This window comes from Streptomyces sp. NPDC028928 (assembly GCF_055564915.1).
The window spans coordinates 19,521-75,253 of record NZ_JBVHVI010000009.1 but is presented as its reverse complement, the minus strand read 5'-3'; the positions used below and the strand labels follow the sequence as shown (position 1 = coordinate 75,253).

Below are 55,733 nucleotides of genomic sequence, written 5' to 3'. Positions count from 1 at the left end.
ACTAGCAAACAGCGCGGCCGCGCAAGGGAGTTGAGACAAAAGCCTGGGTGCGTGTCCAGCCGCCGTCGTACCCGGGCCACCAGCGCCGGAACACGGCACCCCGTGCTCCGGCGCCACTGGCGGCTCCCCCAAAAAAGCAACAGGGTGCACCCGGACCTCTGCCTCCTCGTGATCGGCCCGGCCTGCCACATCCAGTCGTTGCCGCCCGGCGCCCGCGTCGGCATCAAGACCCTCGCCGCCCGCTCCTTCGCCCGGGCCTCGCGGAAGTTCCGGCGGGCGTAGCGCTCCTCGCATCCGGCGAGGGCGCGACCCGTATCGCCGCCGCCCTGCGCGAGCTGGATCCGGGACGGCCCCCGCTACGCCACCCGCACGGACTTCGTCTACGGCGAGGACGTGCCGATCGCCGACTGGACGGTGTCGTCAGAGGGCCTGCCGTTCTACGAGTGGTCGCCCCCCACCCGCCGACTCTCCAGCGGCCCCAGATACAGCTCCGGCAGCCCGCCCGTCTCGATCACCAACCGCTGCACCACCACCGTCGGGTCCACCATCCAGAACTTCAGCCGGTGGACGCCCGGCTTCGTCACGGTGTGCGTGGTCGCCGTCGCGTTGATGTTGTCCGAGGTGTGGCGGGCCCAGACGGTGTTCAGTGCGCCGTCGTCCGCGCCCGCCGTGATGTCCACGGTGCGGATCGGGCCGTCGTCGAGGGAGACGCCGTACCGGAGCCCGGTGACCCCGGGGAGGGCTGGGTTGCGGGGGGAGAGGTACGCCCGGACCGTCACCTCGCCGGGGGCGGACAGCAGGGTCACCTCGTACTCCAGGCGCGGGGAGGAGCCTCCGGGCGTGCGGCTCGGGGACGTCACCGGCCACGGCGTCATGCCCGCCCCGGTCCGTCCGATGCCGTCGAGGCGCCGCCACTCCCCCACCGCACGGTCGTAGTGCTCGGCGTCGATCGCCACGTAGCCGCCGGCCTCCACGAAGCCCCGCACCGGCACGCCCGAGGGGCGCTGCGCCACGCAGCGGACCGGGACCGACGCGCCCGCGCCGTGCACCGTCAGGGTCGCCTCCGTGCGCCCGGCCGGAGCCCGGGACCAGTCCACCTCCACCTCCAGGCGCACCTGCTGCTCCACCCGGCCCCGAGGCCGGTCCACCCGCAGCCAGGGTGCCGAGACCGAGACCTCGTAGGGGAACGGCGTACGGCCCCGGTTGAAGATCTCCACGTACTGCCGGGGGCGGGTCTGGTACGGGCTGAACGGCGGCAGGGACGCCGCCGCGGAGGAGCCCCCCGGCCACCACTCCCCCGCGTCCTCCGCCCCGTCCACGGACACGCCCAGCTCCGCACCGGAGGGCACCTCGATGCGCCTCACCGCGGGGAACAGCACGTCCGGCAGGGCGACGTTGTCCTTCTCCGGCTGCTGCCAGCCCGCGTTGGGGCCGTAGCGGTCGACGTCCCCGTAGTCGATGTGCGGCTGGGTCTGGAAGCCCTGCCATTTGCCGTCGGCCACACGGGAGTTGAAGCGGTCGGCCAGGGCGAGGTCCGCCGCGAGGCCCGCTTCCGCCCGGGCCGCGCGGTCGTTCGTCGCCGACCGGCCCTGTGCGGCGTACAGCAGGTTCGTGAACTCGGCCTCCCGCAGCGCGTACAGGTTCGCGGTGGCCGTGACCGCGTAGCCGGCCAGTTCGAACCACGCGTCCCGCAGCTCCCCCGGCAGTCTGCGCTCGACGCGTTCCGCGCGGCGGCCCAGTGCGCGCCACTCCTCGGTGACCCGTTCCAGTTCCCGGTGCGCGAAGTAGTACGGGCTCTGCTGGTCGTCGTACACGACCCGGTCGCCGGAGAGGGTGATGCGGCGGTTCAGCAACTCCGGTTTGCGGCGGGCCTGGAGACGGCCGTACTCGGCCAGCAGGGAGGCGATCTCCTTCGCCTGGGCATCGCCGAAGTTCTGGCGGGCGTAGCGCTCCTCCCACGCGGCGAGGCGGTCGAGCGGCAGGCGCGAGGGGTTCCAGGCGTACGTCAGGAAGAACTCCGTGGGGAGTTCGTTGCCCTTCAGGTCGCCGACGTTGGCCACCCACAGGCCGTGGTTGCCGTAGGCGTGGGCCTGGTGGAGCTGGTCCCAGACGTTGCGCAGATTGGCCGTGTCCACCCACTTGTAGTTGCGGCCGGCGCCGACGTAGTCGAAGTGGTAGTAGAGGCCGTAGCCGCCGGGGCGCGGGCCGTCCGGGTGTTTGCGGATGTTGCCCCAGTTGTCGTCCGTGAGGACCACGGTGACGTCGTCCGGTGCGCGCAGGCCGCGGTCCCAGTAGCGCTGGACCTCCTTGTAGAGGGTCCAGACCTGGGGGGTCTCGGCCGCCGGCCTGCCGGTGACCTCCTCGATGATGCGGCGCTGGTCGGCGATGATCTGCTGCATCAGTTCGATGCCGTCGCCGTCGGGGAGGCTGGTGTCGCCGTTGCCGCGCATGCCGAGGGTCACGACACCCTCGAAGCCCTGGTCGACCATGCGCTGGATGCCGGCGCGCCAGTACGCGCGGATCGCCTCCGCGTTGCGCCGGTACGACCATTCGCCCGTGCCCCCGTAGGGGTCGGTCCCGGAGCCGGCGTGCCGGTTCCACTCCTCGATGCCGCGCATCATCGGCGCCTCGTGAGACGTGCCCATGACAATGCCGTACTCGGCGGCCCGGCGGTGGTTCTCCGGGTCGTCCTCCGCGAACGCCCGGCCCCAGACCGCCGGCCAGAGGTAGTTGCCCTTCAGGCGCAGCAGCACCTCGAAGACCTTCGCGTAGAAGTCGGCGGTGAAGCCTCCGGGATGGCCCGGCGCCTTCCCCGGGCCGAAGTACGCCGGTGCCCAGGTGCCGAGCGCCGGGTTCTCGTCGTTGATGAAGACGCCGCGGTACTTCACCACGGGTGTCCCCTGGGTGAAGCGGCCCGGCTTCACCCACACGTGATCGCGGCGCGCCGGCGGTACGTCGTCCCACCAGTGCCAGGGCGAGACACCGATCCCGTACGAGACGTCGTACGCCCCGAAGATGGTGCCCCGCGGATCGCTGCCCGCGATGACGAACGCCCGCTCCACGCCGGGCATCGGATGGTCCACGACCGTCTGCAGCGAGGTCTCCCACCTGCCCCGCACACCCGTGACGTCGAGCTTCCCGGACCGGATCAGACCGTCGACCAGCGGGCTGCGGCCGATCGTGCCGAGCAGCACCGGGAAGCGGCCGATCGTGCTGCCCGGACGGACGCCGGTCACGCGCGCCAGGTCGTCCCGGAGGTCGCCCGCCACTCGTACGACCCCGGGGTGATCCTCAGGGCTGACCACTACGGGAGCGCCGACGAGGGAGAACACCCCGCCCGTGAACGAGATGTATGCCCCCGGGTCCGTCACCACGGGGCCGCCCGGGCCGTCAGGGCTGCCCTTGCCGCCCTGGCCGTCCCCTCCCCCGGCCCACGCGGTCCCCGAGGTCAGCACCGGTACGGCGGTGAGTCCCGCCCCCAGTACGGTTCTGCGCGCCACGGACATGCGTCGCCCTCCGCTCCCTGCCCTGTCTCTATTTGCTCACCGGCATGACAAATAGTGGGCCTAGTGAGCGGTGGGGGGAACGGGTCGTGGGCGCCGAATAGTTTCGAAGCGATCAGCCCAGGGCGTCCAGCGGCACGAGGTTGTCAGCGCTCAGGAGGCCGAGGTCCGGGTCGCGGACCGACACGGTCAGGGTGTAGGGCGGCTGGCCGGTGAGGGTGTTCGAGGAGTCGGTCGGCGCCAGGAGCCTCCTCGCCACGGTCCTCGCGTCCTGGCCGGGACACAGGGCCTGCGGCGGCAGGGACAGCTCGGCCCGGGCGACCTCGGCGGAGGACGTCCAGGTGACGGGCAGCGCGTGTGCGCCGCCGACCAGTCCGTCCGGGCCCTCGATCTCGACCGCGACGCCCTCGCCACCGAGGGGCCGCGGCGCCTTCTGGGATCCCTTGGGGGGCGCGAGGAGCAGGCTGACGGTGAGGCGGCCGGGGTCGCGGCGGGACAGTCTCGCGTAGCCGTAGGCGCCGAGGACGAGCCGCGAGGCGGCGGACCGGGGCGCGGGCGAGGAGGCCGCCGCCGGCAGCGGGAAGTGGTGGTAGCCCCTCGCTCCGCAGTGGCTGCCGTCCGACACACCGCCACCCGGCAGTGCGACGGCCCTGGCCGGGCCGGACTCGGGCGGACCACCCCAGGGGACGAGGCCCTGCTGCCAGGCCCCGAGGACCACCACGGCCGCCGCGGCCAGCCAGGGGACGACTGTCTGCAGGCGCCCTTCGCGTATCGGCATCCAGAACGGTCCTTGCTCACGGGAATGGGAGGGAGGGCGGGGACATGCGAAGAGGCCCGTACGACCTTCGGTCGTACGGGCCTCCTCTTAGGTCAGGCAGTGACCCTCAAGCAAGCGGAACTTACTTGACGATCTTGGTGACCTGGCCGGCGCCCACGGTGCGGCCACCCTCACGGATGGCGAACTTCAGGCCCTCTTCCATGGCGACGGGCTGGATGAGCTCCACCTTCATCTCGGTGTTGTCACCCGGCATGACCATCTCGGTGCCCTCGGGGAGGGTCACCACGCCGGTCACGTCCGTCGTGCGGAAGTAGAACTGCGGACGGTAGTTGTTGAAGAACGGCGTGTGGCGGCCACCCTCGTCCTTGGAGAGGATGTAGGCCTGCGCCTCGAACTCGGTGTGCGGGGTGACCGAGCCCGGCTTGATGATGACCTGGCCGCGCTCGACGTCCTCGCGCTTGATGCCACGGAGGAGCAGACCGACGTTCTCACCGGCCTGGCCCTCGTCGAGCAGCTTGCGGAACATCTCGATGCCGGTGACCGTGGTGGAGGTCTTCTCGGTCTTGATGCCGATGATGTCGACGTTCTCGTTGACCTTGAGGACACCACGCTCGATACGGCCGGTGACGACCGTACCGCGACCGGTGATCGTGAAGACGTCCTCGATCGGCATGAGGAACGGCTTGTCGACGTCGCGCTCCGGCTGCGGGATCGACTCGTCGACGGCCTTCATCAGGTTGAGGACGGAGTCCACCCACTCCTGCTCGCCCTCGAGGGCCTTGAGCGCGGAGACCTTGACGACCGGAACGTCGTCGCCGGGGAACTCGTACTCGGAGAGGAGCTCACGGACCTCGAGCTCGACGAGCTCCAGGATCTCCTCGTCGTCCACCATGTCGGCCTTGTTCAGCGCGACGACGATGTACGGAACGCCGACCTGGCGGGCCAGGAGCACGTGCTCCTTGGTCTGCGGCATCGGGCCGTCGGTGGCGGCGACCACGAGGATGGCGCCGTCCATCTGCGCCGCACCCGTGATCATGTTCTTGATGTAGTCCGCGTGACCCGGGCAGTCGACGTGGGCGTAGTGACGCGCCTCGGTCTGGTACTCGACGTGCGCGATGGAGATGGTGATACCGCGCTGACGCTCCTCGGGCGCCTTGTCGATGTTGTCGAACGGGGTGGCCTCGTTCAGGTCCGGGTACGCGTCGTGCAGCACCTTGGTAATGGCGGCCGTGAGGGTCGTCTTACCGTGGTCGATGTGACCGATGGTGCCGATGTTGACGTGCGGCTTAGTCCGCTCGAACTTCGCCTTCGCCACTGGGGTCCTCCTGGGAGTGGTTCTGGTACGCCTTACTTCATCGGCGCCAGGTGATCTTTGCTGTAAAGGCCCGGAACCCGGGGCAAACGCTCACGATTGCGGACGTTTGCCCCTTGAGGCTCCGGAGTCAAGCCTACGGCGTGTGAACGCGGTGCGTTACTCGCCCTTGGCCTTCGCGATGATCTCCTCGGCGACGTTCCGCGGAACCTCGGCGTAGGAGTCGAACTGCATCGAGTAGCTTGCGCGACCCGACGTCTTGCTGCGGAGGTCGCCGACGTAGCCGAACATCTCCGACAGGGGCACGAGGCCCTTCACGACGCGGGCACCAGCCCGCTCCTCCATGGCCTGGATCTGGCCACGGCGGGAGTTGATGTCGCCGATGACCTCACCCATGTAGTCCTCGGGCGTGGTGACCTCGACGGCCATCATCGGCTCGAGGAGCACAGGGCTGGCCTTGCGCGCGGCCTCCTTGAAGGCCTGCGAACCGGCGATCTTGAAGGCGAGCTCGGAGGAGTCGACCTCGTGGTAGGCGCCGTCGTGGAGGATGACACGGACACCGGTCATCTCGTAGCCGGCCAGGATGCCGAACTGCATGGCCTCCTGAGCACCGGCGTCCACCGAAGGGATGTACTCCTTCGGGATACGACCACCGGTCACCTTGTTCACGAACTCGTACGAGGTGTCGCCACCCTCGAGCGGCTCGATGCCGATCTGCACCTTCGCGAACTGACCGGTACCACCGGTCTGCTTCTTGTGGGTGTAGTCGACGCGCTCGACGGCCTTGCGGATCGTCTCGCGGTACGCCACCTGCGGCTTGCCGACGTTGGCCTCGACCTTGAACTCACGGCGCATACGGTCGACCAGCACCTCGAGGTGCAGCTCGCCCATACCACCGATGATGGTCTGGCCGGTCTCCTCGTCCGAGTGGACCTGGAAGGACGGGTCCTCCTCGGCGAGGCGCTGGATCGCGACGCCCAGCTTCTCCTGGTCGCCCTTCGACTTGGGCTCGATGGCGACCTGGATGACCGGCGCCGGGAAGTCCATGGACTCCAGGATGACCGGGTTCTTGTCGTCGGACAGCGTCTCACCGGTGGTGGTCTGCTTCAGGCCCATGACGGCGACGATGTCACCGGCGCCCACCGACTCGATCTCCTCACGCTTGTTGGCGTGCATGCGGTAGATCTTGCCGATGCGCTCCTTCTTGCCCTTGACGGAGTTCAGCACCGAGGTGCCGGACTCCAGGCGGCCCGAGTAGACCCGGACGAAGGTGAGCTTGCCGAGGTGCGGGTCGCTCATGATCTTGAACGCCAGCGCGGACAGCGGCTCGTCGTCGGACGGCTTGCGGCGGATGACCTCCTCCGGGTCGTTGACCGCGTGGCCCTCGATGGCCTCGATGTCAACGGGGGAGGGCAGGTAGCGCACGACCGCGTCGAGCAGGGGCTGGACGCCCTTGTTCTTGAACGCGGTACCGCAGAACACCGGGGTCACGGTGGTGCCGGTGCCCTTGCCGGAGGCGATGGTGATACGACGGATCGCGGCGTACAGCTGCTCCTCGGAAGGCTCCTGGCCCTCCAGGTACAGCTCCATGATCTCTTCGTCGTTCTCGGCCACGGCCTCGAGCAGCTTGCCGCGCCATTCCTCGGCAGCCTCGGTGTGCGTGTCCGGGATGTCGACGATGTCGTACATCTCGCCCTTGGTGGCCTCGGCGGACCACACGAGCGCCTTCATGCGGACCAGGTCCACGACGCCCTTGAAGTCGGCCTCGGCACCGATCGGGAGCTGCATGACGATCGGCTGCGCGCCCAGGCGGTCGCTGATCATGTCGACGCAGCGGTGGAACTCGGCACCGGTCCGGTCGAGCTTGTTGACGAAGCAGATACGCGGAACGCCGTAGCGGTCCGCCTGACGCCACACCGTCTCGGACTGGGGCTCAACGCCGGCGACGCCGTCGAACACCGTCACGGCACCGTCGAGCACGCGCAGGGAGCGCTCCACCTCGACGGTGAAGTCGACGTGACCCGGGGTGTCGATGATGTTGATCGTGTGATCGACGTTCTCCAGCGGCCAGTGACAGGTGGTGGCAGCAGAGGTGATCGTGATGCCACGCTCCTGCTCCTGCTCCATCCAGTCCATGGTGGCAGCGCCGTCGTGGACCTCACCGATCTTGTAGGACACACCGGTGTAGAACAGGATCCGCTCGGTGGTGGTCGTCTTGCCCGCGTCGATGTGGGCCATGATGCCGATGTTGCGCACCTTGGCCAGGTCAAGTGAAGTGGTAGCCATAAGGCTTCAGTCTTCTCTCGGTCTCGATGTGGGTAGCGACTACCAGCGGTAGTGCGCGAAGGCCTTGTTGGACTCGGCCATCTTGTGGGTGTCCTCGCGCTTCTTCACGGCCGCACCGAGGCCGTTGGAGGCGTCGAGAAGCTCGTTGAGGAGACGCTCGGTCATGGTCTTCTCGCGACGGGCGCGGGAGTAACCGACCAGCCAGCGCAGCGCCAGGGTGTTGGCACGGCCGGGCTTGACCTCGACCGGCACCTGGTAGGTGGCGCCACCGACACGGCGGGACTTGACCTCGAGGGTCGGCTTGATGTTCTCAAGAGCGCGCTTGAGCGTGATGACCGGGTCGTTGCCGGTCTTCTCGCGCAGGCCCTCCATGGCGCCGTAGACGATGCGCTCGGCGGTGGAGCGCTTGCCGTTCAGCAGCACCTTGTTGATCAGGGAGGTCACCAGAGGAGAACCGTAGACCGGGTCGATGATGACCGGGCGCTTCGGGGCGGGGCCCTTACGAGGCATTCTTACTTCTCCTTCTTGGCGCCGTAACGGCTGCGAGCCTGCTTGCGGTTCTTGACACCCTGGGTGTCGAGCGAACCGCGGATGATCTTGTAGCGAACACCCGGCAGGTCCTTCACACGGCCGCCGCGCACGAGCACGATGGAGTGCTCCTGCAGGTTGTGTCCCTCACCCGGAATGTAAGCGGTGACCTCGATGCCGCTGGTCAGACGCACACGCGCGACCTTGCGGAGGGCCGAGTTCGGCTTCTTCGGGGTGGTCGTGAACACACGCGTGCAGACGCCGCGACGCTGGGGCGAACCCTCGAGTGCGGGCGTCTTGTTCTTCTCGACCTTGTCCTGCCGGCCCTTGCGGACCAGCTGCTGGATCGTAGGCACTACTTCTCCGGTTTCTGTGTGCCGATGGGTACAGCTAACCTGGAACGTCGCCGACCCACGCGGTCGGGTGTGTCGAATCCGCCAGACTCCCGCCGCAAGGCGGGAAGGGCGCGAATTACGGTGGCCGCGCTCGGCCCGAATGCGGTTTGTAGGCACGCACGAGGGCCAGGGCACACCCCAGGCACAAGGTCTGAGCGTACCTACCTCATTCGCTGTGGTCAAAACAAATGGGGTCCGGAGGCCTGGGGCTGCGGAGCATGTCAAGTCGCCGTACCCTACGTGATCTTCGATTCGGAGACCGGGCGCCGCCGACGGGGGCTCTCGCACCCCGTCAGCCGGGCGGCGCGGCCGTCGCATGCGGGCCCGCGGCACACGCACAGACTGAGGCCCAGGGCGACCGTCGGGTCGGCGGCTCCTGCGGCGCGCACACGGCCTGCCGGGACGGGTACTGGCCGGAGCTCATGCCGACCCTGATGACGGCCGTGGGGGCCACGCCGGCCCTCGGCGCGCTGCTCGTCGGAATGCTGATGGTGAGCCTGTTCTATGACATGGCGCAGCCGTCCGACTCCCCGCCGGCTCCGCCGCCCCCACACGCCGCTGTCGCCGGCAGCGCGGCCGGCACCGCTGTCACGGCGAGCCGCCGGGCCCCTGGGAAGCGCGGACGGCCGTCTCTGAGACGAGGCGATCACTCGAACGCCAGGCCCGGCCAACGCCGAAGGGCGGCCACCCCGGAGGGTGGCCGCCCTTCAGTGGACGTACGCCTTACTGGTTGTACGGACCGTAGTCGTAGTCCTCCAGCGGAACGGCCTGGCCGGAGCCCGTGCCGAACGGCGAGTAGTCGATGTCGTCGTAGCCGACGGCCGAGTACATCGCGGCCTTGGCCTCCTCGGTCGGCTCGACCCGGATGTTGCGGTAGCGGGACAGACCCGTACCGGCCGGGATGAGCTTACCGATGATGACGTTCTCCTTGAGGCCGATGAGGCTGTCGGACTTGGCGTTGATCGCCGCGTCCGTCAGGACTCGGGTCGTCTCCTGGAAGGAGGCGGCCGACAGCCAGGATTCCGTCGCCAGCGAGGCCTTGGTGATACCCATCAGCTGCGGACGACCGGAGGCCGGGTGACCGCCCTCCTGGACCACACGACGGTTCTCCTGCTCGAAGCGGGAGCGCTCGACCAGCTCGCCGGGCAGCAGCTCGGCGTCGCCGGACTCGATGATCGTCACGCGGCGCAGCATCTGCCGGATGATGATCTCGATGTGCTTGTCGTGGATCGACACACCCTGCGAGTTGTAGACCTTCTGGACCTCGCCGACCAGGTGGACCTGGACGGCACGCTGACCCAGGATGCGCAGCACGTCGTGCGGGTTGGTGGCACCCACGGTGAGCTGCTGGCCCACCTCGACGTGGTCGCCCTCGCGGACCAGGACCTTGGCACGCTTCGAGATCGGGTACGCCGTCTCGTCGCTGCCGTCGTCCGGAGTGACGACGATCTTCTTCGTCTTCTCCGTCTCCTCGATGCGGACCCGGCCGGAGGCCTCCGAGATGGGGGCCACACCCTTCGGGGTACGGGCCTCGAAGAGCTCGACGACACGGGGCAGACCCTGGGTGATGTCGTCACCGGCCACACCACCGGTGTGGAAGGTACGCATCGTCAGCTGGGTACCGGGCTCACCGATGGACTGGGCGGCGATGATGCCGACCGCCTCACCGATGTCGACCAGCTTGCCGGTGGCCAGCGAACGGCCGTAGCACATCGCGCAGGTACCGACGGCGGACTCGCAGGTCAGGACCGAGCGGGTCTTGACCTCCTCGACGCCACGGCCGACCAGTTCCTCGATGAGGACGTCGCCCAGGTCGGTGCCGGCCGGGGCCAGCACCTGGCCGTCGACCACGATGTCCTCGGCGAGGCAGCGCGCGTACACGGACGTCTCGACGTCGTCCGCCTTGCGCAGCACGCCGTCGGCGCCGCGCTCGGCGATCCGCAGCTTGAGGCCACGGTCGGTGCCGCAGTCCTCCTCGCGGATGATGACGTCCTGCGAGACGTCGACCAGACGACGGGTCAGGTAACCCGAGTCGGCGGTACGCAGAGCGGTGTCCGCCAGACCCTTACGGGCACCGTGCGTGGAGATGAAGTACTCCAGCACGGACAGGCCCTCACGGAACGACGCCTTGATCGGACGCGGGATCGTCTCGTTCTTCGCGTTCGACACCAGACCACGCATACCGGCGATCTGACGCATCTGCATCATGTTGCCTCGTGCACCCGAGTTCACCATCATGAAGATCGGGTTGGTCTTCGGGAAGTTGTCGTTCATCGCCTCGGCGACCTCGTTGGTCGCCTTGGTCCAGATCGCGATGAGCTCCTGCGTGCGCTCGTCCTTGGTGATCAGACCGCGCTCGTACTGCTTCTGGACCTTCTCGTCCTGCGCCTCGTAGCCCTTGACGATCTCCTTCTTCGCCTCGGGAACGACGACGTCGGAGATGGCCACGGTGACACCGGAACGGGTCGCCCAGTAGAAGCCGGCCGCCTTCAGGTTGTCGAGCGTCGCCGCCACGATGACCTTCGGGTAGCGCTCGGCGAGGTCGTTGACGATCTCGGAGAGCTGCTTCTTGCCGACCTCGTAGTCGACGAACGGGTAGTCCTCGGGCAGCAGCTCGTTGAAGAGCGCGCGGCCCAGCGTGGTGTTCAGACGGAAGCTGTCACCCTGCTGCCACTCCGGCTCGCCCTCCTCGCGCGCCGGCGGGGTCCAGCCGCGCGGCGGGATGGTGCCCACCGGGAAGCGGATGTCCACGCGCGACTGCAGCGACAGCTCGCCGGCGTCGAACGCCATGATCGCCTCGGCCACGGACGCGAACGAGCGGCCCTCGCCCTTGACGTCACGCATCTCGCCGTCGGTGGTGAGGAAGAACAGACCGAGGACCATGTCCTGGGTCGGCATCGTCACCGGACGGCCGTCGGCCGGCTTGAGGATGTTGTTCGAGGACAGCATCAGGATGCGGGCCTCGGCCTGCGCCTCCGCGGACAGCGGCAGGTGCACGGCCATCTGGTCACCGTCGAAGTCCGCGTTGAACGCGGTGCAGACGAGCGGGTGGATCTGGATGGCCTTGCCCTCGACCAGCTGCGGCTCGAAGGCCTGGATGCCGAGGCGGTGCAGGGTGGGAGCACGGTTCAGCAGAACCGGGTGCTCGGCGATGACCTCTTCGAGGACGTCGTACACGACCGTACGGCCGCGCTCCACCATGCGCTTGGCGCTCTTGATGTTCTGCGCGTGGTTCAGGTCGACCAGGCGCTTCATCACGAACGGCTTGAACAGCTCCAGGGCCATCGCCTTGGGCAGACCGCACTGGTGCAGCTTCAGCTGCGGGCCGACGACGATGACGGAACGCGCCGAGTAGTCGACACGCTTACCGAGCAGGTTCTGACGGAATCGACCCTGCTTACCCTTCAGCATGTCGCTGAGGGACTTCAGCGGGCGGTTGCCCGGACCGGTCACCGGGCGGCCGCGACGACCGTTGTCGAAGAGGGCGTCAACAGCCTCCTGAAGCATGCGCTTCTCGTTGTTGACGATGATCTCCGGGGCACCGAGGTCCAGGAGCCGCTTCAGACGGTTGTTGCGGTTGATCACACGGCGGTACAGGTCGTTCAGGTCGGAGGTCGCGAAGCGGCCACCGTCCAGCTGCACCATCGGACGCAGGTCCGGCGGGATGACCGGGACGCAGTCCAGGACCATGCCCTTGGGGCTGTTGGAGGTCTGCAGGAACGCGGAGACGACCTTCAGCCGCTTCAGGGCACGGGTCTTCTTCTGGCCCTTGCCGGTGCGGATGATCTCGCGGAGCTTCTCCGCCTCCTCCTCCAGGTCGAAGGACTCCAGGCGCTTCTGCAGCGCCGCGGCACCCATCGAGCCGTCGAAGTACGTGCCGAAGCGGTCACGCAGCTCGCGGTAGAGCAGCTCGTCGCCCTCCAGGTCCTGGACCTTGAGGTTCTTGAACCGGTTCCACACCTCGTCGAGGCGGTCGATCTCGCGCTGCGCACGGTCGCGCAGCTGCTTCATCTCGCGCTCGGCACCCTCGCGCACCTTGCGGCGCACGTCGGCCTTGGCGCCCTCGGCCTCCAGCTCGGCCAGGTCGGTCTCGAGCTTCTTGGCGCGGGCCTCCAGGTCGGCGTCCCGGCGGTTCTCGATCTGCTGCCGCTCGACGGAGACGTGCGCCTCCAGGGAGGGCAGGTCGCGGGTACGGCGCTCCTCGTCCACGTACGTGATCATGTACGCGGCGAAGTAGATGACCTTCTCCAGGTCCTTCGGCGCCAGGTCCAGCAGGTAGCCGAGGCGCGACGGCACACCCTTGAAGTACCAGATGTGCGTGACGGGCGCGGCCAGCTCGATGTGGCCCATCCGCTCACGGCGCACCTTGGCGCGCGTGACCTCGACGCCACAGCGCTCGCAGATGATGCCCTTGAAGCGGACGCGCTTGTACTTGCCGCAGTAGCACTCCCAGTCCCGGGTCGGACCGAAGATCTTCTCGCAGAAGAGTCCGTCCTTTTCGGGCTTGAGGGTGCGGTAGTTGATGGTCTCGGGCTTCTTGACCTCGCCGTGGCTCCACTGACGGATGTCGTCAGCGGTGGCCAGGCCGATCCGGAGCTCGTCGAAGAAGTTGACGTCGAGCACTATGCGTCAATCCCTCTCAGGGTCGTAAGTCTGTGGGTCTGTACGGGGGCCTGGGGGTCGGCGGGGCCCCTTGTGGGTGAGGGGCCCCGCCGGACTCCCGTCAGACCTCTTCGACGCTGCTCGGCTCGCGCCGGGACAGGTCGATACCGAGCTCCTCCGCAGCGCGGAAGACGTCCTCGTCGGTGTCGCGCATCTCGATGGACATGCCGTCCGAAGACAGCACCTCCACGTTGAGGCACAGGGACTGCATTTCCTTGATGAGCACCTTGAAGGACTCGGGAATGCCGGGCTCAGGGATGTTCTCGCCCTTGACGATGGCCTCGTAGACCTTCACGCGGCCGGTGACGTCGTCGGACTTGATGGTCAGCAGCTCCTGGAGGGCGTACGCGGCGCCGTAGGCCTCGAGGGCCCACACCTCCATCTCACCGAACCGCTGGCCACCGAACTGGGCCTTACCACCCAGCGGCTGCTGGGTGATCATCGAGTACGGACCGGTCGAACGGGCGTGCAGCTTGTCGTCGACCAGGTGGTGCAGCTTCAGGATGTACATGTAGCCGACCGAGATCGGGTCCGGGAACGGCTCACCGCTACGGCCGTCGAACAGCCGCGCCTTACCGGTCGGGAGCACCATGCGCTCGCCGTCGCGGTTCGGGATGGTGTGCTGCAGCAGACCCGCGAGCTCGTCCTCACGCGCACCGTCGAAGACCGGGGTGGCGACGTTGGTGCCGGGCTCGACCTTGTCGGCGCCGATGGCCTGCAGGCGCTGGGCCCACTCCTCCGCGAGACCGGAGACGTCCCAGCCGCGGCTGGCGAGCCAGCCGAGGTGGATCTCCAGGACCTGTCCCGGGTTCATTCGGGACGGCACACCCAGCGGGTTGAGGATGATGTCGACCGGGGTTCCGTCCTCGAGGAACGGCATGTCCTCGATGGGCAGGATCTTCGAGATGACACCCTTGTTGCCGTGACGGCCGGCGAGCTTGTCACCGTCGGTGATCTTGCGCTTCTGCGCGACGTAGACGCGGACCAGCTGGTTCACGCCCGGCGGCAGCTCGTCGCCCTCCTCGCGGTCGAAGACGCGCACGCCGATGACCTTGCCGGTCTCACCGTGCGGCACCTTCAGCGAGGTGTCACGGACCTCACGGGCCTTCTCACCGAAGATCGCGCGCAGCAGGCGCTCCTCCGGCGTCAGCTCGGTCTCACCCTTCGGGGTGACCTTGCCGACGAGGATGTCACCGGCGATGACCTCGGCACCGATACGGATGATGCCGCGCTCGTCCAGGTCGGCGAGGACCTCCTCGGAGACGTTCGGGATGTCCCGGGTGATCTCCTCGGGGCCGAGCTTGGTGTCACGGGCGTCGACCTCGTGCTCCTCGATGTGGATCGAGGAGAGGACGTCGTCCTGTACGAGGCGCTGCGACAGGATGATCGCGTCCTCGTAGTTGTGACCCTCCCACGGCATGAACGCCACGAGCAGGTTCTTGCCGAGGGCCATCTCACCGTTCTGGGTGGCCGGGCCGTCGGCGAGGACCTGGCCCTCGATGATCCGGTCGCCCTCGTTGACGATGACCTTCTGGTTGACCGAGGTGCCCTGGTTGGAGCGGGCGAACTTGGCCAGGCGGTACGTGATGTACGTGCCGTCGTCGTTGGCGGTGGTGATGTAGTCCGCGGAGACCTCCTGGACCACACCGGCCTTCTCGGCCTTGACGACGTCGCCGGCGTCGACGGCGGAGCGGTACTCCATGCCGGTACCGACGAGCGGGGCCTCCGACTTAATCAGCGGAACGGCCTGGCGCATCATGTTCGCGCCCATGAGGGCACGGTTGGCGTCGTCGTGCTCGAGGAAGGGGATCATGGCGGTCGCGACCGACACCATCTGGCGCGGCGAGACGTCCATGTAGTCCACGTCCTCGGGGCCGACGTAGTCGACCTCGCCGCCACGACGGCGGACGAGCACGCGGTTCTCCTCGAAACGGAGGTCGTTCGTCAGCGGCGCGTTGGCCTGCGCGATGACGAAGCGGTCCTCCTCGTCGGCGGTCAGGTAGTCGACCTCGTCGGTGACCTGGCCGTCGATGACCTTGCGGTACGGGGTCTCGACGAAACCGAACGCGTTGACCCGGCCGTAGGAGGCGAGCGAGCCGATCAGACCGATGTTCGGGCCTTCCGGCGTCTCGATCGGGCACATACGGCCGTAGTGCGACGGGTGCACGTCACGGACCTCGAAGCCGGCCCGCTCACGGGAGAGACCACCCGGACCAAGAGCCGACAGACGGCGCTTGTGGGTGAGACCCGACAGCGGGTTGTTCTGGTCCATGAACTGGGACAGCTGGCTGGTGCCGAAGAACTCCTTGATGGAGGCGACGACCGGCCGGATGTTGATCAGGGTCTGCGGCGTGATCGCCTCGACGTCCTGGGTCGTCATCCGCTCGCGGACGACACGCTCCATACGGGCCAGACCCGTACGGACCTGGTTCTGGATCAGCTCGCCGACGCTGCGCAGACGACGGTTGCCGAAGTGGTCGATGTCGTCCGTCTCGACGACGACCGTCTCGCCGTTGTCACCGGTGGTCTCGGTCTCGCCGGCGTGCAGCTTCACCAGGTACTTGATCGTCGCGATGATGTCCTCGACGGTCAGGATGCCCGCGTCCAGCGGGGTGTCCGTACCCAGCTTCTTGTTGACCTTGTAACGGCCGACCTTGGCGAGGTCGTAGCGCTTCGGGTTGAAGTAGAGGTTCTCCAGCAGCGTCTGCGCGGCCTCACGCGTGGGGGGCTCGCCCGGACGCAGCTTGCGGTAGATGTCGAGCAGCGCGTCGTCCTGGCCCTGGGTGTGGTCCTTCTCCAGGGTGGCGCGCATCGACTCGTAGTCGCCGAACTCCTCAAGGATCTGCTCGGTCGTCCAGCCGAGCGCCTTCAGCAGGACGGTGACCGACTGCTTGCGCTTGCGGTCGATACGGACACCGACCATGTCGCGCTTGTCGATCTCCATCTCCAGCCAGGCACCCCGGGACGGGATGATCTTGGCGGAGAAGATGTCCTTGTCGGACGTCTTGTCGATGGAAGAGTCGAAGTAGACACCGGGGGAACGGACCAGCTGCGACACCACGACACGCTCGGTGCCGTTGATGACGAAAGTGCCCTTGTTCGTCATGAGCGGGAAGTCGCCCATGAAGACGGTCTGGGACTTGATCTCGCCGGTCTCGTTGTTGGTGAACTCGGCGGTGACGAAGAGCGGGGCGGCGTACGTGAAGTCGCGCTCCTTGCACTCGTCGATCGAGTTCTTCGGCGGCTCGAAGCGGTGGTCCCGGAACGTCAGCGACATCGACCCGGAGAAGTCCTCGATCGGGGAGATCTCCTCGAAGATCTCCTCCAGACCGGACTTGGTGGGGACGTCCTGACCGTTCTCAAGAGCCTCCTCGACCCGAGTCTGCCAGGCGGTGTTGCCGAGCAGCCAGTCAAAGCTCTCGGTCTGCAGCGCGAGCAGGTTCGGAACCTCGAGGGGCTCCTTGATCTTTGCAAAGGAGATGCGCAGCGGGGCGGTGCTGGCGCCGTTGTTCGTATTCGCGGTCGAGGCAGTGCGCGAGGCGGCCAAGAGGGGGTCCTTCCGAGGGCTCGGACTCACTACGCGCGTACCGGTCCCTCTCCCGTACACAGGGACGGAAACCCCAGGTCAGGGGGGCTTCGGTCGACTGTGCTCAAGTGAGGGCAGACCCCTGGTGACGGGCAGGGGACAGCTAACAGGCAGCGCAAAGGGTCAGTGTAGCCACTTGGCACACTGATGTCCAGTGCGGGTTTTCGAAGACCCTCGTTGTCCTCAACGCCCTTGTCAACGCCCTCGGCATGCCTGCCCTCAACGCACGTTGATACTGCCCTCTTCGCCGTCGATCCATGCCTCGGATTCGGATGCTTGTGACGACGCGTCCTGAGAATTGCGCGCTGCGTGCGGTTCGTCAAGGGCTCCTTGCCGGAACCGGGGTACCGGGAGACACGACGAAGATCACCTTACCCCTCACGAACACAGGTGCAAGGCAGCCCTCGCCGGACCCCGGGGAACGCCGAAGGGCGACCACCCGGATGGATGATCGCCCTTCGGTGCGTTCGCGTTACAGCCCTAGCGGGCCGTTTCTGCGGTCGCGAAGGTCTTACTTGACCTCGACGGACGCGCCGGCGCCCTTGAGGGCCTCGGCGGCCTTGTCCGCGGCCTCCTTGTTGACCTTCTCCAGGACCGGCTTCGGGGTGCCGTCGACGAGGTCCTTGGCCTCCTTCAGACCCAGGGAGGTCAGCTCACGCACGACCTTGATGACCTGGATCTTCTTGTCGCCGGCGCCGGTGAGGATGACGTCGAACTCGTCCTTCTCCTCCTCGGCCTCGGCGGCGGCGCCACCAGCGGCACCACCGGCGACGACGACCGGCGCGGCGGCGGCGGCGGTGACGTCGAACTTCTCCTCGAAGGCCTTCACGAACTCGGAGAGCTCGATGAGGGTCATCTCCTCGAACTGGGCGAGCAGGTCTTCCTGGCTGAGCTTCGCCATGATGGCGGTCCTTCCACTCAAATCGGCAGGTGCCGGATGTACTGGGTAAGGCGGGCGTACGTCGGCCCGCTGCGACCCGCGCCGTTGGTGCGGGTCAGAAAGCGAGCCGAATTACTCGGCACCGCCCTGCTCGGCCTGCTTGGCGCGCAGCGCGTCCACGGTGCGGACGAGCTTCGACGGCAGAGCCTGGAAGACGGAGGCAGCCTGGGACTGCTTCGCCTTGAAGGCACCGGCCAGCTTGCTGAGCAGAACCTCGCGGGACTCGAGGTCCGCAAGCTTCTTGATCTCGTCGGCGGAGAGGGCCTTGCCCTCCAGGACACCGCCCTTGATGACGAGATTGGGGTTGTCCTTGGCGAAGTCACGCAGACCCTTCGCCGACTCCACCGGGTCACCGGTGACGAAGGCGACGGCCGTCGGGCCAGCGAAGAGCTGGTCCTCCAGCGTGATCCCGGCCTCCTTGGCCGCAATCTTGGTCAGCGTGTTCTTCACCACGGCGTACTGGGCGTTCTCACCGAGCGACCGGCGCAGCGTCTTGAGCTGCGCCACGGTGAGACCGCGGTACTCGGTCAGCACGGCGGCGTTGGAGCTGCGGAACTTGTCCGTCAGCTCCGCAACCGCGGCAGCCTTGTCGGGCCTCGCCATAGAGCCTCGGCCTCCTTCCGGGTGATTCGGACCGCGCGGACCCGAAGGAGGACTGGGTAAAACGAAACGCCCCGGCGCAGGCGCACGGGGCGGACTCGACCGGCCGCACACGCGCTCGGCGCGCGCACTCCGGGAGTTCTTCCACTGTCACCTGCGCGGGTCGCCCACTTTTCAGCGGATCCTTCGGCCACCGCACCCTCATTCGAGCGCACGGCAACGACCAGCGGTCTTTGGCTTCTCGGAGAGAGTACGGGACGCGGGCCCGGTCGAGCAAATCGGCCGTTTGGGACCGGTCCGCCCGGGGCAGGGCAGGCCTTCCGGCCGAGGCGGGGCGGGCGTTCCGGCCGGCAGACAGGGGGTGTGGCAGCCAGGCCCCCCGAGGGGCGCTGAGCGCGCCTCAGGGGGTCCAGGAGGGCCGTCGGGTCAGGGGACGGCCGTCGGGGTCAGGGGACGGTCCTCGGCGTCAGGAGGTGGCGCCGGTGCCGCCCGTCAGCCCGCCGGACTTCATCATGTCCGCGAAGTCCTTGGTGTCGCCGGCCGGGGGCGCCTCGGCGGTGACCTTCACGCCGTAGTCGCTGTAGAGCGTCGTGTTGGTCATGGCGCCGTTGGCCGTGTCGGCCTTCTCGGTCTTCTTGACCAGCAGGTCCTGGTCGTTGATCCAGACGTCGACGGTCTCGGTGGTGACGCCGGCCTGGGTGAGCTGCTTCTTCAGGGCGGACATCTGCTCGGCGGTGAGGTCGCTGGACTTCTCGGCGAGGTCGGCGACGTCGACCTTGCCCGAGTAGTGCGTGGTGTGGGCGCCGGAGACCGTCTCCTCGCCGACCTTCTTGACGTCACCGGAGGCCAGCAGCAGCTTCACGGACTGGTTCGGCGTGGAGTTCTGGAGCTGGTCCTTCATGTACGACCCGGAGGCGCCGCCGAGCTTTTCGAGGTCGGCGTAGGAGTACTTGATCCAGTGCTTGCCGCCGCCCGCCTGCTGGGCGTACGCGTCGCTCATGTGCGCGTAGTAGGCGTCCGGCAGGTACCGGGCCTCCATGGACGACGTGCCGGCCTTCTTCATCAGCTCGGCCATCTGGCCGCCGGTGTACGTGATGGTGAGGTTGCCCTTGAGGCCGTCGCTCCAGGTGAGGGCGCCGTTCGCGGTCATCGACATGACGTCGCCGATGGAGGTCGTGGACCGCACCTTGGCCGAGTCGGCCTTGTCGGTGGACTTCTCGGCGGAGCGCAGGGCGGCTATGGGGCTGACGTGGGTCACGGTCTTGCCGGCCGCCTTGTCACCGCCCTTGTCCGACTCGGAGGAGCCGCAGGCGGCAACTCCGGTCAGCGCGGCCACCACCGCGATGGAAAGGGCCGTCCGGCGCGCGGTCGTGCTGTTCATCTGCTCCCACCCCAATTGCGTGTCCCGTGCCTGCACCGTAGCCCAGGCCGCTGACAGTCGTACGAAAGGTCGCACAAAGAAAGGACGGGCCCGGAACCTTGAAGGTTCCAGGGCCCGCCCTTTTCCTTACGCGTCGCTGACGCGGCTACCGGGGCCGAGCCTCAGGCTCAGACGGCGGCCGGGTCCTCCTCGACCAGGAGGTTGCGGGTGCGGTTCGGGTCGACCGGGATGCCGGGGCCCATCGTGGTGGTGATGGCGGCCTTCTTGATGTAGCGACCCTTGGCGGCGGACGGCTTCAGACGGAGGATCTCCTCCAGCGCGGCGCCGTAGTTCTCCACCAGCTTGGCGTCGTCGAAGGACGCCTTGCCGATGATGAAGTGCAGGTTCGAGTGCTTGTCGACGCGGAACTCGATCTTGCCGCCCTTGATGTCGGTGACGGCCTTGGCGACGTCGGGGGTGACGGTGCCGGTCTTCGGGTTCGGCATCAGACCACGCGGGCCGAGGACGCGGCCGAGGCGGCCGACCTTGCCCATGAGGTCCGGGGTGGCGACGACGGCGTCGAAGTCCAGACGGCCCTTCGAGACCTCGTCGATCAGCTCGTCGGCACCGACGATGTCGGCGCCCGCGGCACGCGCGGCCTCGGCACGGTCGCCGGTCGCGAAGACCAGGACCCGGGCGGTCTTACCGGTGCCGTGCGGAAGGTTCACGGTGCCACGGACCATCTGGTCGGCCTTGCGCGGGTCGACACCCAGACGGAAGGCGACCTCGACGGTGGCGTCGAACTTGGTCGTGGAGGTCTCCTTGGCGAGACGGACGGCTTCGAGCGGGGCGTACAGCTTCTCCCGGTCGACCTTGGCGTCCGCAGCGCGGAGAGCCTTGCTGCGCTTGCTCACAACTTGCTCCTGTGTGTTCTGAAAGGAGTCGTGGTCCCTGGGCCGAGCAGGCCCTGCCACGTGCGGCTACGTGTCGCCGGCAGCCGCATGACTACTGGTGGGTTGAGGTCAGCCCTCGACCGTGACGCCCATGGAGCGCGCGGTACCGGCGATGATCTTCGCCGCGGCGTCCAGGTCGTTCGCGTTGAGGTCGGGCATCTTGGTCTGGGCGATCTCGCGGACCTGCGCCTCGGTGATCTTGGCGACCTTGGTCTTGTGCGGCTCGCCGGAGCCCTTCTCGACACCCGCGGCCTTGAGGATCATCTTCGCGGCCGGCGGCGTCTTGGTGACGAAGGTGAAGGAGCGGTCCTCGTAGACCGTGATCTCCACCGGGATGACCCAACCGCGCTGCGACTCGGTCGCGGCGTTGTAGGCCTTGCAGAACTCCATGATGTTGACGCCGTGCTGACCCAGCGCCGGGCCGACCGGCGGAGCCGGGTTGGCGGCGCCGGCCTGGATCTGGAGCTTGATGAGCCCCGTGACCTTCTTCTTCTTGGGAGGCATGCTCTCTCCGGGTCCTTACTGAGAGGTTGACTGCCATCCGTGCCTAGGACCTGCACCCATGGGGGCAAGATCACACAGATGGCATACCGCACCACGATAGCCGCTGTCTCCGCGAGACAGGAAATCGCCCTGGTCAGGCGGGGTCTGCGGGACCTTCGGGCCGACGGTCGCGCAGCACGTGCACGGCCGCTGCCACCAGGCTGACCACGGTCGCGCCACCCGGTACGGCGAGCAGCGCCGCGACGGTCCCGCGTCCGGTGTCCTCGGCGAGCACGACCCGCTCCGGCTCGCCCGGCGCGTGCCGTACCTCCACGGTGTCACCTTCGGCGTGCCCACGCGCGCGCGTGCCGAGCGGGAGACCGGCCGTGACTTCCTCCCCCGCCAGGGAGAAGGTGACGCTGCAGCCGCCGAGGACACACGTCCCGCTGTGGAAGGTGGCCTCGGCCGGCTCCGCGCCCCGCAGCTCGGTCCGCAGCCAGGCCGCCGGGAAGAAGACGGCATACGCCGCCACCAGCAGGGCCGGTGCGGCCACGGCGGCGAGGACGGCGGGGCGGACACGGCGAGAGCGCCCCGGCCCGGTGCTGACCGGCGGGGCGCTCTCGGGGGACGGCTTCAGTTCTTCTGGATCTGGTCGAAGGACAGCTCGACCGGCGTCTCGCGGCCGAAGATCTCCACCAGGCCCTTGACCTTCTTCGAGTCGGGGTTGATCTCGTTGATGGTCGCCTGGAGCGTGGCGAACGGGCCGTCGGTGACGGTGACCGAGTCGCCGACCTCGAAGTCCAGGACCTGGACCTCGACCTTGCGCTGCGGGGCGGGCTTGCCCTCGGCCTCGGCGGCCTCGCGGGCGGCCTTCTCCTCGGCCTCCGGGGCGAGCATCTTGACGATCTCGTCCAGGGTCAGCGGGTACGGGTCGTAGGCGTTGCCGACGAAGCCGGTGACGCCCGGCGTGTTGCGGACGACGCCCCAGGACTCGTTGGTCAGGTCCATGCGGACCAGGACGTAACCCGGCAGCTTGTTCTGCTTGATCGTCTTGCGGTCGCCGTTCTTGATCTGGACGACCTCTTCCTGCGGCACCTCGGCCTGGAAGATGTAGTCCTCGACGTTCAGCGAGACGGCGCGCTGCTCCAGGTTGGTCTTCACGCGGTTCTCGTAGCCGGCGTAGGTGTGGATGACGTACCACTCGCCGGGCAGGGTGCGCAGTTCCTCGCGGAGGGCCTCGACCGTGTCCACCGGGGCGGCCGGCTCCTCGGCGGCCTCCTCGACGGCGGTCTCCTCGTCGGCTTCCTCGCCGGCCTCTTCGTCCTCGTCCTCGGCGTGCAGCGCGGCCTCCTCGGCCGGCTCACCCGCCTCGGCCTCGGCAGCCTCGAACTCGTCCTGCTCGTCCGCGCCCTCGACGATGTTGAGCTCGTCGTCCACCGTCTCGTCCGGCTCGATGGCGTCGTTCAGGTTCGGGTCAGACACGATGGCTGCTTCTTCCTGGATACATAGGGGTGGAACATGCGAAAACGGGCGCCGGTGCCACGGCGCCCTTCGCTCTTGGCTCAGCCGAAGACGTACTTGGCCGCGTGGTCGAGCCCATAGTCAATCACGGTCACCAGGGCGATCATGATGGCGACGAAGAAGATCACCACGGTGGTGTACGACGTCAGCTGGTTACGCGACGGCCAGACGACCTTGCGGAGTTCCGCGATAACCTGGCGGTAGAAGGTGGCGAGACGCCTCAGCGGGCCCTTCTTGGCGCGCTTACCGCCCTTGCGGGCCTTCTTCTTGGACTCGGGCACCTCGTCCTGGGCATCAGGCGTGTCGATGGAGCCCACGGCGTCCGTCATTGTCCTCACCTGATCCCGGGTCGTGGCCGTGCCGCGCCCGGTTCCTGAGCCGCACGGCGGTGCAATGCTGTACGTACATGCGCACACATCCTGGCGGTGTGTGTAGCAGGGCCGGAGGGACTTGAACCCCCAACCGCCGGTTTTGGAGACCGGTGCTCTACCAATTGAGCTACGACCCTTTGTGTGTCCCCAACGTACCGCATCCGACCGGGTGCTCGGTGTGCACCGGTTGCGCGGTGGCCGCTGAAGGCCAACGAGGTGAGAGTGTACGTGGTCCGCGGCCCGGCGTCGAACAGAAAGTGCCCGTCGGGGGCCGCGTGACCAAAGATCGTCCTGGCCGGGGGCCGGATTCGGATCCCTGTTCACGCCTCGACCCTTCCTGTTCAGTCTGTGAAACCCGTGTGCCGTGCGCATTTCGTGTCTGGAACGATGGGCCGCATGAGCGCTGCAACCCCACCCACCGAGCGCCGGGTCTCCGCCCGAGTCGGCGCGATCTCCGAGTCCGCCACCCTCGCCGTGGACGCCAAGGCGAAGGCTCTGAAGGCCGCCGGGCGTCCGGTGATCGGCTTCGGCGCCGGCGAGCCCGACTTCCCGACCCCGGACTACATCGTCGAGGCGGCCGTCGAGGCCTGCAAGAACCCGAAGTACCACCGCTACACCCCGGCCGGCGGCCTGCCCGAGCTGAAGGCCGCGATCGCCGCGAAGACGCTGCGGGACTCCGGCTGGGAGCCCGACGTCTCGCAGATCCTGGTCACCAACGGCGGCAAGCAGGCCATCTACGAGGCGTTCGCCGCGATCCTCGACCCGGGCGACGAGGTCATCGTCCCGGCGCCGTACTGGACGACGTACCCGGAGTCGATCCGCCTGGCCGGCGGTGTCCCGGTCGAGGTCGTCGCCGACGAGACGACCGGCTACCGGGTCTCGGTGGAGCAGCTGGAGGCCGCGCGCACGGAGAAGACGAAGGTCGTCCTCTTCGTCTCCCCGTCCAACCCGACCGGCGCGGTGTACTCCGAGACCGAGACCGAGGCGATCGGCCGCTGGGCCCTGGAGCACGGCCTGTGGGTGCTCACCGACGAGATCTACGAGCACCTGGTCTACGGCGACGCCGCCGCCGTGTCCCTGCCGGGGCTCTTCCCCGAGCTGCGCGACAAGTGCGTCGTCGTCAACGGTGTGGCGAAGACGTACGCCATGACCGGCTGGCGCGTGGGCTGGGTCATCGGCCCGAAGGACGTGGTCAAGGCCGCGACGAACCTGCAGTCGCACGCCACCTCGAACGTCTCCAACGTCGCCCAGGTGGCCGCCCTGGCCGCCGTCTCCGGTGATCTGGAGGCCGTGGCGAAGATGCGCGAGGCCTTCGACCGGCGCCGCAAGACGATCGTGCGGATGCTCAACGAGATCGACGGCGTGGTCTGCCCGGAGCCCGAGGGCGCGTTCTACGCCTACCCCTCGGTCAAGGCGCTGCTCGGCAAGGAGATCCGCGGCAAGCGCCCGCAGGACACGGTCGAGCTGGCCGCGCTGATCCTGGAGGAGGCCGAGGTCGCGGTCGTGCCGGGCGAGGCCTTCGGCACGCCGGGCTATCTGCGGCTGTCGTACGCGCTCGGTGACGAGGACCTCGTCGAGGGCGTGAGCCGGATGCAGAAGCTGCTGACGGAGGCGCGGGACTAGTTCCCGGCCGCTGCGCGCGCGTGCGGGCCGTTTCCCTCCGGGGAGGCGGCCCGCTTGTGTGTGCGAGCAAGACCACGTACGGGGAAACGGCTACCGGGACGGCAGGGACGTGCGGCAGGATCTGGGAATGGAGCGTGTACGTGATCTGTCCGAGCTGCCGAAAGCCCATCTGCACCTGCACTTCACCGGCTCGATGCGGCCGGGGACGGTCCTGGAACTGGCCGACAAGTACGGCGTCCGCCTGCCCGACGCGCTGACGGACGCGCTGACCAGCGGGGAACCACCGAGGCTGCGCGCCACGGACGAGCGGGGCTGGTTCCGTTTCCAGCGGCTGTACGACGCGGCGCGTTCCTGTCTGCGTGAGCCGGAGGACATCCAGCGCCTGGTCCGGGAGGCCGCCGAGGAGGACGTGCGGGACGGCTCGGGCTGGCTGGAGATCCAGGTGGACCCGACGTCGTACGCGCCCCGGCTGGGCGGTCTGATCCCGGCCCTGGAGATCATCCTGGACGCGGTGGACACGACGTCCCGGGAGACCGGGCTCGGCATGCGGGTGCTGGTCGCCGCGAACCGGATGAAGCATCCGCTGGACGCGCGCACGCTGGCCCGCCTCGCGGTGCGGTACGCGGACCGGGGCGTGGTCGGCTTCGGGCTCTCCAACGACGAGCGGCGGGGCATGGCGCGGGACTTCGACCGGGCCTTCCACATCGCGCGGGAGGGCGGTCTGCTGTCGGCGCCGCACGGTGGCGAGCTGGCCGGTCCCGCGTCGGTCCGGGACTGCCTGGACGATCTGCACGCCACCCGGATCGGGCACGGGGTGCGTGCGGCCGATGACCCGCGGTTGCTGAAGAGGCTGGCCGAGCGGGGCGTGACCTGCGAGGTGTGCCCGGCCTCGAACGTGGCGCTCGGCGTGTACGAGAAGCCGGAGGACGTCCCGCTGCGCACGTTCTTCGAGGCGGGCGTCCCGATGGCTCTCGGCGCCGACGACCCGCTGCTGTTCGGCTCCCGGCTGGCGGCCCAGTACGAGATCGCCCGCCACCACCACGGCTTCACGGACGCGGAACTCGCGGAGCTGGCCCGGCAGTCGGTGCGCGGTTCGGCCGCCCCGGAGGAGGTCAGGAAGCGGCTGCTGGCCGGCGTGGACGACTGGCTGGCCCGCCCGGCGGCCTGAAGTGGGCGTACGGCGGATAGGCCTTGAAGCAGATCATCAGCTCGACCGGGTGTCCGCCGCCGGGGTGATCGGCCAGGGGGAACATCGATCCCATGTACGCCATGTGCCCCTCGCCGACACCCTTCTGATGCGGCCCGTGGCCCGCCGCCCGGGCGAGCCAGACCGCCATGTCGGCGAACAGGTCCCGGTCGCCGAAGAAAAAGAGCGTACGCGCGTGCGTGGCGTGCCTCAGCTCTTCCTGGAAGCCGGTCCGCTCCTGGCGTGCGCGCCAGGCGGCGGCGTCCCGCGCGGTGCGCGCCTCGTCGGTACGGACGGTGAGCGGGGTGCCCTGCCGTAGCCTGCGCCGCAGCTCGGGCCACTGGCTGGGGCGCAGGCCGAGGCTGTGGTGGACGAGGACGAGGTCGACCAGCTCGCCGACGCCCTCGTCGGGCGGGACGCCGTCGCGCAGCGGCACATGGACGAGGGTGTGCCGGGAGCGGGCCGCGAAGGAGAAGAGGCCGGCGAGCCGGTTCAGCCCGTCGTGGTCGCCGAGCAGCAGGCCGATGGGTTCGGGGGCGCGCAGCGAGGTGTGGCGCAGGGGGTGCCGGGGCTGGACGATCCGGTACTCGTGCGGCCCGGTGCGGGGCCGGAACTCGCGCAGCCTCAGCCGCATGTGCGGTACCTCATGGGCAGCATGATCACGGCTGTCCGGGCTGTCGGGCAACGGAGATTCCGCCGAGCAGGGTCCGCGCGAGCCGGGCGGCGAACGCGTCCACGGGCGGGCGTTCGCCGCTCTCGGTGGCGTCGTAGGCGAACGCGCGCTGGGCGCACGCGCCGATGAGGAGGGAGGCGGCGGCGTAGGTGTCGGCGTCGGCGCGGACCCGGCCAGCGGCCTGTTCGGCGCGGAGATAGGCGTCCAGTCCCTGGATGGGCAGGTGGGGGCCGGAGCCGAGGGTGCGCAGGGCGTCGTCGTGGCGCCGTTTGAGCTGGGTCTCGGCGTACAAGGAGGCGGCGATCGGGAAGCTCTGCTCGTAGAAGAGGGCGGCCTGGCGGGCGATCTCGGTGAGGTTCGCCTCCAGCGTGCCCTGGCCGGGCTGGGCGGCGAGGCTGTCGAGCAGCGGGGTGAGCCGGGGCAGGCGTTCGGTGAGGACCCGGACGAACAGCTCTTCCTTGCTGTCGAAGTGCTTGTAGAGGGCGGCTTCCGAGCAGCCGGCCGCGCGGGCGATCTCCTTGGTGGTGGCGCGGGCGAGCCCGACGGTGAGCATCAGCTCGTGGGCGGCGTCGAGGATGCGGACACGCGCCGGCTTCGTCTCCATGGGGCTCCGTTCGGGCCTTGACGGGCGGGTGAGTGTTTACCCACTCTAGACGGGAAAGGGGTGAGTAAGTACTCACCCACCCGCAACGCACGGGGAAGGTCGGCATGAAGCTCACTGTTTTCGGCGCCACCGGAGGGATCGGCCGGGAGCTGGTCCGCCAGGCCCTGGCCGCCGGTCACGAGGTCACGGCGGTCGTGCGCGACCCGGCCCGGCTCGCTGTCACCGGCGGCCGCCTGGAGGTCGTCCGCAGCGGTCTGACCGACCCGGAGGAGCTGCGCGGCGCCGTCCGGGGCCGCCACGCCGTCCTGTCCGGGCTGGGCGCGCGCAGCCGCAAGGACGCCGGGGTGGCGACCCGGCTGACCCGGACGGTCCTCGGCGCCATGGAGGCCGAGGGCGTACGCCGGCTGCTGGTGGTCAGCGCCGCTCCGGTCGGCCCGGCTCCGGTGGGCGACGGCCCGCTGGACCGAGGGGTGCGGGGTCTGGTGTCGGCGGTCCTGAAGGACGTCTACGCCGACCTGCGCGCGATGGAGGCCGAGCTGGCCCGCAGCGCCACGGACTGGACGTCCGTGCGCCCGCCGCGTCTGCAGGACAAGCCGCTCACCGGCCGCTACCGCACCGTCGTCGGCGGCTTCCCGCCCAAGGGGCGCTTCATCGCGCGCGCGGACGTCGCGCACGCGATGCTGTCGATGATCGACGCCGAGGAGACCCTGAAGCAGGGGGTCGGGGTGGCGTACTGAGCCGCCGCCGCTCCGGCGCCGCTAGAGGCTGACGCCGACGGTCACCGGCTCGTTGACCAGCGTGATCCCGAAGGCCTCGCGCACTCCGGCGACCACCTCGCGGGCCAGGGCGAGCAGGTCCTCGGTGGTGGCGGCGCCCCGGTTGGTGAGGGCGAGGGTGTGCTTGGTGGAGATGCGGGTGGGGCCGGAGCCGTAGCCCTTGGTGAAGCCGGCCTTGTCGATCAGCCAGGCCGCGGAGGTCTTCGTACGGCCCTGACCCGCCGGGTAGGCGGGCGGCTCGACGCCGTCGCCCAGCCGCTCGCGCACGCGCGCGTGGAACGCGGCGAACTGCTCGTCGGTGAGGATCGGGTTGGTGAAGAAGGACCCGGCCGACCAGGTGTCGTGGTCCTCGGGGTCGAGCACCATGCCCTTCCCCGCGCGCAGCTTCAGCACGGTCTCGCGGGCGTCGGCCAGCGGCACCCGGTCGCCGGGCTCCACGCCCAGCGCGCGGGCCGCCTCGGCGTACCGGACGGGCGCGGACAGCCCGCCCGCGTCCTCCAGCTCGAAGCGGACGCGGAGCACGACATAGCGCTCGGGGTCGGCCTTGAAGCGGCTGTGGCGGTACGAGAAGGCGCACTCCTCGTTCGTCAGCGTGACGGTCTCGCCGGCCCGCCGGTCGTACGCGATCACCTCGGTGATCGTCGAGGAGACCTCCTGGCCGTAGGCGCCCACGTTCTGGATCGGCGTGGCACCGGCGGACCCGGGGATGCCGGCCAGGCACTCGACTCCGGCGAGGCCGGCCTCGACGGTGCGGGCGACGGCGTCGGTCCACACCTCGCCGGCCGCCAGCTCCAGCGTCGTGCCGCGCAGCTCGACCCCGCGCGTGGCGATGCGCAGGGCGGTGCCGTCGAAGCCCTTGTCACCGATGACCAGGTTCGATCCACCGCCGATGACCAGCAGCGGCGTACCGCTGTCGTCGGCCTCACGGACGGCGGCGATCACCTCGGCGTCGGTCGCGGCGGTCACCAGCCGCGTCGCGGGACCACCCAGCCGGAAGGTGGTCAGCGGGGCAAGGGGGGCGTCGTGGAGTACCTGCACGCGCCCAAGACTACGAGACCGTTCCTGGAGACCGAGCGGAAGCATGCCCGGTCGGGCCTGGGGGCAGGCGGGATCGACCACGACGACAGGGACGCCCAGTTCCGCGGCCGCGCTCACCAGCTGGGCCCGCGGCCTGGCGACGGGCATTCACCGGCAGCAGTCCCAAACCCCTTCCGGCAGCCCCGCCTCCGCAGGTGTCCGCCAGTACGCGCGCACAGCACGCACGCGCGCGTGGACCGTCGTAGGCGCTCTCGGTCCACGCGCGCGTGCGCGGTCCGCCGGGCCGCTATGTCAGCTGCCGTACCGCCTCCTCCCAGCGGACCGGAAGTTCGTCGGCGGAGGTCCGCCAGGTGGCGAACGTGACGTCGTGCATCTCGGCCGCCAGGGCGCGGGACGTCGGCCGGTGGGCGCCGGAGCGGGCGAAGGCGTGGAGCGCGTCCGCCGACTCCCAGGCGGACAGCGTCCAGAAGGTGCGCCGCAGGGGCTGCGCCCTGAGGGTGGCCCCGTAGGCGCCGGGCGCGCGGCCGACCTGGCGCCACACGGCCGGTGTGCGGGCGAGGAAGCGGAGGGCGCCCCACAGGGTGCGGGTCTCGAAGCGGGAGGCGAAGACGTGCACCTCGGTGCCGGGGGGCGGGGTGTGCGGCGCGGTCCAGGGAAGGGTGGGCATCACGGGCTCCTCGGGCGGGTGTGGCGGGGTCAGCGGGAAGCGGATTCGAGGGCCGGTGCGGGCATCTGTCCGGCCGTGGTGGCGGTCCGCCCGGCGCTTCGGCGGGCGGGGATCACCAGGGCGGCGACCGCGGCGAGGGCGACCACCGCCGAGCCGGTGACCAGGGCCGGCCGCAGGCCGTCCACGAAGCTCTGCGCGGACTCGTAGCCGCCCTGCGCGGAGAAGATGGAGGACATGACCGCGATGCCGAGCGCACCACCCACCTCGCGCAGCGCGTTGTTGGCGCCGGAGGCGATGCCCTGCTCCTGCGGGCGGACGCTGGACATGACCAGGTTGGCGGCCGGTGCGAAGTACAGCGCCATGCCGACGCCGCTGATGATCAGCGCGGGGAGCTGGACGGCGTAGGAGGCGTCCGCGGTGGCCACCCAGGCCATGTAGCCGAGGCCTGCGGCCTGCAGGAACAGGCCCGCGGCGACGACCGGACGGCCGCCGATCCGGTCGGAGAGGATCCCGGCGACGGGCGCGACCAGCATCGGCATGCCGGTCCACGGCAGCATCCGCAGCCCCGCCTCGGTGGGCGAGTAGCCGAGGACGCCCTGCATGTACTGGCTGAGCAGGAAGATCGAGCCGAACATCCCGACGAACATCAGCAGGCTGGCCGCGTTGATGCCGGAGAAGGCGCGGGAGCGGAACAGCCGCATCGGGAGCATCGGGTGCGCCGCGCGGGAGCTGTAGCCGACGAAGCCCAGCAGCAGGGCGCCGCCGCCGCCGAGCGCGGTCAGCACCACGGGGTCGGTCCAGCCGTCGGCGGGCCCGCGGACCAGGCCGTACACGATCCCGAAGAGCCCGCCGCTGGCCAGCAGTGTGCCGGGGACGTCGAGCCGGGCGCCGGTGCCGTGGGACTCGGCGAGGCGCAGCCGGGCCAGCGGCAGGGCGACCAGGCCGAGCGGAACGTTCAGCCAGAAGATCCAGTGCCAGGAGACGTGCTCGGTGAGACTGCCGCCGATGAGCGGTCCGGAGGCGACGGCGAGCCCGTTGACGGCGCCCCAGATGCCGTAGACCGTTCCTCGCCTGGCCGCGGGCACGGCCGCGGTCAGCAGGGTCAGCGTCAGCGGCATCATCACGGCCGCGCCGACGCCCTGCACCGCGCGGGCGGCGATCAGGGAGCCGATGCCGGGTGCCACGGCCGCGGCGGCCGAGGCGCCGGTGAACACGGCGAGTCCGGCGATGAAGAGCCGGCGGCGCCCGAAGCGGTCGCCGAGCGCGGCGCCGAACATCAGCAGGACGGCGAAGGTGAGCGTGTAGGCGCTCACGGTCCACTCCAGGTCGTCCAGCGCGCCGCCGAGGTCCTCGCGGATGGAGGGCAGGGCGGTGGTGACGACGAGGTTGTCCAGGGCCGCCATGAACCCGGCGACGCTGGTGATGACGAGGGCCCACACGGCACGCGCGCGTGTGGAGGTGGTACCGGGTGTTTCCGTCTGCTGTGACATCGCTCCCCCAGAACGTGAACTCTAGTTAGTTATTGATGACTAACTTTCGCGGTCATGAAGGCGCCCCCGAATCCCCCGGTGGGGGTCAGTGCTCCAGGCGCCCCTTCAGTCGGGCCGACGGATACATGCCCTCCCACACCCGGTGCTCGGGCGGGAAGCCCATGGCGACCAGGCAGTTGACGAGCATTCCGTAAGCCATGAAGGTGGTGGTCTCGTTGACGTCCGCGCCGAGCGGCAGATGGACCGTGTCCCACAGCCGCATCCAACCGGCCCGCACGCGCTCGCCGAACTCGCGGTCACCCTCCTCCTCGGCCGCCGCCACGGCGACGTACATCTGCATCTGCATCAACAGCCGCTCGGGCCGTTCCGCGATGACCTTGGTGTACGCGTTCGCCATGGCGTGCAGGGCCTCTTCGCCCCGCAGCCCCTCGGAGGCCTCCGCGAAGGTCCGGATGGTGTCCTCCACGCAGCGTTCGGCCACCGCGAGGAAGATCGCCTTCTTGCCCGGGAAGAGCCGGAAGAGGTACGGCTGCGAGACGCCGACCCGCTTGGCGATCGCCTCCGTGGAGGTGCCGTGGTATCCGCCGCGCGCGAACTCGACGGTCGCGGCATGGATGACGCTCTCGCGCCGCTCCTCTGCGCTCATCCTGGGCATGCCGCTAAGTTAGTACTCAATCACTAACTTGGCAACCGCGCAGGCGACACCACCGCCATCGACTACGCGTAAGGGGCGCCTCGCCAAGGAGCGCGCCCCTTACACGCGGTCATACGCCGGTCAGGCCAGCCGTACGACCGCCCGGGACATGCCGAGCACCTTCTGGCCGGCGCTCGTCGCCGTCAGGTCCACCCGGACGGTGTTGTCGTCCAGCTTGGCCGCGACCTTGCCGCTGACCTCGATCAGGGCGCCCTGGTCGTCGTTCGGGACGACGACGGGCTTGGTGAAGCGGACGCCGTACTCCACGACCGCGCCCGGGTCCCCGAGCCAGTCGGTGACCACACGGATCGCCTCCGCCATGGTGAACATGCCGTGCGCGATGACGTCCGGCAGACCCACCTCCTTGGCGAACTTCTCGTTCCAGTGGATCGGGTTGAAGTCGCCGGAGGCGCCCGCGTAGCGCACCAGGGTGGCGCGGGTCACGGGGAAGGTCCGGGCCGGCAGCTCGGTGCCGACCTCCACGTCGTCGTACGCGATCTTCGCCGTCATCGGGTGCTCACGCCTCCTCGGCCGCGCGGGCCACGAGCTTGGTCCAGGCGGTCACGACGTGCTCGCCGGCCTCGTCGTGCACCTCACCGCGGATGTCCAGGATGTCGTTGCCCGCGAGGGACTTGATCCCCTCGATCGTGGAGGTGACCGTGAGCCGGTCGCCGGCGCGCACCGGGCGGGCGTAGGCGAACTTCTGGTCGCCGTGGACCACGCGGCTGTAGTCCAGGCCCAGCTGCGGGTCCTCGATGACCTCTCCGGCGGCGCGGAAGGTGATGGAGAACACGAAGGTCGGCGGGGCGATCACATCGGAATAGCCGAGCGCCTTGGCGGCCTCGGGGTCCGTGTACACCGGGTTGGTCTCGCCCACCGCCTCGGCGAACTCACGGATCTTCTCCCGGCCCACCTCATAGGGCGCGGTGGGCGGATAAGTCCGTCCCACGAAGGACTGGTCGAGCGCCATGGCCCGGCACCTCCTGACGTCTGCTGTGATGGCCCCAAATTAGCCGGAAACCGGTCGCGGAATGCGGGCGGGCCGGGGCGCGGTGCGCGCCGGGGCACGGAAACGCCGTGAGGCCGCCCCCTCGGAAGGGGACGGCCTCACGGTCGAGCCTGATTTATCGCGTCTCGCGGTGCGCGGTGTGCGCGTTGCAACGCGGGCAGTGCTTCTTCATCTCAAGACGGTCCGGGTTGTTACGCCGGTTCTTCTTGGTGATGTAGTTCCGCTCCTTGCACTCCACGCAGGCCAGCGTGATCTTCGGGCGGACGTCGGTGGCAGCCACGTGAGTGCTCCTAAGACGAACGGGTGGACTGATTCAACGCAAGAAAGAGTAGCCGATCGAAGGACCGACCCCGCAATCGGCTACTGTCAGTAGCGGTGACCGGACTTGAACCGGTGACACAGCGATTATGAGCCGCTTGCTCTACCGACTGAGCTACACCGCTTTGATGAGATCAGCTCCCGTCTTGCGACGGGAACCTCTCACATCAGAGCCCCAAAACGGAATCGAACCGTTGACCTTCTCCTTACCATGGAGACGCTCTGCCGACTGAGCTATTGGGGCGAGCGATGAAGACATTACACGGTCTGCCGCCGTTCACCCAAATCCGTATCCCGGCGCCCGCGACCACCCCGGCCCCACCGCTCCCGAGAGCCTCCCGCACCCCTGCGGCGGGGCCGTCCGGCGCCGCCGCAGGGGGGCGTCGCCGGACGCGGCGTCCGCCACGCGCGCGGGCGACACGTGTACCGCCTGGGGCGGACCACGCCGGTACGACTATTGCGCTCCTGCGGGACCTGCACGGCTCGCCACCCTAGGCTCGAGTCACTCTGCGTGATCTTGGGGCCACCCACGGCCCCGAACCGCTCACGCCGCCCCGCCCGAGCCCCCCGGCCCCACCCTGGAGCGCGATGCCCGACAGCCAGCCGCAGCCGCAACCGCCGTCGAACCCGTCGGGGTCCTCCGGACCGTCCGACCCGGCCGCCCTCCTGCTGTGCGGGGCGCGGCTCACCGACGGCCGGACCGTGGACGTACGGCTGGCCGGCGGGCGCATCGAGGCGGTCGGGACGACCGGCAGTCTCGCCCCGGGGCGAGCCCGGCAGGGCGCCACACGCGTCGACCTGAGCGGCTACCTGCTGCTGCCGGCCCCGGCCGAGCCGCACGCCCACGGTGACACCGCCCTTTCCGCCGAGCGCCCCGGCCCGGTCTCGTACGCCCCCGAGGACGTCCAGCGCCGGGCCACGGAGGCGGCCCTGCTGCAGCTCGGGCACGGGACGACGGCGCTGCGCGCACACGTGCGCGTGGGCGACGTCCAGGGACTCGGCGCGCTGGGGGCGGTCCTGCAGGCACGGCGGTCGCTGCGGGGGCTGGCGGAGCTGACGACGGTGGCGATGCCGCGGCTGCTGACCGGGGCGGCCGGCGCCGACGGGCTCGCGATGCTGCGGGACGCGGTGAAGATGGGCGCCTCCGTGGTGGGCGGCTGCCCGGACCTGGACCCGGACCCCACCGGCTACGTGGAGGCGGTCCTGGAGGTGGCCTCCGAGCACGGCTGCCCCGTGGACCTGCACACGGACGCCGCCGATCCGGCCCGGCTGTCCCGGCTCGCGGCCATGGCGGGCGGCCTGCGCCCCGGCGTGACGATCGGACCGTGCGCGGGTCTCGCGCGCCTGCCCGACGAGGCCGCCTCCCGCGTCGCCGACCAGCTCGCGGCGGCCGGTGTGACGGTGGTGTGCCTGCCCCAGGGCGGCTGCGGCGGCGCCGACCGGCGGGGCACGGCGCCGGTACGGCTGCTGCGCGCGGCCGGGGTGCGGGTGGCGGCCGGCAGCGGCGCCCTGCGCGACGTCTCCAACCCCGTCGGCCGCGGCGACCCGCTGGAGGCCGCCTACCTCCTCGCCTCCGCCCACGGCCTGCGCCCGGAGGACGCCTACGACGCCGTGTGCGCCTCGGCCCGGGCGGTCCTGGGCCTGCCGGAGGTCCGCGTGGAGGCGGGCTTCCCCGCGGAGCTGCTGGCCGTGCGCGGTGACCATCTGGCCGGCGCCCTCTCCCTGGCCTACAGCCGGATCGTGGTGCACCGGGGCCGGGTGGTGGCCCGTACCAGCGCCGTGCGCGAGTACTGCAACTCGGCGGCGGCAGTGGAGCTCGGGCTGCCGCGGCAGGGGCGCGGGGAGCTGTCCTGAGCGCAGGGGCGGGGGGCGAGCGGGTGGGGGTGAGGGGGTGCGCGCGGGGAGTGGCGGGGGCGTGCGGGAAGTGGCGGGGGCGTGCGGGGAGCGGCGGGTGCGTGCGGGGACTAGTGCGCCCGGTCGCGGGCGGCGGCTGGCGGGTGCGTGCCGGGACCGGTGCGCGCGGTCACGGGCGGCGGCCGGCGGGTGCCCGGCGTGCCCTGGGGTCGCCGGTAACTCGTGCGGCGGATGCGGCTCTTCGGGCGTACGGTCGGTTTCATGCGCATTGTCATCGCTGGTGGTCATGGTCAGATCGCGCTGCGGCTGGAGCGGCTGCTCTCCGCGCGCGGGGACGAGGTCGCGGGGATCATCCGCACGCTCGAACAGGGCGACGATCTGCGGGCGGCGGGCGCCGAACCGGTCCTGCTCGACCTGGAGTCCGCCTCGGTGGAGGAGGTCGCGGCGCATCTGCAGGGCGCGGACGCGGCGGTCTTCGCGGCCGGCGCGGGCCCGGGCAGCGGCGCGGCCCGCAAGCACACGGTGGACCGGGGTGCGGCCGTGCTGTTCGCGGACGCGGCCGTACGCGCGCGTGTGCGCCGTTTCCTGGTGGTGTCCTCGATGGGCGCGGATCCCGCCCACCAGGGGGACGACGTCTTCGACGTGTACCTGCGCGCCAAGGGCGAGGCCGACGCGTACATCGCCCGGCAGGAGACGCTGGACTGGACGATCCTGCGTCCTGGCTCGCTGACGGACGAGGCGGGCACCGGTCTGGTCCGGCTGGAGGCGCACACGGGGCGCGGCTCGGTTCCCCGGGACGACGTGGCGACCGTCCTCGCGGAACTGGTGGACACGCCGGCGACGGCCGGTCTCACCCTGGAGCTGATCAGCGGCTCGACGCCGGTGTCGGTGGCGGTGAAGTCGGTCGCCGGGAACTGAGGCCGGCCGCCGGCCGTTGACCCGTCGAACGAGCCGTAGGCCCGCGCCCGGGGACCCGACGGCCCGTCAGGACTCAGAACAGCGGCAGCTGCCCGGGAAAGTCCGGCACGACGTACCCGTCCAACGCCGGCTGGACCGCCCCGAGTTGCGCGGGCCGCCGCGACCCGGCGCACGAGACGAGTTCCCCGCTCTCCCGCGCCCCGGGCGGATCGTGCCGCGCGAAGCGGCCTGCCACGACGGCGATTTCGCGGCGGCACACGGGACAGGTTCTGCGTCGGGAGGACATGCCGTCAGTGTGCCCGGAACGCGCGGCCGCGCGCCTCCGCCCGCGCGGACGCGGTGGCGCAGTCAGGTCCGGGTCTCCGCCTCCCACCGGTCGGGCCCGACCCCGCGCCAGTCGATCAGCGGCGAGTCGGCCACCTCCTCCGGTTCCATCTCCAGCCCCGCCCGGCGCAGGAACTCCACCAGGTCCCGCACGTTGTGCGCGAGGCCGAGGATCTCGCCGTCCACCCGCACCCGGCGACCGCCGGTCGGGGACGGCAGGTGCACGACGATGGGACGTTTCCCGGCCATGGCTCCAGCATCATCCGGACCGCCCGGGACCGCACCCGGGCCGGTCATTCGAGAATTCCCAGCACGGTGTCCGGCCGGCACAGCGGGCATGCGGGGACACCTCCCTCGGTGAGGGCCCGTACCGCCTGGTCCCGGCCGACGCCCCTCGCCCGCCCGCCGGCGCCGGTACAGCCGCCGACGTGGACGTACACCGCGCTCCGGCCGTTCAGGCCGTGCTCGACGGCCCACTCCGGCGCGTTCTGCCGGACGGCGAGGCGGCGCTGCCGCTCGGCCTCCCGGCGTTCCTCGTCGGCGATCCACCGGTCCATCAGCGCGAGCTGCCTGGCGGCCTGGTGTTCGACGACGCGGCGCGCGAAACGCAGCATGTCGAGACGCGTCAGCGGACGGTCCTCGTTCACACGTTCGATTCTAGTGAGGTCCGGGACGGAAGCGCGAGCAGCGGGATCCGGACGGGGCACGACGACGAAGGCCCCGTGATCTGCTCTCGCAGATCACGGGGCCTTCGTTCCCGTGTGGCGGCGCCAGGATTCGAACCTGGGTAGGCATAGCCGACAGATTTACAGTCCCCACACGTTGGCGCCTCTGTAACCCTTCTGACCTGCGGAGACGCGGTGACCTCCCTGGACCGAAACCGATGCCGTCCACACCTCGTCCGCAGCGTTGGGCGCGTCCCGCTCCTAGGCTTCGTTGAGAGGTGCTCCCCACGCTCGCTCGGTGACCTCGCCCCACACCCCGGGAGCAACGGTGCGAGGGTCGACAGCCTCAGCCGGCGCGGAGCTCCGGTACATGCCATTCGGCTGCTCGGACCTGTCGTGCTCCTTGACCCAAAAGACCCGCCGAACGAAGTGACCGGGCACTGCCCCACTCGGAGCATTGCCGCGAAGTACGGCGTAGCCCACCCGTCGCCCGTTGCCACTCCAGGGAACTTCACGCTGACGAGTCTTGACCGACTGAGCGACTGACTGTCGGACGTAGTCGAACTTCTCGATGTCCTCCGTCCAGATGATCTCTTCCTCGTGCTCCAGCGCCTTGAGGTGCTCCTGCATGGTTCCCTCCCACTACTTGCGCCGCGAGGCGACGCTCCTGACAGCGTCCCCGCACGCTTGCTAGCCACGCTCACGACTCTCTGAGTCAACTGTCCTGGATGACCGCCCACGAGGTGGTCTAACTAGCCATCCCAGATGAAGACAGCCACCGGCCGACTCCGAACCGCCCCCTCGCCAGTCTTAAGCCCGGTAACTTGAGGATCGGGTCTAGGCATCTTCCAGGGGGGCATGCATGCAGGTGGAAATCGTTTCGGCTCTCATCGGTGCTGCGGTCGCTTTACCTGCCGCCGGGGCCGCGTATGCAGTGGGTCGACACCAAGCGTCCGCCACGGTCTCTGCCGCACTTACGCAAGTTGAGGCCAGTCAAAAGCAATGGCGCGATAACACACGACGATCAGCCTGGCTTGCGTTCATCCGGGTTGCCGATGAGCTGAACCTATCAACAGAGCGGATGTTTCGCGGCGACTTGGCGTACGGCCCTGCGTTTCAAGAGCAAGTAGCGAACCTGTTCACGAAGTTAGCCGACGTGGAGTTCGAGGGACCCAGCAAGATCTACACAGCGGCCTGCGAAATCCACAAAAATATCACCAGAAGGGTCATATTCGCGGCTATTGCCGGTCCTTTTGCTTCGGCACATCAAAAGTGGAACCTGAAAGTGGCGCACGCTCGGCGCGATGTAGCACTTGCGGGGTCCACGAACGCACCAAGTGAAGCGATACGCATCTTGGAGGCAAACGATACCCTTCAATCGCTGGCCGCGGAGAGAGGGAACATCGCCGCCACGCCACCCCCTGAGGACCTGGTAGATATCACCATGACGGCGTTCCGGCCCTTCACTCTCGTGCAAGGCGGAGAACCTAGTCTCCGTGCCGGGCTGGCGATGATGGCACAGGGGATGGCACAGGTCACCGCTTCTACGTTTGCGGCCGCCCCGGCCATTGTCTCCGAAGCGCATCGAATGCTAGGTGACTGCGGCTTCAACGAGGGGGAAATAGGCGTGCTTCTCTTTGATTACGCATCAGGCATCATGGCAATTTTTGACCGCGACTACAAAGAGCTGAGCCTAGCCTTCAAGGGAGTCCGTAATAGTTTCCTAACGGAGGCCGATAAGCATCTGACCGAACCCTTGCCAGTGCCTCGCTAAGTCCTGTGGTGAGCAACTCCTGCCACTAATGCCCCCAGCGAAGCTACAGCGTCGCGGATGCCTTACTCCACCCTCCAGACAGGCGCGGCGGCCAGTTCCATGGTTGCCCGTGAGGCCCGCCGGGGGCCCGCAGTGGCTCCAGGCGCCAAGTCAGAGACGGTGGGCGTGCGGCAGTGAACGGTGCCGGTCCTCCGGGCACCGGACAAAGCACTGCGCAACGAGCGGCGCTGGGTGGGGGAATGGCGGCAAGACCATCGGCTGGTGGGACCGGGAGTGCAACACTTGTTGCCATTGAGTGGAGGTCGAGGAAGAGGAGCCCACGTGCCGCAGGGCAGTCCCCGAGGAACGTACCTGGAGGTCTCGGAAACCCTCCGCGAGAAGATCACGAACGGCGAGATCACTGAAGCGCTGCCGTCTCAGTCGGCACTCGTGAGTGAGTACGGCGTGAGCCGCAGCACCATCGAGCGGGCGCTTGCCGCTCTCAAGGCCGATGGCGTGATCGAATCAGTGCAGGGTGCTGGGTGGTTCGTCACAGGGACCGGCGACCGCCGGCCGTTGGTCGAGCGGGTGACCGACCTGTTGCGTGGTGAGGGGGTGAAGGTCGGCGACCGCTTCCCCACCGAGAAGGAGCTGTGCGAGCGGTTCGGCGCGTCCCGGACTGCCGTGCGCTCCGCCATCGCGCAGATGGAAGGCCAAGGGCTGATCGGCAAGGGGGCAGGGCGAGGGCGGGAAGTCCTCACCCTGCCGACCGGACGGGAGACGCAGACGGCATGACGACGACGGAACGCACGGAGTTCGACGCGGACGCGGCAGAGGCCATCCTGCGCCGGGCATGCGCGGTCGCCGACCTGGAGCCGGACGGCATCGAGATCCTTCGGCTAGGCGACCATGCCGTGTTCCGTGTCGACGGCGGCCGGATCATCTCGCGGGTGGGGCGGGGAGCCGACCGGCTTTCCTCGGTGCGGCGAGAGGTAGCGGTGGCCCGGTGGCTCGCTGACCAGGGGTACCCGGCCGCTCGTCTCGTCACAGACGCCGAACAGCCGATCGTGGTCGAGGACCACCCGGTCACCTTCTGGGAAGGGCTCGCAGACGGCGACACGTACGCGAGTACGGCAGAAATGGGCGTGCTACTGCGGCGGCTGCACGAACTGGAGCCGCCGCCTTTTTCGCTGCCGCGACTCCAGCCGTTCGAAAAGGTCGCGAGCCGCTTGGAGCGTGCCTCCATTCCGGCGAGCACCCGATCATTCCTGCGCTCGATGGCGAGGGATTTGGAGGTCGAGTATGGACGCCTCGAATTCTCGCTTCCCTCGGGACATCTGCACGGTGACTTCAACGTGGGTAACGTTCTGCACGATGCGTCTGGCCATCCGCGCGTAATTGACCTGGACGGGTTTTCTACAGGCCCCCGCGAGTGGGACCTGATGCAAACAGCCATGTATTACGACAGCTTTGGATGGCACACGGAAGCGGAGTATGCGGATTTCGTGGCGGGCTACGGTTTCGACGTGCGCGAATGGGCCGGATACATGGTGCTGCGGAGCGTGCGAGAACTGCTGATGGTCACGTGGCTCTCGCAGAACGCGGGCGCGAACCCTCGGGCTGCTGACGAGGTCGAGAAGCGTGTGGCAACTCTCCGGTCGGGAGGATCACGCCGAGATTGGGCACCCTTCTAAGGCGTCAAGCCGCATTGCTGCCACAGGCGGTAGGTCCGCGCTTCTTCCATGAAGGTACGGAATTCCACAGCGCCCCGCATCGCAGGGGATACGCGTTCGCGGAATTCTCGAACGTACTGGACGCAGCGCGCCGACTTCAAACCCTCGCCAAGCTGTAGGGCAGTCTTGGCGATTTCGCAGCCGCGCCCAATTTCGCCTTGGTTGATATACGCTTCGGCCTGCACCATCGTCGCGAAGAAGTCGCTTCGATTATTCAGGCCGTCGCCGAAGATCGATCCCGCGCCCCGTTCTGCCGCTTCTGCGGACCGGCCCAAATCTCGGAAGCAGTGGCCGATCTCGGCTGCAAGTTCCACTTCATCGAAATACGCGATGTACGGCGGATCGCTGTCCGGGGTCCGCTGACTGAGCTTTCGCTCTGCCTCTACCAAAGCGAGGTCGCATCCCCGTTCGTCACCGAGGCGGGCCAGGGCACGCGCCTCCATCGCGCGGAACTGTGCGGACATCGTGGGGCCCAACACGCCCGCTGGTCCCGTGTAGGCCGCCCGAGCAAGGGTGGCCGCGTCCTGGTAGCGCCCGAGGAACGTGGCCTGGTGGCTCATCGCGGAAAGGATGCTGCCGCCAAGAAGCCGGTCCCCTGCCGCTTGCGTCATGCGCAGCGCCTGGATGAAATACCGCTGAGCGATGCCGTGAAGGCCGCTGTCGTACGACATCCACCCGGCGAGCAAGAGCGCTTCCGCCACGGCCGAGTAGAGCTGTTTGCCCACGTCGTCGGAGTACTTACCGTCCAGCATTGGCCGTACGTCCGTGTGCAGGTACTGGATCAGCGCGCGTCGGGCGTGGCCGCCGCCGAACTTGCCATCGAGCATGCTGAACGCGTCGGCAGTGGAACGGATCATCTCCACGTCCACCGCGCCGATCGCGCGGTTGCCCGCGCGCGTCAGCTCCCCGTCCGGCGGGGCGACGATCCAGCGCAGAGACGCCGTGTTCCAGGCGGCCGAGTCCGGCTGCGCCCTGACCAGTACCTCAGCCTCAGCAAGGTCGGCACGCCAGAGGTTTGCGACGGTCTTGGCTGTCGCCTCGGGCCTATCTGCGAACTCAAGTCCGAGGTCAGGCTGTACGGAAGACACGGCCGCGTCACCCATGCCGATGTCGTCCAGGGTGAGCCGGCGCCCTACTTTCTGCCCGATGGCATCCGCGATGAACTGCGGCATGTTGCCGCGCGGGGTCGCCCCCTTGAGCCACCGCGAGACGTACGTGTGATCGCAGGTGATGTCTTCACCTGACCGAGCGGCAGCGGCGACCACCGCGCGAGCAAGGGACTTGTGCGAGAAGTCGCCTTCCTGCATGAGCGCGGCCAGTCTGGCGTTCCGGTCTGCCATGGGACCCCCAGAGTGCGGCCGTAGTACCAGCTTGACCCATCGTCACTCTACGCAGGTCAGGCCCGGGGTGCAGAGGGTTCGCACCTAGGAGTGCACGAGTGCACCCCCAAGTACTCGCTCCCGAACCGCTCGCCAGATGACGACAGTTGAATCACCACCGCACGGGACAGGCCAGCGGGACCGAGTCGAAAGCCACGGGTTGACGGCGCGGAATCCTTCTGCCAACGTGAGTGGTAGGTAATACACACCACGCTTCGCCCGTGGTCGTGTGGTGCCCGGAGGAAAGCCCCGACGGGGTGAGTACGAAGGCAGCGTCCGTTGTTTGAAAACTGAACAGTGATCGTGCGGAGCCGACGCGAGAGCGGCGGTCGCGGTAGGTGCCTAGGGCGAGGGTCCGGGGGCAAACCGCCGTGATGAACGACGCTCTCCCCCTACGCGCTTGGCAGGCGCCACCCGGTGACCGGGTGTGGGGAAGTACAGCGGAGCTCCAACGCACGTGGCGGCAAGAGTGAGACCGCCCCCGTGACGGCCGGGTGAAGCCGTCGGCGGTACGCCAACCTGCACCGACTCGTGCAGACCGCCCTGCTGGCGTCAGAGCAGTGACGATGACGCACCCGACTCTCCGGCTCGGGACCTGTCCCGCCCTGGCAACGGCGCGATGGGTGAAGCCGTGTCCCTGCGATTCGCGGGAGGTCGGCATGGACCGACGACATACCAGGGCGCCGCCGCGACGGACCGGCCGGCGGCGCCTGCTCAGATCTTCCGGTCCGTTCCTGGTCCGCAGCGCTGACGCTGCGGCCGGCTGCCTCTCCCGCCCGTCCGGGCCGCGCACAGCGTGGCAGCCCGTACGGGCCGGAGTGCGGGGAGCCGCGAGGACTCCACCCAAGACACCAACGGCGCGCGCCCCCGGAGAGGCAACTCCGGGGGCGCTGTAGGGCCGTTCCACCTGCAAGGGAGAGCACGACCCAATGGACCACATCGTCACTGTTCAGGACGCCGTTACCGCCTTTGCTCCGTGGATGGAGCCGACGGACGCGGAGCTGGACGCGATCGAGCAGGAGTCACCGCTGATCCTGGCGGAGGTCGACCTGCTGGACGTGCAGATCACGATCCTTGACCGGGTCCCGAACGAGATGGATGCGCGTCGTCTGCGGCGGGCCCGTAACCGGGTGCTGTCCGCCCGGCGCGTCCTGGCCAACCGCAGGGCCGTGGTGCCGGGGGGTGCGGCGTGACCACCATGCTGCACACCCTCGCCGCGGTGGGCCCGATGGCCGCCGCGTGGGGCGCCCACAGTCTGTGGATGCGCCGCCGTCTGACCGCTGCCCGGCGCGATCCGCTGTCGGGGCTGTGGACGCGGGAGGCGTTCGAGAACCGCGCCGTCCACACCCTGGCCCGCCGCCCGCACGTCGCCGTCATCCTGTGCGACCTGGACGGCTTCAAGGCCGTCAACGACACCCACGGACACGCCGCCGGGGATGCCGCGATCCGTGCCGCCGCCGGGAGCCTGACCGACGCCCTTGACGGGCGTCCGGGTGCGGTCGCGGCCCGGTTGGGCGGGGACGAGTTCGCCGCCGTCGTGCCCCTCGCCGACCCTCTCTCGCTGCCGTGGTTGCTGCGTGGCCTGCACGACGAGATGACCGCGCCGTTCCGCCACGCCGGCCGTGACCTGACGGTGGGCGCGTCCATCGGCGCGGCCCTCTCCAATGACCTCAACCCGGCCGCCGTGTCCCGCCCGGCTGAGGCGCTGGCGACGCTGCTGCGGCTGGCGGACGAGGCCATGTACGCGGTCAAGCGCACGGGTGGCGGCTGGCACTACCCCGCCGCCACGACCCCGGCCAGGGGCACGACCGCAGGGCGCCGTACCGGACGCCCCGGCACCCACACCACGCACCGGAAGGGAGCGGCATGACCCTGTACGAGATCGTCTACGGCCCCCGTCCCGGCAAGAACGCCGACTTCCCCACGCTGCTGCGCCGGGCGCTGGACGCGAACGCCACGCTGGCTCGTGGATACGCCCTGATCGGCGACGCGGTGAACGAGGCTGCCGCGCACCGGGAGATCAACAAGCTGCTGGGCATCTGGGAGCTGGACGGGGGTGCGGCATGAGCACCGCGACACTCCCCGCCCCGGGCGCCCCTGCCGAGCCGGCGGGGGTGCCGCCGCTGACCCGCCCGGAGATGGGCCTTGCCGGTCTGGGGGCGCTGGCCGCCGCCGGGGTCGGCGCGCTCGGCCTGATCTCCTCGTTCGACGCCGTTTCCGAGGCTGCGGCACGGTGGGGGTTCGGTGAGCCGTGGATGCTGCCGGTCGGCATCGACACGGCCATTCCGGTGTTCACCGTGGCCAACCTGCTGCTGATCCGTATGGACATGGCACTGGCCTGGGTGCGGTTCGTTCCCTGGGTGCTCACCCTGGTCACCTGCGGTCTGAACGTCGCCGCCGGACATGGGCCGTGGGCGAAGGTGGCCCACGGCACCATGCCGCTGCTGTGGGTGGTGTTTTCCGAGATCGGCGCGCACATCTACGCCGTGCGGATCGGTGCCGCCACCGGACGCCGCATGGAGAAGATCCGCGTCTCACGCTGGCTGCTGGCCCCGGTGTCGACGTTCGCGCTGTGGCGACGGATGGCGCTGTGGGAGGTCACCTCCTACTCGGATGCGCTCGCGCTGGAGCGGGAACGGCTGTTGGCCCGCGCGGACCTGCGCGAGCGCTACGGCCGCAGCTGGCGCAGGAAGACGCCCCGACGCGAACGCGTCCTGCTGCGCCTGGGTGAACTGGCCCCCGCCGGGAAGGAAGAGACCACCCCGCCCCCGCCGCCCGCTGAAACAGCCACCGCCCCGGCGGTCGACAGTGCGCCCCGGCCACCGCGCCGTTCCGCGCCCAAGGCCAAGCCCAAGGCAGGCAAGCCGCGGGCCCGGTCGTTCGAGGATGCGCTGAGCGAGGCCCGCACGGTGACGGCCGACTGGCCCGAGGGCGAGCTGACCGCTGAGCGGCTGCGGACCACGCTGCGGATCTCGCAGGACAACGCCCGCAAGGTCCGCGACGCGCTCAAGGCAGAGCGCACCGCGCCCGCCCTGCACGCCGTCGACACCACGGACGACAGCAGCGAGGAGGAGGCGGCATGAAGTCACAGCCCCTCGCGGCCGTCGGCACGTGGCTGCCGGTGATGGAAGCGGCCGGCCACCGCTGCCAGTGCGCGGGCGAGTGCGGTAACCCGCACGCCAAGACGGACGGGCGGTGCCCGCGCGAGCACGACGGCTACACCAGCAAGCACGGCCACCGCGTCCGCCTGATGGCCGCACCCGCCGACCCGTCGACGCCGCCCACCAGGGCCGTCACGCTGCCCACCAGCAGCCTGCGGGCCTGGTGCCCGGACTGCTACGTCGCCGCCGACCGCCGGGCCCGCGCACAGGCGGCCCCGCCCGCCGACGACACGCCGGGCCTGTTCGACCTGTAACCCACCTGCACTGCACTCGAAGGGAGTTCGGGCGTGAGCCTGACGTTCACCGACCTGTTCTGCGGCGCGGGCGGGTCCTCCACGGGCCTGGTCGCGGCCGGTCTGGAACTGCGCCTGGCGGCCAACCACTGGAAGCGCGCGGTGGAGACCCACGCGGCCAACCACCGCGACGCCGACCACCTGTGCGCGGACATCAACAACTACGACATGCGGCGCCTGCCCAGGACGGACATCCTGTGGGCCTCGCCGATCTGCACGGAGATCTCCCCGGCCGGCGGGCGCCGCCGCACCCACGGACAGCTCACCCTGGAGCTGGAGGAGTGCGGCCGGGTGGAGGACGCCGGGTGGGAGCGCACCAGGGCGACCGCCTACGACGTGATCCGGGCGACCGAGGTACATCGCTACAAGGCGGTGCTGTGTGAGAACGTGCTGGAGTTCGCCGTCGACTGGGAGCTGTTCCAGTGGTGGCGCAAGGGCATGGAGATGCTCGGCTACCGCTCACAGATCGTCTCCGTGTCCTCCGCCCACGTCGGCGGCGCCGACAACCTGCCCGCGCCGCAGTGGCGGGACCGGATCTACATCGTCTTCACCCGCACCGACATCCCCGTCCCCGATCTGGCACCCCGGCCGCCCGCCTGGTGCCCCGAGTGCGGCGAGGACGTGTTCGCGGTGCAGACCTGGCGCAACGGCCGCAGGGTGGGCAAGTACAAGCAGCAGTACGACTACCGCTGCCCCAACACCGCCTGCCGCCACGCTGTGGTGGAGCCGTACGTGCGCCCGGCCGCGTCCATCATCGACTGGACGAACCTGGGGGTCCGGATCGGCGACCGACCCGCGCACGGACTGCGGCCGCTCGCCGCGAACACGGTCAAGCGCATCCGCGCCGGGCTGAGCCTGCTGGGCAGTGAGCGGATGGTGCTGACCGTCAACCACGGCGGACACGACGGCCGCGCCATGCCCGCCGATGGCGCCCCGCTCGCCGCCCGCACCGTGAAGATCGGGGACGCGGTGCTCGTTCCGGCGGGCGGGACGTGGAACACGCAGCCGACGCACACGGCCGAGCCGATGCGGACGCGGCTGGCCAACCCCAGGGGGTTCGAGGCACTGCTGCCCCCGCCGCAGGCCGATGACTCGTTCATCGTCACCCTGCGCCGCAACGCCACCGCCCGCCCGGTCTCCACCCCGGTCGACACGGTCACCGGGCAGGGACGGCATCACTGGCTGGTCATCCCCTACCGCAACGCCGCCAGCAAGTCGGCCGGCGAGCCGCTGCACACGCTCGGCACGAAGGACTCCGCCGCGCTGCTCGGTCCGGCACCGGAGTTGGACGACTGCCACTACCGGATGATCCAGCCGCGCGAACAGCTCCTCGCACAGCGCTTCCCGGCCGACTACATCGTCCACGGCAACAAGGGCGAGCAGACCATGCAGGCCGGGAACGCCGTCTCCTGCAACGTCGCCCAGTGGATCGGCGAACGGGTCACCGACGCCCTCGCCCGCACCGCGGCCCACGCCGCCTGAACCGAACGCGTGAGCTAGGGGCAGGAATTGTGCCCCTTCCAGCTCGCCAACGAACCGACCATCACAGCACGGGCCCGGCCGCTCACCTCCTACAGCGTCGGCCGGGCCCGCTCTCCCTCACACCCGAAAGTGGAAGGACTCTCAGTGAAGCATCCCGACGACGATGAACTGTTCAACGGGCTGGAAGCCGAGGTGGCCGCCGACGCCGACCCCGACTCGGGAGCCGACGTGGTCGACCTCGACAAGGCACGTTCCGCGCGCGAGCAGTCGGCCGACCCGAGTTCGCCGACGCATGGCGGGCAGTCGGCCGACTCGCCCGGACACGAGTCGGGCGAGGAGTCGGCCGACCCGACGCGGCGCGTGATGGTCGACCAGTCGGCACCGGCCGTGACCGGTCCGGGCTACCTCGGCCGGCTCGCCGCCGCGAAGCGGCGGGACGTGATCCCGCTGTGGCTGCGCTCGGTCGCCGAACTCAAGACCGCGTCCGCGTGGGTGGCCCGGCACTACACGCACGCCACCGCCTACCACGCCGTTCGCTCGCCTGTTTACGCCGCGCGCCTAGCCATGCAGGCCCCTGCGGGGCTGGCCCGGTTCGTCGGCGGCACCATGCGGTGGGTCGCCGACCGCGAGGGCGAACCGGTCCGGCTCGCCGCCGTGCGCCGCGAGGACGCCGCCGAGTATCTGAAGCTTTCCCGGCAGCGTGACGGCCGGGTCCGACTGCGGACCCTGGTCGCCGTGCTGGCGATGTTCGTCGGTATCGGCGCGGCCCTCGCCATCTACGTCCTCGCCCCCGACTGGCTGCAAGCCCTGTCGGTCAGTGCGCTGGTGCTGGCGCTGGGCTTCAACGGCCGCAAGGCCGATGACCCGGTCATCCACCGTGCGGTGGAGGTCCCGAAGGCAGCCAAGCTCACGTCGGACATCGTTCTGCGGGCGCTCGGCTCGTTGGGTATCCCGGCGATCAACCAGGCTCAGGCCAAGGGGCGGGACGGGTTCGAGTTCACCGCCCCGATCACCCGGGACGGGCCCGGTTGGCGTGCGCAGGGCAACCTGCCGTTCGGTGTGACGGTCACGGACATCATCGAACGGCGCGAACGGCTCGCCTCCGGTCTGCGCCGGCCGCTGAGCTGTGTGTGGCCGGAGGCGGTGGCCGAGGAGCACACCGGGCACCTGGTGCTGTGGGTCGGCGACCAGGACCTGACCAAGGCCAAGAAGCCCGCCTGGCCGCTGGCCAAGTCCGGTGCGGTGGACCTGTTCAAGCCGGTCGCCTACGGCACTGACCAGCGCGGACGCTGGGTTGAGATCACCCTCATGTACATCGCGGGAATCATCGGTGCCATCCCGCGCATGGGCAAGACGTTCCTGTTGCGTCTGCTGCTGCTCATCGCCGCTCTGGATCCGCGCGCTGAGGTCCACTCCTACGACCTCAAGGGCACCGGCGACCTGGACCCGGTCGGCGAGCGTATCGCCCACCGGCACCGCGCCGGCGACGGGGATGACGACATCGAGTACGCGGTCAAGGACATGCGTGCCCTACGTGAGGAATTGCGCCGCCGGGCGAAGATGATCCGTTCCCTGCCCCGGGACCTGTGCCCCGAGTCCAAGGTGACGTCCGCTCTGGCGGACAGGAAGTCGCTGGGGCTGCACCCGATCGTGGTCGGGGTGGATGAGTGCCAGGTCTGGTTCGAGCACGACAAGTACGGCAAGGAACTGGAAGAGATCTGCACCGACCTGGTCAAGCGGGGACCGGCCACCGGGATCGTGCTGCTGCTGGCCACGCAGCGACCGGACAAGGACAGCATCCCCACCGCCATCAGCGCGAACGCTTCCGCCCGGTTCTGCTTGAAGGTCATGGGCCAGACCGAGAACGACATGGTGCTGGGCACCTCCGCCTACAAGCGGGGCGTGCGCGCCACGATGTTCAACTGGGCCGAGAAGGGTGTGCACTACTTCCTCGGTGAAGGCGCCGACGCCCGGATCGTGTGCGCCACCTACGTCGACGCTCCGACCGCGGAAGCGATCGCCGACCGGGCCCGCAAACTGCGCGAGAAGCTGGGCTTGCTCACCGGCCACGCCCTCGGGGAAGAGCCGCAGGCCGACGCGGGAGCCTCCTACGACCTGCTCGCCGACGTCGCGGCCGTGGTGCCGGAGACCGAGGAACGGGTGTGGAACGAGCGGATCGCCGCCCGCCTCGCCGAACTGCGGCCCGACGTGTACGGCGGGTGGAAGGGCGAGAACGTCACCTCCGCCCTGAAGCCGCACGGCATCAAGACCCGCGACGTTGCGGGCACGACGGAGGACGGCACCCGCACGACCCGGCGCGGCATCGTCCGCGCCGACCTCCTCAAGGCGATTGCGGAGCGTAACGAGAAGCCGGGCGCCGCATAGGCCCGCAACGGTGCTACCGGTAGCAGGCACACCTGCTACCGGTAGCACCCCCGCTAGCACCCCAAACCGCCACTCATCTGCGATCTAGCGGATAGCACCCCACCTGCGGAAACCCCTGGATACCCGCCCGGAGGGCCCCTGATGACCCCCATCCTCCTTGCTATCGCCTGCCTGATAGCCATCACTATCGGTTACGGCGGGCTGTGTGCGGCCTCGCCGTTCGGCGACTGCCGCAAGTGCCGCGGCATGGGCCACGCCCTCAAGCACGACCGCAAGGGACGCCTCAAGCGCGGCAAGGACTGCCGCCGCTGCCACGCCACCGGCAAGCGCATCCGCGTCGGCCGCTGGCTCTACAACCGCGCCGCCCGCATCTACCGCGCCGGCACCACCGACTGAACCCCCGGAGGCACGCACCTATGAACCGCAACCCACAACCCACTCAGCCGCCCGTCATCGTCTGCCGCGACGAAGGCAACGACCTCCTTCACTTCGCCGCCCTCAGCGACCGGTTCCACACCGACCCGATCAGCCTCACCGACCTGCACCACGCGCTTGCCGACATGCACGCCCGGTTCAACAAGCTCGCCCGCCCGGAGTGCTTCTGATGGTCCTGAACATCTCCGCCGTGCTGCTGTTCGGCGCCGCGTCCGCCTTCGCCGTCAAGACCAGGTCCGCCGGAGGGGGCGCCGCCCTGGTCCTGTTCCTGTTCGGCTTCTTCACCGCCGGAACCGGCGCCTACGAGCCCATCCACAACCTCGTGCAGGCATCCGCCGACGCCCTGTCCGCGCTCGGCAAGTGACGGGAGACGACGACGTGAACGAGCCCACCCACCGCCCGGTCGCACGCAACACGTTCGCCCCGGAGGTCCACCGCCCCGTCCCGTTCGTGCGCTCGCCCACGGCGCCGCTCGCACCCATGCAGCCGGGCGGCACCCCGGCGGTGGCGAGCATCGTCCTCCCGGACGGCCGTGTCGTCACCGGCTACGCCGTCGCCCCCGCACAGCCCGAGCCGGTCACCGCCAAGCCGGCCGTCTCCCGCGCTGCGGTGAACGTCGCCCTGGGGGGCGTCGGCTTCCTCGCCGTGTGCGGCGGGCTGTTCCTGCTGACCGCGTTCATCACCGCCCTGACCGCCCTCATCACCCAGCTCGTCATCCTCGCCGCCGTCATCTTCGGCGGCTGGGTCGCCGTGCAGGTCTTCAGCGGGAGCGGCCACCGGGGCGGGACCACGGTCAACATCCGCAAGGCCGTCATCAAGCGCAACCACTTCCACGGCTGACCAGGAGGGACCTACCCGTGTTCGAGATCCGCGTGATCTGCCCGACCGGCGACGCCGACCAGATCGCGGCCACCCTCGCCGCCGCCTTCCACGTCGGCGGCTTCCGCCGCTACCCGGCCCGCGACGGACGGCGCATGCGCCTGTACGTCACCGCCGACACCCACCCCACCCGCGAACTGGCCCGCAAGGAGCCGTGATGGACATCGACCCGAACGAGATCGTCACCGTCGAATGGAGCTGGGACAACGAGGACGGCCCGACCACCTACACCCGCGAGATCACCCGCCGCCAGCTCGGCGACCTGCTCTTGCAGGTGGACGACATGGCCGCCGTGACCGAGGAGCACACCGTATGACCTCCCGCGCCTTGCCCCGACTGCGCATCAAGGTCGTCTGCTCGTCCCGCCGCGCGCTGGCCCTGACCGATACCCCTCGCCCCCGCTGCCCGAACTGCCAGGGCGAGGGCGGCACCGCCCACGACTACGGCGACCACAACGGCGAGTACGCCGGTACCGAGTGGGTGTCCTGTCCCTGCTGGGACGAGAGCCGGTGCCTGGTCCTGCTGCCGCTCCCGCGCTGCCCGCGATGGCTGCGCCGCCGCGCCAGCAGCGCCCCCGACCCGCGGGGCCCCGGCGGCTACAGCGACGAATCGCCCTTCTAGCTGCGCCAAGGGCGGCCCCAACTCTCGCCAAAGAACCCGGGGCCGCCCTTGCCAACCAGTCCAGAACAGACCTGTTGGAGGTCCCAGCATGACCCAACCCGCCCCCGTCCGGCGAGTGGCCCTCGCCCTCGCCGCCGCCCGGCTGCCCGTGCTGCCACTGCGAAAAGGGAAAGTGCCCGTTGGTAACTGCCCCGCCTGTGCGGGCAACGCGTGCGGCGGACGGCCGAACATGAAGACCGCGGGCCCCTGCACCTGCCCGGCGCCCTGCCACGCGTGGGCCGCTGCCACCACCGACCCGCGCGTCATCGCGTCACCCGCGTGGGCGCCGGCATGGCGGGAGGCTGCGGCCGTCGCCTACCACCCCGGCGGCGCCGGCCTCACCGTGGTGGACCTCGACAACGAGGACGCCATCGCGTGGGCGCGGCAGAACCTGCCCGCTACCCGGACCGTGCCGACCACGCGCGGGCAGCACTGGATCTACCAGGGCGCCATGCCCTCCGCGAACGCCGTCCGTCCCGGCATCGACATCAAGTCCGTCAGCCAGTACGCCCGCTGGCTCGGTCCCGGCAGCGGACGCATGACCGCGCTGCCGTCCGCCGTCCGCGCCCTGGTGGTGAGGGAAGAGGCCACCCCCGCCCGGCGCGGGGTGGCCTCTTCCCCTGCCCGCGCCCCGTGGGACCGCACGGTGGCCACCGGGTGCCGCCACACCGAGCGCTACGTCCGAACCGGACTGGAACGCGGCCTCGCTCTCATCCGCTCGCACGCCGAGTCCGGCGCCGGATCACAGGCGTTCGGTGTCGCCCGCTTCCTCGCCGCCCAGCACACCACCTGCCCCGGACCCTGTGGCCTCGCCGCCATCGGCGAGGAGATCACCGCCGGCGCCGTCCTGGTCGGCGTCCCCGAACCGTACGCCCGCCGCGCGGTCGCCAACGGCTTCCGCACCGCCCGGGAGCACACCGCATGACCAAAGCACCGCGCCACCCCGGACACGGCCGTCACAGCGCCACACAACACCCGCCACGGCCGTGCGTGGGCGCGCTGAAGGTCGCCGCCCGCAAGGGCGTCCGCACTGTGCCCGGAGGGAGGACCGCAGCATGACCGAGGCACCCGCCACCGACACCGAGGAACTGCCACCGCCGTCCAACCCCCTCGCCGTCGCCCGCCGGCTCCTGCCGGACTGGCAGACCGAAGACGGACACCTGGTGTGCCGCCGCTGGCGCGCATCGTGGATGCGCTGGACCGGAACCCACTGGCGCGAGATCGATGAAGCCCAGGTACGCAAGGCCATGTACGAACGCCTGGAACACGCCGTCTACCTGGTGCCCGTCAAGGACGGCCAGATGGAGGAACGCGACTGGGCACCAACCAAGCAGAAGATCAGCAACCTGCTCGACGCGCTCGGCTCCATCATCCTGCTGCCCTCCGACGTGGACGCCCCCGCGTGGCTGGACAGCGGCGGCGCGAACACCACCGGATGGGGGCCCATCGTGGCCTGCGCCAACGGGCTGCTGCGCATCCGCGACCGCGCCCTACTGCCCCACACCCCCGGATTCTTCAACCACGTCTCCGTTCCGTTCACCTACGACCCGGACGCCACCGCGCCGGAATGGGAACGGTTCCTGGCGAAGATCTGGCCGGACGCCCCCGACGCCATCGCCACCCTTCAGGAGTGGTTCGGCTACATCCTGTCCGGGCGCACCGACCAGCAGAAGATCCTGCTCATGGTCGGCCCGTCCCGCTCCGGCAAGGGCACCATCGCCCGCGTGATGAAAGAGCTGGTCGGCAAGAACAACCTCGCCGGCCCCACCCTCGCCGGACTCGGCACGAACTTCGGACTGGCCACCCTGATCGGCAAACCGCTCGCGGTCATCTCCGACGCGCGTCTGTCCGGCAACGACAGCAGCCAGGTCGTCGAACGTCTGCTGACCATCTCCGGCGAGGACACCATCGACATCGACCGCAAGTACCGCGAGCAATGGACCGGCAAGCTGCCCACCCGGCTGATGATGCTCTCCAACGAGCTGCCGCACTTCGGCGACTCCTCCGGCGTCATCGCCCGCCGGTTCATCGTCCTCAACCTCACCGTCTCCTGGCTCGGCAAGGAAGACACCACCCTCACCGACCGGCTCACCGCCGAGATGCCCGGCATCCTCAACTGGGCCCTGGACGGACTGGCCCGCCTCCAGCGCACCGGCCGCATCACTGAGCCGGCCGCCAGCCGCGAGGCCGTCACCACCATGCAGGACACCGCGTCACCCACGTCCGCGTTCATCCGCGAACGCTGCACCACCGGACCCGCCTGCACGATCCCCGTGGACAACCTGTGGGCCGCCTGGCGCGAGTGGGCCGAAGACAACGGCGTCCGCCCCGGCACCAAACAGATCTTCGGCCGCAACCTGCTCTCCGCGATCCCCCAACTCACCCTCACCCGCCCCCGAGACGGCGACAGCCGGGTGCGGACCTACACCGGCATCACCCTGCGCCCCTCACCCGGCAACGCCGACTGAAGTAGCGCCCACAATCCGCCGGGTCGCGGACCATCGCGGACCGCCCCCGCTGACCTGCACCTTTACCGAACCCCAATCGCGGACCATCGCGGACCAACCCTCCAAGGGCGGTCCGCGATGGTCCGCACACCACCCCACACAAAAGCGCAGGTCAAACACGGTGGTCCGCGATGGTCCGCGACCCACAGGAATGTGACCCCACTTGCCCTGGTCTTCTCGCACAGGAGAGATCTGCATGACGACCCCGACCCGTCGGCGCCGCACGCCGAAAGACGAACTGCTGCCCCTGAGTGACGTTCTGGAAGAACTCGGCATCAGCCGCCCTACCTGGTACCGCTGGCGAGACCGCGGCTATGGCCCGGAGGCACGCCGTACGCCGTCCGGACGTATCTGTGTGCGTCGGAGTGCCCTGGACGCTTTCAAGGACGAATTGGAATCCGCGTGACCGAGTGGAGCTACTCCGTAAAGATCTGGGCTATCCGCAAGCGCAGTGACTCGCGGAACCCGTACCAACTCCGCTGGAAGGTGGGCCCCCGCCCGCACTCGGAGTCGTTCCTCACCCTGGGCCTGGCGGAGAGTCGCCGGGCCCAGCTCATTACGGCTGCACGTGAGGGCGAGCCGTTCGACGTGGACAGCGGCTTTCCGAAGTCCCTGGTCGCCAGGGACCGGGACATCTCGTGGTTCGACCACGCGCGCAACTACATCGAGTTGAAGTGGGCCCACTCCCCTGCCTCGACTCGGCGCACATTGGCCGAAGCCATGGCAACGGTGACGCCTACGTTCGTGAAAGACACGCGCGGTATGGCGGACGACCGAGCCGTACGCCAGGCGCTGTATAGCTGGGCTTTCAACAAGAACCGCTGGGACCAGGAGGTCCCGCCCGATGTGGGCAAGGTTCTGGAATGGTTCAAGCGCAAGTCGTTGCCCACGTCAGCGTTGTCTGATCTGGTTCTTGTGCGGGCCGCGCTCAACGCGATCTCCAGGAAGCTGGACGGCACAACGGCTGCACCAGGAACTATCAGCCGCAAGCGAGCAATCTTCTACAACTCCCTGGATTACGCCGTAGAGGCCGAACTCCTCACGGACAATCCGCTCACCCGCATCAAGTGGAAAGCCCCGGAGCAGGTGGTCGAGGAGGTCGACCCCGAATGCGTGCCCAACCCTGGGCAAGCAGCGAAGCTGCTGGCAGCCGTGCGAGACCAGAGCCCGCGCGGTCGCCGTCTGGTCGCATTCTTCGGCTGCATGTACTACGCGGCCGCGCGGCCGGCCGAAGTCATCGGCCTACGGATTCGGGACTGCGATCTGCCCCGGCGTGGGTGGGGGCTGCTCCGGCTGAGAGAGACTCGCCCGCGCTCCGGCTCAGCGTGGACGGATAGCGGCGAGGCGCACGACAAGCGCGGACTCAAGCATCGGCCCCGGCGAGCGGTCCGTCACGTACCGATCCCGCCGGAACTCGTGGCACTCCTGCGGTGGCACGTCAGCGCGTACGGCACGGCGCCGGACGGCCGACTGTTCCAGACGATGCGCGGTGGTCTGATCCAGGACACCGGATACGGCGAAGTTTGGGCGGAGGCCCGGAGACGTGCTCTCACCTCAGATGAGTTCGACTCGGCACTGGCCAAGCGCCCATATGATCTACGTCACGCTGCGGTGTCCACCTGGCTCAGCTCCGGCGTGGAGCCTCAGCTAGTAGCCGAGCGGGCCGGGCACAGCATGACTGTCCTCTTCCGGGTGTACGCGAAGTTCCTGAAGGACGGCGACGACGCTGCGAACGCCAAGATCTCTGCTCGCCTCAGCCAGTACGGGTGACGGCCCTCTGGAAAGCCCGTCCACGGCCCGTCCACGCAACCCGAGACAGGCCGTTCGAACGCGAGACAGAGCGAGACAGTGTGGTGATCGCCGGGGAGTACGACGAGGGGCCCGGGGGGGGGGGGGGGGGGGGGGTCCAGGGTCCCCTTTTTCGTGCTGGGGTGCCAGGACCCGAACCC

57 protein-coding genes and 3 tRNA genes are annotated in these 55,733 nt (G+C 69.4%); 27 read left to right on the top strand and 33 right to left on the bottom strand.

Features of this window, described 5'->3' with window-relative positions:
* The first annotated feature begins 144 nt into the window (after nt 1-144).
* On the top strand, nt 145-282 hold the full coding sequence (locus ACZ4U1_RS22180; protein ID WP_467905387.1) for a hypothetical protein: 138 nt from the start codon (nt 145-147) through the stop codon (nt 280-282).
* A gap of 155 nt (nt 283-437) precedes the next feature.
* Here the strand turns inward: ACZ4U1_RS22180 and ACZ4U1_RS22175 are convergent, their stop codons facing one another.
* The 17 genes from ACZ4U1_RS22175 to ACZ4U1_RS22095 all read right to left on the bottom strand — a co-directional run bounded on the left by ACZ4U1_RS22175 (nt 438) and on the right by ACZ4U1_RS22095 (nt 23,415).
* A complete protein-coding gene (locus ACZ4U1_RS22175) occupies nt 438-3,506 on the bottom strand; it encodes a glycosyl hydrolase 115 family protein (RefSeq protein WP_467905385.1) in 3,069 nt (1,022 codons plus the stop codon).
* A gap of 112 nt (nt 3,507-3,618) precedes the next feature.
* Complete coding sequence (locus tag ACZ4U1_RS22170) at nt 3,619-4,281, bottom strand: hypothetical protein (protein ID WP_467905383.1); 663 nt, start codon at nt 4,279-4,281, stop codon at nt 3,619-3,621.
* Nucleotides 4,282-4,402: 121 nt separating this feature from the next.
* Entirely contained in the window at nt 4,403-5,596 is a 1,194-nt protein-coding gene (gene tuf, locus ACZ4U1_RS22165; protein WP_030601270.1) for an elongation factor Tu, read from the bottom strand.
* A gap of 156 nt (nt 5,597-5,752) precedes the next feature.
* Nucleotides 5,753-7,879 (bottom strand): elongation factor G, encoded by a 2,127-nt coding sequence (gene fusA / locus ACZ4U1_RS22160; protein WP_467905381.1) that lies wholly within the window; start codon nt 7,877-7,879, stop codon nt 5,753-5,755.
* 39 nt (nt 7,880-7,918) lie between these two features.
* Nucleotides 7,919-8,389 carry a 30S ribosomal protein S7 gene (gene rpsG, locus ACZ4U1_RS22155; RefSeq protein ID WP_003998848.1) on the bottom strand — a complete coding sequence of 157 codons (471 nt, stop codon included), beginning with the start codon at nt 8,387-8,389 and terminating at the stop codon, nt 7,919-7,921.
* 2 nt (nt 8,390-8,391) lie between these two features.
* Nucleotides 8,392-8,763: a 30S ribosomal protein S12 gene (rpsL, locus tag ACZ4U1_RS22150; RefSeq protein ID WP_003948652.1), complete on the bottom strand. Its 372-nt coding sequence runs from the start codon at nt 8,761-8,763 to the stop codon at nt 8,392-8,394.
* Between the two features lie 762 nt (nt 8,764-9,525).
* On the bottom strand, nt 9,526-13,425 hold the full coding sequence (locus ACZ4U1_RS22145) for a DNA-directed RNA polymerase subunit beta' (RefSeq protein ID WP_467905380.1): 3,900 nt from the start codon (nt 13,423-13,425) through the stop codon (nt 9,526-9,528).
* Between the two features lie 100 nt (nt 13,426-13,525).
* Complete coding sequence (rpoB, locus tag ACZ4U1_RS22140) at nt 13,526-17,011, bottom strand: DNA-directed RNA polymerase subunit beta (RefSeq protein ID WP_467905378.1); 3,486 nt, start codon at nt 17,009-17,011, stop codon at nt 13,526-13,528.
* A gap of 550 nt (nt 17,012-17,561) precedes the next feature.
* The gene (gene rplL, locus ACZ4U1_RS22135; RefSeq protein WP_230919653.1) at nt 17,562-17,951 is read right to left on the bottom strand and encodes a 50S ribosomal protein L7/L12; all 390 of its coding nucleotides are present in this window, start codon (nt 17,949-17,951) and stop codon (nt 17,562-17,564) included.
* Nucleotides 17,952-18,062: 111 nt separating this feature from the next.
* Complete coding sequence (gene rplJ, locus ACZ4U1_RS22130; protein WP_014674354.1) at nt 18,063-18,593, bottom strand: 50S ribosomal protein L10; 531 nt, start codon at nt 18,591-18,593, stop codon at nt 18,063-18,065.
* Between the two features lie 463 nt (nt 18,594-19,056).
* A complete protein-coding gene (locus tag ACZ4U1_RS22125; RefSeq protein ID WP_467905376.1) occupies nt 19,057-19,971 on the bottom strand; it encodes an SCO4651 family lipoprotein in 915 nt (304 codons plus the stop codon).
* Between the two features lie 167 nt (nt 19,972-20,138).
* The gene (gene rplA / locus ACZ4U1_RS22120) at nt 20,139-20,864 is read right to left on the bottom strand and encodes a 50S ribosomal protein L1 (RefSeq protein WP_467905375.1); all 726 of its coding nucleotides are present in this window, start codon (nt 20,862-20,864) and stop codon (nt 20,139-20,141) included.
* A gap of 108 nt (nt 20,865-20,972) precedes the next feature.
* The gene (gene rplK, locus ACZ4U1_RS22115; protein ID WP_030747472.1) at nt 20,973-21,407 is read right to left on the bottom strand and encodes a 50S ribosomal protein L11; all 435 of its coding nucleotides are present in this window, start codon (nt 21,405-21,407) and stop codon (nt 20,973-20,975) included.
* A gap of 133 nt (nt 21,408-21,540) precedes the next feature.
* On the bottom strand, nt 21,541-21,939 hold the full coding sequence (locus ACZ4U1_RS22110; RefSeq protein ID WP_467905373.1) for a hypothetical protein: 399 nt from the start codon (nt 21,937-21,939) through the stop codon (nt 21,541-21,543).
* Nucleotides 21,940-22,019: 80 nt separating this feature from the next.
* Nucleotides 22,020-22,868, bottom strand: a complete 849-nt coding sequence (gene nusG / locus ACZ4U1_RS22105) for a transcription termination/antitermination protein NusG (RefSeq protein ID WP_467905372.1) — start codon at nt 22,866-22,868, stop codon at nt 22,020-22,022.
* 80 nt (nt 22,869-22,948) lie between these two features.
* Nucleotides 22,949-23,236, bottom strand: coding sequence for a preprotein translocase subunit SecE (gene secE, locus ACZ4U1_RS22100; protein ID WP_467905371.1), 288 nt, complete (start codon nt 23,234-23,236; stop codon nt 22,949-22,951).
* 106 nt (nt 23,237-23,342) lie between these two features.
* A tRNA-Trp gene (locus tag ACZ4U1_RS22095) sits at nt 23,343-23,415 on the bottom strand.
* 259 nt (nt 23,416-23,674) lie between these two features.
* Between ACZ4U1_RS22095 and ACZ4U1_RS22090 the strand changes: the two genes are divergently transcribed.
* Together ACZ4U1_RS22090 and ACZ4U1_RS22085 are read left to right on the top strand one after the other, a co-directional pair.
* Nucleotides 23,675-24,901 (top strand): pyridoxal phosphate-dependent aminotransferase, encoded by a 1,227-nt coding sequence (locus ACZ4U1_RS22090; RefSeq protein WP_467905369.1) that lies wholly within the window; start codon nt 23,675-23,677, stop codon nt 24,899-24,901.
* A 127-nt stretch (nt 24,902-25,028) separates the two neighbouring features.
* On the top strand, nt 25,029-26,069 hold the full coding sequence (locus tag ACZ4U1_RS22085) for an adenosine deaminase (RefSeq protein ID WP_467905368.1): 1,041 nt from the start codon (nt 25,029-25,031) through the stop codon (nt 26,067-26,069).
* On the opposite strand, the gene ACZ4U1_RS22080 is transcribed toward ACZ4U1_RS22085, so the two are convergent.
* On the bottom strand, nt 26,014-26,721 hold the full coding sequence (locus ACZ4U1_RS22080) for a hypothetical protein (RefSeq protein WP_467905366.1): 708 nt from the start codon (nt 26,719-26,721) through the stop codon (nt 26,014-26,016). The two genes, ACZ4U1_RS22085 and ACZ4U1_RS22080, sit on opposite strands and share 56 nt — an antisense overlap.
* Nucleotides 26,722-26,746: 25 nt before the next feature.
* Nucleotides 26,747-27,364 (bottom strand): TetR/AcrR family transcriptional regulator, encoded by a 618-nt coding sequence (locus ACZ4U1_RS22075; RefSeq protein ID WP_467905364.1) that lies wholly within the window; start codon nt 27,362-27,364, stop codon nt 26,747-26,749.
* 104 nt (nt 27,365-27,468) lie between these two features.
* On the opposite strand from ACZ4U1_RS22075, the gene ACZ4U1_RS22070 reads away from it, so the two are divergent.
* Nucleotides 27,469-28,101 carry an NAD(P)-dependent oxidoreductase gene (locus ACZ4U1_RS22070; protein ID WP_467905362.1) on the top strand — a complete coding sequence of 211 codons (633 nt, stop codon included), beginning with the start codon at nt 27,469-27,471 and terminating at the stop codon, nt 28,099-28,101.
* Between the two features lie 21 nt (nt 28,102-28,122).
* On the opposite strand, the gene ACZ4U1_RS22065 is transcribed toward ACZ4U1_RS22070, so the two are convergent.
* From ACZ4U1_RS22065 to ACZ4U1_RS22025, 9 genes are all read right to left on the bottom strand, one after another.
* Nucleotides 28,123-29,223, bottom strand: coding sequence for a UDP-N-acetylmuramate dehydrogenase (locus tag ACZ4U1_RS22065; protein ID WP_467905709.1), 1,101 nt, complete (start codon nt 29,221-29,223; stop codon nt 28,123-28,125).
* 241 nt (nt 29,224-29,464) lie between these two features.
* Nucleotides 29,465-29,845 (bottom strand): DUF3291 domain-containing protein, encoded by a 381-nt coding sequence (locus ACZ4U1_RS22060; RefSeq protein ID WP_467905361.1) that lies wholly within the window; start codon nt 29,843-29,845, stop codon nt 29,465-29,467.
* A 29-nt stretch (nt 29,846-29,874) separates the two neighbouring features.
* Nucleotides 29,875-31,335, bottom strand: a complete 1,461-nt coding sequence (locus ACZ4U1_RS22055) for an MFS transporter (RefSeq protein WP_467905360.1) — start codon at nt 31,333-31,335, stop codon at nt 29,875-29,877.
* An 85-nt stretch (nt 31,336-31,420) separates the two neighbouring features.
* Entirely contained in the window at nt 31,421-31,990 is a 570-nt protein-coding gene (locus ACZ4U1_RS22050) for a TetR/AcrR family transcriptional regulator (RefSeq protein WP_467905358.1), read from the bottom strand.
* 120 nt (nt 31,991-32,110) lie between these two features.
* Nucleotides 32,111-32,539 carry a MaoC family dehydratase gene (locus tag ACZ4U1_RS22045; RefSeq protein WP_467905357.1) on the bottom strand — a complete coding sequence of 143 codons (429 nt, stop codon included), beginning with the start codon at nt 32,537-32,539 and terminating at the stop codon, nt 32,111-32,113.
* A gap of 7 nt (nt 32,540-32,546) precedes the next feature.
* Nucleotides 32,547-32,999 (bottom strand): FAS1-like dehydratase domain-containing protein, encoded by a 453-nt coding sequence (locus ACZ4U1_RS22040; RefSeq protein WP_467905356.1) that lies wholly within the window; start codon nt 32,997-32,999, stop codon nt 32,547-32,549.
* A 154-nt stretch (nt 33,000-33,153) separates the two neighbouring features.
* Complete coding sequence (gene rpmG, locus ACZ4U1_RS22035; RefSeq protein ID WP_003948671.1) at nt 33,154-33,318, bottom strand: 50S ribosomal protein L33; 165 nt, start codon at nt 33,316-33,318, stop codon at nt 33,154-33,156.
* A 90-nt stretch (nt 33,319-33,408) separates the two neighbouring features.
* A tRNA-Met gene (locus tag ACZ4U1_RS22030) sits at nt 33,409-33,481 on the bottom strand.
* A gap of 46 nt (nt 33,482-33,527) precedes the next feature.
* A tRNA-Thr gene (locus ACZ4U1_RS22025) sits at nt 33,528-33,600 on the bottom strand.
* Nucleotides 33,601-33,944: 344 nt separating this feature from the next.
* Here ACZ4U1_RS22025 and ACZ4U1_RS22020 point away from each other — a divergent pair.
* Nucleotides 33,945-35,210, top strand: coding sequence for an amidohydrolase family protein (locus ACZ4U1_RS22020; RefSeq protein ID WP_467905355.1), 1,266 nt, complete (start codon nt 33,945-33,947; stop codon nt 35,208-35,210).
* A gap of 261 nt (nt 35,211-35,471) precedes the next feature.
* Nucleotides 35,472-36,128 carry an SDR family oxidoreductase gene (locus ACZ4U1_RS22015; protein WP_467905354.1) on the top strand — a complete coding sequence of 219 codons (657 nt, stop codon included), beginning with the start codon at nt 35,472-35,474 and terminating at the stop codon, nt 36,126-36,128.
* A gap of 73 nt (nt 36,129-36,201) precedes the next feature.
* Here ACZ4U1_RS22015 and ACZ4U1_RS22010 read toward each other — a convergent pair whose 3' ends face one another.
* The 4 genes from ACZ4U1_RS22010 to ACZ4U1_RS21995 form a co-directional block, all read right to left on the bottom strand.
* Entirely contained in the window at nt 36,202-36,414 is a 213-nt protein-coding gene (locus ACZ4U1_RS22010) for a hypothetical protein (RefSeq protein WP_467905353.1), read from the bottom strand.
* Nucleotides 36,415-36,476: 62 nt separating this feature from the next.
* Nucleotides 36,477-36,701, bottom strand: coding sequence for a hypothetical protein (locus ACZ4U1_RS22005; protein WP_467905352.1), 225 nt, complete (start codon nt 36,699-36,701; stop codon nt 36,477-36,479).
* Between the two features lie 44 nt (nt 36,702-36,745).
* Nucleotides 36,746-37,099: a DUF6233 domain-containing protein gene (locus ACZ4U1_RS22000; protein ID WP_467905351.1), complete on the bottom strand. Its 354-nt coding sequence runs from the start codon at nt 37,097-37,099 to the stop codon at nt 36,746-36,748.
* 279 nt (nt 37,100-37,378) lie between these two features.
* Nucleotides 37,379-37,747 (bottom strand): DUF6009 family protein, encoded by a 369-nt coding sequence (locus tag ACZ4U1_RS21995; RefSeq protein WP_467905349.1) that lies wholly within the window; start codon nt 37,745-37,747, stop codon nt 37,379-37,381.
* A 232-nt stretch (nt 37,748-37,979) separates the two neighbouring features.
* Between ACZ4U1_RS21995 and ACZ4U1_RS21990 the strand changes: the two genes are divergently transcribed.
* From ACZ4U1_RS21990 to ACZ4U1_RS21980, 3 genes are all read left to right on the top strand, one after another.
* On the top strand, nt 37,980-38,891 hold the full coding sequence (locus ACZ4U1_RS21990; RefSeq protein WP_467905348.1) for a hypothetical protein: 912 nt from the start codon (nt 37,980-37,982) through the stop codon (nt 38,889-38,891).
* 321 nt (nt 38,892-39,212) lie between these two features.
* Nucleotides 39,213-39,665: a GntR family transcriptional regulator gene (locus ACZ4U1_RS21985; RefSeq protein WP_467905347.1), complete on the top strand. Its 453-nt coding sequence runs from the start codon at nt 39,213-39,215 to the stop codon at nt 39,663-39,665.
* A complete protein-coding gene (locus ACZ4U1_RS21980; RefSeq protein WP_467905345.1) occupies nt 39,662-40,564 on the top strand; it encodes a phosphotransferase enzyme family protein in 903 nt (300 codons plus the stop codon). Before ACZ4U1_RS21985 ends, ACZ4U1_RS21980 begins: the two co-directional genes overlap by 4 nt.
* Here ACZ4U1_RS21980 and ACZ4U1_RS21975 read toward each other — a convergent pair.
* Nucleotides 40,561-41,943, bottom strand: a complete 1,383-nt coding sequence (locus tag ACZ4U1_RS21975; protein WP_467905344.1) for a hypothetical protein — start codon at nt 41,941-41,943, stop codon at nt 40,561-40,563. The two genes, ACZ4U1_RS21980 and ACZ4U1_RS21975, sit on opposite strands and share 4 nt — an antisense overlap.
* A 968-nt stretch (nt 41,944-42,911) precedes the next feature.
* Here ACZ4U1_RS21975 and ACZ4U1_RS21970 point away from each other — a divergent pair.
* From ACZ4U1_RS21970 to ACZ4U1_RS21885, 18 genes are all read left to right on the top strand, one after another.
* Nucleotides 42,912-43,175 (top strand): DUF6284 family protein, encoded by a 264-nt coding sequence (locus ACZ4U1_RS21970; protein ID WP_467905343.1) that lies wholly within the window; start codon nt 42,912-42,914, stop codon nt 43,173-43,175.
* Between the two features lie 5 nt (nt 43,176-43,180).
* Entirely contained in the window at nt 43,181-43,852 is a 672-nt protein-coding gene (locus ACZ4U1_RS21965) for a GGDEF domain-containing protein (protein WP_467905707.1), read from the top strand.
* Complete coding sequence (locus ACZ4U1_RS21960) at nt 43,849-44,049, top strand: hypothetical protein (RefSeq protein ID WP_386584096.1); 201 nt, start codon at nt 43,849-43,851, stop codon at nt 44,047-44,049. Before ACZ4U1_RS21965 ends, ACZ4U1_RS21960 begins: the two co-directional genes overlap by 4 nt.
* Nucleotides 44,046-45,065: a DUF2637 domain-containing protein gene (locus ACZ4U1_RS21955; protein ID WP_467905341.1), complete on the top strand. Its 1,020-nt coding sequence runs from the start codon at nt 44,046-44,048 to the stop codon at nt 45,063-45,065. The genes ACZ4U1_RS21960 and ACZ4U1_RS21955 overlap by 4 nt, the downstream gene beginning before the upstream one ends.
* Nucleotides 45,062-45,397 carry a hypothetical protein gene (locus ACZ4U1_RS21950; RefSeq protein ID WP_467905340.1) on the top strand — a complete coding sequence of 112 codons (336 nt, stop codon included), beginning with the start codon at nt 45,062-45,064 and terminating at the stop codon, nt 45,395-45,397. The genes ACZ4U1_RS21955 and ACZ4U1_RS21950 overlap by 4 nt, the downstream gene beginning before the upstream one ends.
* A 33-nt stretch (nt 45,398-45,430) precedes the next feature.
* A complete protein-coding gene (locus ACZ4U1_RS21945; protein WP_467905339.1) occupies nt 45,431-46,918 on the top strand; it encodes a DNA cytosine methyltransferase in 1,488 nt (495 codons plus the stop codon).
* A 144-nt stretch (nt 46,919-47,062) separates the two neighbouring features.
* A complete protein-coding gene (locus tag ACZ4U1_RS21940) occupies nt 47,063-49,303 on the top strand; it encodes a cell division protein FtsK (RefSeq protein WP_467905337.1) in 2,241 nt (746 codons plus the stop codon).
* A gap of 141 nt (nt 49,304-49,444) precedes the next feature.
* Nucleotides 49,445-49,699 carry a hypothetical protein gene (locus ACZ4U1_RS21935; protein WP_467905336.1) on the top strand — a complete coding sequence of 85 codons (255 nt, stop codon included), beginning with the start codon at nt 49,445-49,447 and terminating at the stop codon, nt 49,697-49,699.
* A gap of 20 nt (nt 49,700-49,719) precedes the next feature.
* Nucleotides 49,720-49,908, top strand: a complete 189-nt coding sequence (locus ACZ4U1_RS21930; protein ID WP_467905335.1) for a hypothetical protein — start codon at nt 49,720-49,722, stop codon at nt 49,906-49,908.
* A complete protein-coding gene (locus ACZ4U1_RS21925) occupies nt 49,908-50,102 on the top strand; it encodes a hypothetical protein (protein WP_467905334.1) in 195 nt (64 codons plus the stop codon). The genes ACZ4U1_RS21930 and ACZ4U1_RS21925 overlap by 1 nt, the downstream gene beginning before the upstream one ends.
* Before the next feature lie 14 nt (nt 50,103-50,116).
* Nucleotides 50,117-50,578 carry a hypothetical protein gene (locus ACZ4U1_RS21920; RefSeq protein ID WP_467905333.1) on the top strand — a complete coding sequence of 154 codons (462 nt, stop codon included), beginning with the start codon at nt 50,117-50,119 and terminating at the stop codon, nt 50,576-50,578.
* A 17-nt stretch (nt 50,579-50,595) separates the two neighbouring features.
* The gene (locus ACZ4U1_RS21915) at nt 50,596-50,775 is read left to right on the top strand and encodes a hypothetical protein (RefSeq protein WP_467905331.1); all 180 of its coding nucleotides are present in this window, start codon (nt 50,596-50,598) and stop codon (nt 50,773-50,775) included.
* Nucleotides 50,775-50,933 carry a hypothetical protein gene (locus tag ACZ4U1_RS21910; protein ID WP_467905330.1) on the top strand — a complete coding sequence of 53 codons (159 nt, stop codon included), beginning with the start codon at nt 50,775-50,777 and terminating at the stop codon, nt 50,931-50,933. The genes ACZ4U1_RS21915 and ACZ4U1_RS21910 overlap by 1 nt, the downstream gene beginning before the upstream one ends.
* Nucleotides 50,930-51,238, top strand: a complete 309-nt coding sequence (locus ACZ4U1_RS21905; RefSeq protein WP_467905329.1) for a hypothetical protein — start codon at nt 50,930-50,932, stop codon at nt 51,236-51,238. Before ACZ4U1_RS21910 ends, ACZ4U1_RS21905 begins: the two co-directional genes overlap by 4 nt.
* A gap of 88 nt (nt 51,239-51,326) precedes the next feature.
* Nucleotides 51,327-52,202, top strand: coding sequence for a bifunctional DNA primase/polymerase (locus ACZ4U1_RS21900; protein WP_467905328.1), 876 nt, complete (start codon nt 51,327-51,329; stop codon nt 52,200-52,202).
* A 130-nt stretch (nt 52,203-52,332) separates the two neighbouring features.
* Nucleotides 52,333-53,745 carry a DNA primase family protein gene (locus ACZ4U1_RS21895; RefSeq protein ID WP_467905327.1) on the top strand — a complete coding sequence of 471 codons (1,413 nt, stop codon included), beginning with the start codon at nt 52,333-52,335 and terminating at the stop codon, nt 53,743-53,745.
* Between the two features lie 235 nt (nt 53,746-53,980).
* Nucleotides 53,981-54,190: a helix-turn-helix transcriptional regulator gene (locus ACZ4U1_RS21890; protein ID WP_386584077.1), complete on the top strand. Its 210-nt coding sequence runs from the start codon at nt 53,981-53,983 to the stop codon at nt 54,188-54,190.
* The gene (locus tag ACZ4U1_RS21885) at nt 54,187-55,554 is read left to right on the top strand and encodes a tyrosine-type recombinase/integrase (protein ID WP_467905325.1); all 1,368 of its coding nucleotides are present in this window, start codon (nt 54,187-54,189) and stop codon (nt 55,552-55,554) included. The genes ACZ4U1_RS21890 and ACZ4U1_RS21885 overlap by 4 nt, the downstream gene beginning before the upstream one ends.
* The last annotated feature ends 179 nt before the right edge of the window (nt 55,555-55,733 follow it).

Bases quoted from the DNA above. Each gene is read 5' to 3' on its own strand.
- ACZ4U1_RS21910 (WP_467905330.1), top strand. From the start codon at position 50,775: ATGGACATCGACCCGAACGAGATCGTCACCGTCGAATGGAGCTGGGAC.
- ACZ4U1_RS21990 (WP_467905348.1), top strand. From the start codon at position 37,980: ATGCAGGTGGAAATCGTTTCGGCTCTCATCGGTGCTGCGGTCGCTTTA.
- rpsG (WP_003998848.1), bottom strand. From the start codon at position 8,389: ATGCCTCGTAAGGGCCCCGCCCCGAAGCGCCCGGTCATCATCGACCCG.
- rplJ (WP_014674354.1), bottom strand. From the start codon at position 18,593: ATGGCGAGGCCCGACAAGGCTGCCGCGGTTGCGGAGCTGACGGACAAG.
- ACZ4U1_RS22070 (WP_467905362.1), top strand. From the start codon at position 27,469: ATGAAGCTCACTGTTTTCGGCGCCACCGGAGGGATCGGCCGGGAGCTG.
- ACZ4U1_RS21965 (WP_467905707.1), top strand. From the start codon at position 43,181: ATGCTGCACACCCTCGCCGCGGTGGGCCCGATGGCCGCCGCGTGGGGC.
- ACZ4U1_RS21970 (WP_467905343.1), top strand. From the start codon at position 42,912: ATGGACCACATCGTCACTGTTCAGGACGCCGTTACCGCCTTTGCTCCG.
- ACZ4U1_RS22015 (WP_467905354.1), top strand. From the start codon at position 35,472: ATGCGCATTGTCATCGCTGGTGGTCATGGTCAGATCGCGCTGCGGCTG.
- ACZ4U1_RS21950 (WP_467905340.1), top strand. From the start codon at position 45,062: ATGAAGTCACAGCCCCTCGCGGCCGTCGGCACGTGGCTGCCGGTGATG.
- ACZ4U1_RS21925 (WP_467905334.1), top strand. From the start codon at position 49,908: ATGGTCCTGAACATCTCCGCCGTGCTGCTGTTCGGCGCCGCGTCCGCC.
- ACZ4U1_RS21905 (WP_467905329.1), top strand. From the start codon at position 50,930: ATGACCTCCCGCGCCTTGCCCCGACTGCGCATCAAGGTCGTCTGCTCG.
- ACZ4U1_RS22080 (WP_467905366.1), bottom strand. From the start codon at position 26,721: ATGCGGCTGAGGCTGCGCGAGTTCCGGCCCCGCACCGGGCCGCACGAG.
- fusA (WP_467905381.1), bottom strand. From the start codon at position 7,879: ATGGCTACCACTTCACTTGACCTGGCCAAGGTGCGCAACATCGGCATC.
- ACZ4U1_RS21975 (WP_467905344.1), bottom strand. From the start codon at position 41,943: ATGGCAGACCGGAACGCCAGACTGGCCGCGCTCATGCAGGAAGGCGAC.
- ACZ4U1_RS22065 (WP_467905709.1), bottom strand. From the start codon at position 29,223: ATGCTTCCGCTCGGTCTCCAGGAACGGTCTCGTAGTCTTGGGCGCGTG.
- ACZ4U1_RS22075 (WP_467905364.1), bottom strand. From the start codon at position 27,364: ATGGAGACGAAGCCGGCGCGTGTCCGCATCCTCGACGCCGCCCACGAG.
- ACZ4U1_RS21930 (WP_467905335.1), top strand. From the start codon at position 49,720: ATGAACCGCAACCCACAACCCACTCAGCCGCCCGTCATCGTCTGCCGC.
- ACZ4U1_RS22045 (WP_467905357.1), bottom strand. From the start codon at position 32,539: ATGACGGCGAAGATCGCGTACGACGACGTGGAGGTCGGCACCGAGCTG.
- ACZ4U1_RS22060 (WP_467905361.1), bottom strand. From the start codon at position 29,845: ATGCCCACCCTTCCCTGGACCGCGCCGCACACCCCGCCCCCCGGCACC.
- ACZ4U1_RS21895 (WP_467905327.1), top strand. From the start codon at position 52,333: ATGACCGAGGCACCCGCCACCGACACCGAGGAACTGCCACCGCCGTCC.
- ACZ4U1_RS22055 (WP_467905360.1), bottom strand. From the start codon at position 31,335: ATGTCACAGCAGACGGAAACACCCGGTACCACCTCCACACGCGCGCGT.
- ACZ4U1_RS21960 (WP_386584096.1), top strand. From the start codon at position 43,849: ATGACCCTGTACGAGATCGTCTACGGCCCCCGTCCCGGCAAGAACGCC.
- ACZ4U1_RS21900 (WP_467905328.1), top strand. From the start codon at position 51,327: ATGACCCAACCCGCCCCCGTCCGGCGAGTGGCCCTCGCCCTCGCCGCC.
- secE (WP_467905371.1), bottom strand. From the start codon at position 23,236: ATGACGGACGCCGTGGGCTCCATCGACACGCCTGATGCCCAGGACGAG.
- ACZ4U1_RS22090 (WP_467905369.1), top strand. From the start codon at position 23,675: ATGAGCGCTGCAACCCCACCCACCGAGCGCCGGGTCTCCGCCCGAGTC.
- ACZ4U1_RS22175 (WP_467905385.1), bottom strand. From the start codon at position 3,506: ATGTCCGTGGCGCGCAGAACCGTACTGGGGGCGGGACTCACCGCCGTA.
- ACZ4U1_RS21980 (WP_467905345.1), top strand. From the start codon at position 39,662: ATGACGACGACGGAACGCACGGAGTTCGACGCGGACGCGGCAGAGGCC.
- ACZ4U1_RS22050 (WP_467905358.1), bottom strand. From the start codon at position 31,990: ATGCCCAGGATGAGCGCAGAGGAGCGGCGCGAGAGCGTCATCCATGCC.
- ACZ4U1_RS22085 (WP_467905368.1), top strand. From the start codon at position 25,029: ATGGAGCGTGTACGTGATCTGTCCGAGCTGCCGAAAGCCCATCTGCAC.
- rplK (WP_030747472.1), bottom strand. From the start codon at position 21,407: ATGCCTCCCAAGAAGAAGAAGGTCACGGGGCTCATCAAGCTCCAGATC.
- ACZ4U1_RS22020 (WP_467905355.1), top strand. From the start codon at position 33,945: ATGCCCGACAGCCAGCCGCAGCCGCAACCGCCGTCGAACCCGTCGGGG.
- ACZ4U1_RS22125 (WP_467905376.1), bottom strand. From the start codon at position 19,971: ATGAACAGCACGACCGCGCGCCGGACGGCCCTTTCCATCGCGGTGGTG.
- ACZ4U1_RS21995 (WP_467905349.1), bottom strand. From the start codon at position 37,747: ATGCAGGAGCACCTCAAGGCGCTGGAGCACGAGGAAGAGATCATCTGG.
- ACZ4U1_RS22170 (WP_467905383.1), bottom strand. From the start codon at position 4,281: ATGCCGATACGCGAAGGGCGCCTGCAGACAGTCGTCCCCTGGCTGGCC.
- ACZ4U1_RS22010 (WP_467905353.1), bottom strand. From the start codon at position 36,414: ATGTCCTCCCGACGCAGAACCTGTCCCGTGTGCCGCCGCGAAATCGCC.
- rplL (WP_230919653.1), bottom strand. From the start codon at position 17,951: ATGGCGAAGCTCAGCCAGGAAGACCTGCTCGCCCAGTTCGAGGAGATG.
- ACZ4U1_RS21890 (WP_386584077.1), top strand. From the start codon at position 53,981: ATGACGACCCCGACCCGTCGGCGCCGCACGCCGAAAGACGAACTGCTG.
- ACZ4U1_RS22040 (WP_467905356.1), bottom strand. From the start codon at position 32,999: ATGGCGCTCGACCAGTCCTTCGTGGGACGGACTTATCCGCCCACCGCG.
- ACZ4U1_RS21955 (WP_467905341.1), top strand. From the start codon at position 44,046: ATGAGCACCGCGACACTCCCCGCCCCGGGCGCCCCTGCCGAGCCGGCG.
- ACZ4U1_RS21935 (WP_467905336.1), top strand. From the start codon at position 49,445: ATGACCCCCATCCTCCTTGCTATCGCCTGCCTGATAGCCATCACTATC.
- ACZ4U1_RS22005 (WP_467905352.1), bottom strand. From the start codon at position 36,701: ATGGCCGGGAAACGTCCCATCGTCGTGCACCTGCCGTCCCCGACCGGC.